Raw genomic sequence first — 48,422 nt, 5'->3', positions numbered from 1 at the left:
GTTCTACTGTTTTGTTAGGTTTTGTTCTGAATGTTCTCATTCATGGTCTAAACCAAAGACCATTTTTATAAGAATTTTCAGGGTTTTACATACTGTTCAGTTTTCAAGGAACTTTGTTTCGTTGTCGCTTTCGTTCTCAGCAGCAACTCGTTTATATTATCATACCGTTTCCGGTTTGTCAAGAACTTTTTAAAACTTTTTTTTGAGAGATTAAGAAGTTTTCTTAATGACTCTTAATAAGTTTTGCCCTGTCGCTCAAGGCGAGTATTATAATAACAAATACTCATGGAAAAGTCAACCATTTTTTACTATTTTTTTGATATCTTTTTACATTTTTTTATTATCATTACACCTCTGTTGCATTTTATCAACATATTGATTTTTTTTGCCATAAGCATACAACATTTGCTATTCTGTATCCATAATATGAACTACAGCCCACACCTGGGTCTGCAAAGATCATCCCGGTCTTCTATAAATGCGTTGGAAGGATTTGCTGTTACATAAGAAAAACAGGACATTGGGGGGAGTTCCATTGTCCTGCTTCCTTTTATTTATCTGCTTCTATCATTGTTTATAATGCATTAGCGCCAAGAGACAAGCTACATTTATTATAATGCGTTTGCCAGTCTGGTATTTTGGGGTTCCTCAAATATTCATTGCAGTAATATACAATCTCGTATCCATTTTCTCCTTTTGATTTCCCAATCAAAATCTTTCCCGCTTTCAGTTCGACCCTTTGTCCATCAAGGAATGTAATTTCTGTAAGATAATTATAACTTGTATTGTCTGATGCCGGCACCTCTGGATTATACTTCCCGGTCGCGATATAATCTGCCTGAATCTCTGAATAGTATGCTCACAGATTTGCCCAATCGGCAGCCACACGCGCCTTGTGAAGCTGCACGCTGAAAATTGGAATTGAGATTGCTACAAGGATCCCCACGATCGCAACCACGATCAAAAGCTCCGCCAGTGTAAAGCCACATTTTTTGTTTTTCTGTACGTTCAATAAATTCATCTCTTTCAAATCCCATCTTTTTTTCTGTTCCGATCGAAACGCATTTCAAATTATCGTAAGCCGACATATTTCTCTCAGAACCATCGAATAATTATATTAGATTTTTGCAGAAATGTCTATAAAATTCTTACGGTTTTCACAAAATCCACGTAGCCTTCCTGATCTGTTTCCCTCATAAAGCAATCCTTGTTGTTATAATCTCCTGCACCTCTGTCCTATTTTGGAGGACATCCTTTTCCTATACTTATGCCTCCAAATTCATGACTGTCTTCCACTCGTCAGATCGGCATCGGCGTCTGTGCTAAAATTGAGATAACCGCAACTGCCACCAAAATACCTGCGATGACTGCCACCGCAATGATGATTTTTCTTTTCATAGATGTTCTTTTCCTCCCTTTCCACCCCTTATACATGCTCTTTGCAATCGTAACGAAACGCATCTGTCATCATTTTATGCCCGCCAGTGCCAGAAACTTTTTATCTGACTGAATGCCCTGAGTCAAAAACTCTCCATCCCGGAACAGGGCATAGGTGGTGACCGGCGCAGGTACATTCTGCGCGGCTTCTTTGTCGGTAATATGAAATGCTTGAAACGATATGCCGTGTTCCTTTGCCGCTTCCTGTACCTTCGGCACCCAATAATAGGTGAAAGGGCACTGTTCGGTATAATAGAGGACAAAGCCCGTTTCGCTGACTTTCGGATGTCTGGCACAATCTTTGAATCTCGGCTGATCCGCATTCTCTGCAAGGGGCAGGTACATGAGGTTGATCCCACAGTCAGATATATCTGCGACTTTAAAGCCTTTATACTTCAGAAATTTCGGATCAGCTAAAAATTCCCGTTTCCGTCCCTCGGCGCACAGAATGCAAATACCTTTCTTTCCCTGTTCTTTCGCGTCCCGGATACACTCGGAAAGCAGTTCTGAGGAATAGCCGTGTCCCTTCATGGAGCCGGAAACCCAAAGGCAGTTGATATAAAGCCAGCCTCCTGCTTCAATGGGCACCCATGCGTTTTCCGCTGGAATATATTCGATAAAGCACTTTCCACGCTCCTCACTGCGATAAAAGACAAGTCCCTCATCAAAGCGCTTCTTCAGCCACTCCTTTTTTGCAAGAGCCTGCTTGCCGGACATGGCACAGCAGATGTGCTCCCTGTCGATGTTTTCTTTTGTTATATGGATATATTTCATCGATCATCACCTGACTTTCTCCATGTTTATTGCATAATTTTAGTGCTTCCGCAAAGCCGTCCGGTTCCGTTTCCGGCATTTCATATTCCGCGTCACGCTCATAGCCCATCCTGTTCATCTGTTCCACAATCTTATCAAGAATTCCCTGTTTACTGGAATAGTACTTATACAGGGCCGCTTTTGTAAATCCCATCTGCCCCGCAATATCATTCATAGATGTCCCTAAGTAACCGTTCTGTGCAAAAACCTCCAGAGCAATCCTCAAAATCCGTTCCTTCGGTCATAATGTTCTCCTCAGCAAAGTAACCAATCGGCAACTTCATTACAGTTACTGATTGGTACTTGTCAAGAGTCAATGTAAACATTGTACTTTTATCGATCACGGTTGGGCAAAGGAAAACTGGAAACAAATTGAACCCGAAACAGTGTTTTATTATTTTTACACTGATAAGATACAAAATAGTTCCCAAAAATCCTATTCCCTGTATCAATAAAAAGCGCATTTACATGATTACCCCTCACAATCTGATTCCCAATTCATTACATATTCCGTTTCGCCGGTGAATTCATTCATCCTTTCCGACTGGATCGTAAATCCTTCTCTCTGGTAAAAAGACATTGCCCTGACATTCTTCTGGTATACGTTTAACTGCAATCTGACTTTTTTATCCTTGATATAATCCAGCAAATTTTTGCCTATACCATGTGACTGCATTTTATCAGAAACAAAAATACCTTCAATGTATTCATCCCTTACGCCTAAAAATCCCTGAATCATTTTATCATCTTCATACACGTAAACTTCTGCCTGTGGCAGCATTTCTTTCACTCGTTCATAATTACTTGTCCAGTATTGTTCTGAAATAAAAGAATGTGCTTACAGATTGGTCTTTAACCATATGTCAGCGACTCTATTTATATCTGCCTTCCATAACTATCTAATCATAGCAATCTTTCACTTCCTACATATTCACAAATCTTGAGGTATCTTCGATTACACCCGTGATCTTTATACTGTCAGCTTCCACATGGCAACTGTAACAGACGATCTGAACACCTGCCTTTGCAGCCTCCACAAGTGCCTTTTTAAACTCCGTCTGTGCCGTTTCATTCGGCAGCACCCGATGAATTCCATTCATCTGAATCACGAAGGCGATTGCTGTATGGCAGCCTTCCTTTGCAGCCTTTGTCAGCTCGTGTAAATGTTTTACCCCCCGCTCCGTTGGTGCGTCCGGAAACAATCCGATGCCCGGATGCAGATCATCCGCCAGCGTACAGCCCTTCACTTCCGTCAGAAATTTTTCTCCATTTTTTTCCATGTAAAAATCAATTCTGGAGTCTCCGTAAGTGTATTCTGCCTTCACAAGATCATAATTCAGGCTCATGTACAGCTGCTTCATCAAAGCATTTGGTGCCAGACTGTCAATATTCACCCATTTTAGCTTTGGCTTGTATACAGAGATCAGATCGTATGCCGTTTTTCGATTCATATTCAACGTCTTCTGCAGCGTCACCTTCGCTTTCGGCACCAGAAGCTCCCGCAAACGCCCCGTATTTTTCACATGAACCAGCTCTGTCTCCCCATCGATCAAAACCTCCGCTGTGAAACGGTTGATCCTGCGGACGAAGCTGCCTGCAACGGTATTCTCATAAATAATTGTCGGTTTCTGTTTCATCATATCTCATCCTCTTGCCTGCAAAAGCATTCATCCTCATGCGACCAGATCACGCCGACGGCCTGCAGGTAGGCATAAACCACCGTGGTTCCCACAAATTTCATGCCATGCTTCTTTAAGTCTTTGGAAATTGCATCCGATAATTCCGAACTTGTTTTCCCGGTTTCCCGGATCACGCTGCCCTCCGTCCAATGCCAGAGATACTCTGAAAAGCTGCCATATTCCTTCTGGATTTCACGGAATGCCTGTGCATTGGTAACGGCAGCCTGTATTTTCAGGCGGTTACGTATGATGCCGGGATCATTCCGCAAGGCTTCCAGCTTTTCCTCCTTGTAGACGCAAACCTTTTCAACATCGAAGCCGTCAAAGGCTTCGCGAAACGCATCCCGCTTATTCAGGACACATTCCCAGGACAGTCCTGCCTGAAAGCACTCCAGGATCAGCATTTCAAAAAGCTTCCGGTCATCATGCACCGGAACGCCCCATTCCTCATCGTGATAACGGATGTACCGTTCGTTTTTTGGATTTGCCCAGCAGCACCGCATTTTTCCGTCTGCCCAATTCATTCGCATCTCACCTTCCTACTTTTCAAGTGGTACCATTCCAGTATGAAATTTCCGATCCATTTTTCAGAACCACTATACAATGATCAGTATCTCTGTCTTCTTTTTATCACTCTTCCGCGCGCTCAATAACAAGCCCTGTTTCTTCCAGAAGAAAGATGTATAAATACCATTATATTGCACAAAAGCAACGTATTATGTTGAAAAATATTATAGCAAAAGAAAGTACGTTTAACAAGAGCTCTCCGATTCCGTGTTGGCCCCGTAGGCGCACTTTGGTTGTCCTTGTGGGGCTGCCTACTGTTCGTTTTGACTTTTTCAGTGCTCTATGCAGCCTGATGGGGGTAAAAAACGCCCCGTTGTTTTTCCAACGAGGCATCGAAGATGTTTCTATTCTGTTTTCTGTAAACTGTTATTCATTTCTCTCCTGGTGACCATTTGAGTCACGGCCAATGTATCAAAAATCATTCCAAGCTCATCTCGGCAAATCAGACAAACCGTATAATCAATGATGTCACTGATCACCCGACTTTCTGTGCAGCCTTTGCCAACACGAAGCGGCATGATTCTTGTAATTACCATAATACTATCGAGCAGATATTATCCACTTTTTGAGGAAGTCGGAACTGAGTTTGTGATTCGGACTGGGAATATTTTATATATGCATGGAGACCGTTCATCCAATTTGTATCTCGTGAAATCCGGGCGGGTACGGATGTTCTACATTGGCGAAAACGGGAAAGTGGCTTCAAACTGTTCAAACCCCTCCGGATCTTTCTCACAGACAAAATACCCATCGGGGTCTTTGTAAGTGCCTGAGACACCGTCCAGAAATCCGGGTTTCAGTTCTTTGATGAGGAAATAGTCCGCCTCCGGGTCGTCGGCATAGCGCACGCCCTTAGTTTTGGCCGGAACAAAGCCAGACTTGCCGTAAAAGTCTATATTGCCGGTAATGGCAAGCGCCCCTGCTCCCATCTCCTTAGCTTTTTCCATGGAATAGTCGAGCAGCTGCTTTCCATAGCCCTGCCGCTTGTATGCGGGTGCGATGCTGATGGGACCGAAGGTCATGAGCGGCACCTTTCGCCCGTCGTCACAGTCGATTTCCGACCGCACATAGATGACCTGCCCGATCAGCTCACCGCCCAGTTCCATCACAAAATCCAGCTCCGAAACAAATGCCGGGTCATTCCGATAACAGTGCAGCACATAGTGCTCCATGCAGCCCGGGCGGTAGACATTCCAGAATGACTCACGGGTCAGGTTTTCGACAGCTCTGTAATCTTCTTTTGTTTCCAGACGAATAATAATATTCTTAATTGCATCCATAGTAGATCCTCCTTTGGTGGTGTAAACAATTGCCTCCATAGCAGCCTTCCTTTCAAAAAAGGACGCAGCGCATGATCGTTTTGCGATCAGCACTGCGTCTTTGCGTCTGGCTGTTTGGTTTCGATGATAAAATTTTTTGCATTGATAATACTCTCATGCCTGCATTTGGGACAAAACAAAGGAAAAGTTACTAATTCCGTTTCCCGCAATATCTGCAAGCGCGTCTTGGCACCGCACCACGGACATAAGACCCAGCGTTTTTCTTCTTCTCCATCTTTCATGTTGTTCATTCCTTCTTTCTGCAATCAGACTCAGCTTTGGCAATAAAGTGATCAATATGTGTCGCCAGCAAAGAAGAAACATCTTCTTTTTCCTTGGCACCGTCGTAGACACTGTATAAAAGATACATCGGCCCATAGAACTCCAGCGCCAGCTGCATAGCGTCCTCATCTGAATCTGCCAGCTTGCGGAAGATGGCCGCCATGTACTCCAAAGGGCCTCCCGCGAGATAATCGTGGTGAAGCTGTGCAAGCTTAGGATCACGGTATTGCTCCAGCGTCAGCATTTTACGGAAATTGGAGGAGAACGGTTCCTTTGTCCAATGATCAAACTGGGCAAGGCTGTATGTGCGAATTTTTTTAATTGGAATATGCAGATATGCTTCCGCAAAGCCGTCTGGTTCCGTTTCCGGCATTTCATACGCCTCAGCGCGCTCATAATCCATCTTATTCATTCGCTCCACGATCTTATCCAGGATTTCCTGTTTGCTGGCATAGTGCTTATATAAGGCTGCTTTCGTAAATCCCAACTGCCCTGCAATATCATTCATAGACGTCCCCAGATAACCGTTCTGCGCAAACAATTCCAGCGCGATTCTCAAAATCCGTTCCTTTGTACCCTCTGCCATAACTATCTCCTTTATCAAAGTAACCATTCGGTAACTTCATTATAGTTACCGAATGGTTACTTGTCAAGAGTTAATGAATAAAAGATTGAAGTCAAACTGTAATTTCAATTTGATTGCCTTCGATTGCAATAATACAACTTTCATAGTAACCATCTCCGGTTGTCCTGGGACCGCTGACCACTTCATATCCGTCAGTTTTCAGTTCAGCGGTCAACGCATCTACTTTTTCTTTGCTGCCTACGCTGAATGCAATGTGCGCATACCCAGTGCGGGCAAATTCCTTTGAAAAATCAAGCATTTCCGGATTGTTCATAATTTCAAGCCGTGCCCCATCGCCAAATGACAGAAAATAAGAGCGGAAACCTGTTTTCAGATTATGGTAGCCTTCGTTTGATTTTGCGCCCAGATACTTCACAAAGAAACTGCGAGCTGTTTCCAGATCTTTTACATATAAAGCAATGTGTTCTATTTTCATAACTCACCTCCACAACGTCCGAACATATACCTCATTTAATTGATAAACGCTTTCAACCGTACCGCGGATTCGATTTTCGCCTACAACCATGAGGATGGAACTATCCGCAAGAATCTTTATATGCCGATATAAGCTTGCGATTGGAATATCCGGCAGTGCTTTTCTGATTTCCTTATCTGTGCCAGTTTCATGAAGCAAAAAATACTGAAAAATCCTCTGCCGAGCAGGGTTCATTACAATCTCTGCCAATTCCATATGATACTCTCCTCTTCATCATTCTCTGAATATATTAGATTATCATTTATGATAATATCAAGAGGAACATTTATTTTTATGAAAGCAATGTGAAACAAGAAACTGGCAATGCTTTCTGTGCGGCCCCTGCCAACATAAGGCAGAATCGAATTGAGAATGATTTGCTCATCTTGACATTATCCCGAACAGGAACGCACAGCGTAAAAAGTCTGTATTTCGTTTCAGTACATCTGATGCAGAAACAGCAGAAACCTGATATACGCTTTCCTCAAGATGCTTACGCAAAAACACATAACTATGTTTCGGCAGGTTCAATTGAGCCTTTTATTTGACTCAGTTTTTCATAGATTATTTGACACTACCGTCACACACGCTCAAATGATAGATATCTCGTCCCCTGAAAAGTAAGTTTCCCGATGTCTCCTTCTGCCAGCATTCCATACTCCCTACCGGAAACCTGCAATTCCATCCGATCACCGCTCTCCACCTGAAATGTTACATAGTAACTGGTACTCGAGGTCGTATGATACCCATGCGCACCAGATGGATCACCTCCATTTGGATGGCTGTGATGCGATACGTTTTCTCGCTTTGCAACTACAGTTGCGCTCACCGACAAACGCGGTGACTGATTGTTTTTATGCCATGTTCCGATTCCTGTCACAAACTGAAAGATGATCATGCCGAAAACTATTACGAAGATAATTGGAAACATAAACTCAAACAGCATAAACATATGACTCACCCCTTCTTCATCTTTCGCTTTATGATTACTCTAAGCGCGAAACATACGATGATCACCGCAAAAGAAGCGACGCAATACAGTAACGCTTCCGTATACCACGGTGCAGAATTCGGTTCGTATAGTTTCGGAAAGCGCTTATACTCATAGAAATCCATACCCGTTTTAATCACAATCACGTAGAAACTCGCATAGATAATATATTTTAATAAATCGTAGAATTTATTCATGCCATCGCCTCCGCGATATACTGTTTTGTCCTTTTGGCATCGACAAATCGGAATTTACATTTACAACATGATCCAATATCTTTGTATTAGCTTACCCTCTTTTAAAACTTCGTTTTCTAATACTCCGCCATTATTGATAATTGATTTGACAGAACCAATGTTGTCTTTATCACAAACCAATAAAACTTTATCCATACCAAGTTTCTTGCATTCTTCTAAAGCCAAGCTGATCATTTTGGTTGCATAACCTTTTCTTCTTTCACTTGGTCTTATACCATCTCCAATATGACCACCATATTTCAATAAATATTCGTTTAAGTAATGTCTGATATTAACAGCACCAACCATGGTATCCCGGTCTTCATCTAAGCAAAAGAAAGTAGAATCAGGAACAAATCCATCATCCGTAGTTGATATTTCTAAATTATTTAGATAATATTCAAAATCATCATAATCATTTTTAAATATAGCCCATGGCGAAGTATTTGCGTCATGGGTATCGTTATACGATTTCCACTCTTTAATCATTTCTATAATTTGATTTTTGTATTGCAAACTGCCTTTCATTAATTTTAATGCCATGAATTTATTCCCTCCAAATTTCGATTGTTCTAATCTTTTTTACGCCCACCTTCTTGCCCTTCGGACAAGAAGTATCCCTCGCTCAAAGAGCTCGGTCAATTCCGAATTGTCGTTCCCAGTATACCATGCCTTCTCCCCGCAGGAAAGCATGGCGAAAACCAAAAATGTCCCCGGAGAGCTTGTGCGTATGTTTTTTCAGCGTTTCCGATCTAAATTTCTCAGAACAGAATATCCTCCGGCTTGAACTTATCTTTTTCGGTAATGGGGCGGATCACCTTGCAGGGCACCCCCGCAGCGATGACACCGGCGGGAATGTCATGGGTGACGACGCTTCCCGCCCCGATAACCGAGCCTGCCCCGATGGTAACGCCGCCGCAGACGGTGGAATTTGCACCGATCCAGACGTTTTCCTCCAGCGTAATAGGTGCTGAGGTGCCAATGCCGTGGCTGCGCTGCTCCGGGTCGATGGCATGACCGGAGCAGGCAAGGCATACGCCGGGGGCAATAAAGGCACCTGCTCCGATGTTTACCGGAGAGGTATCCAGAATGACACAGTTATAGTTGATGACCGCCAAGCCGTGAGTATGAATGTTGAAGCCATAGTCACAGTGGAAGTCCGGCTGAATGCCTGTCATGGGAGAGCAGGTGCCCAGCAGGGTCTGCAGGATGCTGCGCCGCTTTTCCTGTTCGTTGGGAGCAGTGCGGTTGTACTCCCAGCACAGTTGCTTTGCACGGTTCTGTTCCTCCGTGGGGGTGTTTTCATAGCCGCTGACGTAGGCGGCAGGGCGTTTCATAATATCAAGAGCGTTCATCGTGTTTGTCCTTTCCATACAGTGTTTTCTCAAGGATTATACCACATTCTCTGTCGGTGTGTAATAGGCTGCTTTTCCCGCCCTCATTTGTTTGTCCGCTTGCAGGACTACCTACGGTTCGTTTTGGTTTTTTCAGTGCTCTGTGCAGCCGGATTGGGGCAAAAAAATACCCCGTTGGTTTCCCAACGAGGCATCAAAGACGATCATCTCAGCAAATCAGACAAGCTGTATTCTCCTTTGGGGATATTTGCTGTTCTGCGATACTCTTTTATGGCTTTCACCAAGAGCTGATGGTTACTGAAATACTGCTTCACAAAATCATACGACTTCACATCATGCATCCGAAGATTTGTTTTACAAAATTCGCTTGGTTTTTTTCCAGAACGCTTAAACTGATCATATGCTCCTTCCGCATGAATAATCAGCATTTCAATTTCTGGAGCAGTAATGACATTTACCACGTCAATTTTCTGCTCATATGCTTTACTCAATCGAAATTCCTCTCTGCGAGAATCCAAAATCCGTATCACAGAAATCTGCTCATCGAATCCTTTCCGTAAGTATCGCTCCTCGAATCGTTTAGCACTTCTGCAACGGATAACACATTCTTCCAACATTTCTTCTCTGTTGAAAATCAGAAGATCATTATCAACCAGTATGTCGATAATAGCTTCTTCGGCAGAGCCTTCACATATACACGCCTTGTATTTTGCTAATTCCATTCTGCTGTCTCCTTAATTGATCGAGGCAGCCAAGCTTTTCTTCAAGCGCATATACGCTTCATATGCTGGCGTTGTTCCCTCAAGGAAGCCGCTCTGGTAAGCATCACTCTTTTTAATATCATTACGTTTCAATATATAGCTCAAATTTTCTGCTGTAATGCCATTACGGTTTCTAACGATACAAATTCCGTCATTTCGGTCATATTCGTCCAGCAGTTCCGGATAATGCGTAGTGAAAATAAGCGTTCCGCCATTTTTGTTCAGTCGGCTGTCCATAAAGAAGCGCACTAAGGTCGTTACAATTTCCTTGTTGAAATGATTCTCTATTTCATCTACCAGAAGATAACCACCTGAATGAAGAACTTCCTTTACCATCGAGAATGTAATAATGCCCTTAATCGTACCAGAGGACAGATACTGCTCAAGGTCTGCCGCATTATTCAGGATAATCTCTTCTTCATCCTTAAACTTCAAGTGGATAAATGTTTTTCCCTCTGTCTGTTCAAAGCACAATTTCTCAATGGTTGGATCGAGAAATGCAATTACCTCCAATGGAATATCTTCGGTAAATGGAAGCACATTCACATTCGTATAGGAAAGCAGGCTGAATATTTCCACTGTATCATTCGCTTTTTTATTATGTGCAATGACAAAGCTGACATCATCAGAAAGGTATGCTTCATCGCTATTGCGCTGCTCTACAGGCTTCATTCCTGTAAAATCTGTCAGATACTTTTTCGACTTAACGGTTGCAATTGGTTTTTCCCAAAGGCTTTCAGACAGAATCGAATACATATATTCCCCTGTTTTCGACTTCTTTGCTGCAATTACAGTTTCCAAGCAGCAGACGTAGCTGCGCTTATCATAAAAATATGTGCGGATTGTAGCATTCTTCGCTCCGCCAAGAATGCTTTTTGCCTCCACATGATTGATGGGCTCATTTTTCACAATATTTAAGGCCAAGCTAATGACCTTTAATACCGAGGTCTTGCCAGATGCGTTAATTCCAATGAAAGCACAGGCAGAGTGGAGATAGTAGTTATCCGTCAAACGGTAAAGACTATCTTTGTCCTCTTCGCAAACACGTTGCTGCGTATAAAAGCAAATATCCAAGTCTTTTTTGAATAATGGGAGTCCTTGTGCGGTGATGCGGAGTATTTTCATAGGTAGTCCTCCTCTAAAAACAGTTTTTTCGTTTTTATTTTCTTGTAATCTTATTATACGCCGCAAGTCAGAAAATATCAACGGATTTTCCGTTTTTATTTTCTAAATTGTTTTTGACACTAAAAAGTATCCGTTCCATGCGGCGAAAACCGTAATCAATGATACATTACCGTCCGTATCGAATAAACAAGAAGCAGGGCACGGAATTCCAATGTCCTGTTTCTTATCTTTTTTGAAAGGAATTTCTTCTCTTAGAAATCACCCTTACACCTTGTCCTGAATCAAAAGGCTATTTTCCAGAACATTGCTCATCACTTATCCTCCCAGGGTTGCTCCATCTTCTTCCCATTCTCACATATTTTTCTTGAGCAGGAAATCTGCCACGGCAAGATCCAAAAGTGCCATGCCAGTAGAATCAAACACCGTGATGTCGGTATCGCTTTTACGACCCGCAGCCTTTCCAAGAATGAGATCACCAAGCTCTCCACAGATTCGATCTTCAGACAATGTGCCCTGCTTCAAGGGAATCTCAATTTCTCCGGCGTTCCTGCAGTGTTCGAGGTCGTCCACAAAAACAATGGCATCCTCAAAAATTTGGGAATCAATTTCTTCTTTGCCCGCCATATCAGCACCAATACAGGAAAAATGTGTGCCGGGTTTGACCCATTCTTTTTGAATCAGCGGGGTGTGGGAAGGCGTGATTGTGATGATAATGTCGCTGTCGGATACGGCTTCTTTCAAATCAGAAACTCCTTCGAAGGTTACCGAGGCTGCCTCAATTGCAAAGTCGGTTTGCAGCATTGCGCGAATCTTCGACGCAAATGCAGCAGCATGTCCTGCGTTATGCGGATTGGCGATCCGGATCGTTTCCAGCATGGGAAACACCTTCAGCAACGCAGCAATCTGGAAAGGTGCCTGATTGCCGGTGCCGACGATCAAAGCGTTCTGGGAATTCTTTCTGGCCAGATATTTTGCACCAATGGCTCCTGCCGCACCAGTGCGCATTCCGGTCACAGAGGAGCCGTCCACAAGACCAAGCGGCATACCGGTTTCCGAGCTGAACACGGCAATCAGACCCACAAGATCCGGCAGGCCTTTTTGCACATTTGCTTCCATGAACGCAACCGTCTTGTGGCCGAAAATATGCTGTTCCGGCAGATAACCGGATTTAATATCCATATCTGCATGGCCGGGGTCGAATTCATAGAAAATGGTAGGCCATACAACGGTTTTGTCTTGACTTTTCAGCTTATAAACATTCTCTGTGCATTGGATCGCATCTTCCATCGAAAGATTTTTTCGAACTTCTTCTGCGGAAATATAGGGAATATTCATCGGGGTTCTCCTTTCTTTTACCGGGTTTTCATTGCGATATACTCGCTGATGGCCTTGAGGCCATCGATCAGATCCTGCTTTCCGTAGGCATAACCGATGCGCATACTGTGCGGCACTTCAAAGCAGTCACCGGGAGTCACAAACGCGCCGGTCTTCTTGTACATTTCTTCGCAGAATTCGTAGGAAGAAATGTCCAGATCATAATAAACCAATGCCGTAGTGCCGGCTTTCGGCTTTACATAGCTGACGTGCGGTTCGCTGCCGACCCAATCGTCCAGAATCTGCAAATTCTCCCGGACGATCTTTCGGCTGCGTTCCAGCAGCTTATCGCGGTGCTTCAGCGCAGCTGCTGCCAGCATTTCATCGAATACACCGCAGCTCACAAGATTATAATCCCGATGAGAAAGGCAGCTCTTTACAACGCTCATATCGTGCGTTGCAATCCAGCCAAGCCGAAGACCAGCCAGAGAAAAAACCTTTGACATACTGCTCACCGAAATGCCCTTTTCATACAGATCCACAATGGAAGGACACCAGCCATCTTCCTGTGAAAGGTGACGATAGACTTCATCGCACAAAATCCAGGCATCTGCGGAACGCGCAATCTCCACGATCTCCCGGAGCATCTGCTCAGACATCAGCGCACCCGTAGGATTGTTAGGGTTATTGATGCAGATCATTTTTGTTTTAGGTGTCACCAAACGGCGCAGTTTTTCTAAGTCCGGCAAATAATTGTTTTCCTTACTCAGATGAAGGATCTGAACATCTGCTCCATAGGATTCCGGGATGGAATAAAGCTGCTGATATGTCGGCATGATGCTCACTACACGATCACCGGGAGAGATCAGCGAATAGAATACATGATGGTTTGCTCCGGATGCCCCATGGGTCGGCACAATATTTTCAATGTTCAGCGTTTTGTAAAGGCCGCAGACACCTTTACGGAATTCTGGCAAACCCTCAATATCGCCATAGCTCAGACGGCGTGCGCACAAACGATTCAAAAATTCCGTCTTATCTTCCCCTGTCAGCTCGAATAGCTCGTTCATACTGATGGAGTCCACACATGTTTCAGCGATGTTATACTTTGCGCCGACCTCCCAGGCGTTCATCCATTCTTCTACGGCAAACGGCTTGATTTTCATTGCTTTTTCCTCCTTGTAATGGTACATGATAAAAAAGAAAAGGGCACACAGAGCTTTTCCTTATAACATGGTGAACCATGCCGTACCTACGGAAAAACTCTGTGTGCCCTTTGGCCTCCACCCGGTGGTGGAGAGGGTTTCAATATTCAATCACCTTTATAGTACTACACAAGCTGCACATCGTCAAGGCGATTTCCCGAAACTTCAAACGGCAACTTGCCGTCCGAGAACGCACTTACAATCATTTTTCTATCCGGCCACTTAACCGGAAATCTCCGGACTACTTCCTAAATGCTTTTCCTTATGGGTAACACATCATTGACAAACCTACACGTATCGTAGACAAATTCCGGTTCTTCAACGGCTTAAATATTTCGTTTCAGTACATCCGATGCAGAAACAACAGAAACTTGATATACGCCTTCCTCCAGATGCTTACGCAAAAACACATAATATGCCGCTTTATCTCAAATACTCCGTAAAGAATGCGTTGAGCTTTTCAAACGGAATGATGTCCATCTGATCGTAAAGGTCAGTGTGATTTGCACCGGGGATAATGAGCAATTCCTTGTTATCGCCGGTCAGCTTGCTGTACGCTGTTTCGCTGAAATAGCGGGAGTGCGCCTTTTCCCCGTGTACCAGCAGCACGGCAGAGCGGATTTCATTGCTGTATTGCAAGATCGGCATATTCAGGAACGACAGCGAGGAAGTCACATTCCAACCGCCGTTGGAGTTCAGGCTGCGGGAGTGATAGCCACGTGGCGTTTTGTAGTAGGCGTAATAGTCCTTTACAAACTGCGGTGCGTCCTCCGGCAGCGGATCGACCACACCACCCGCCAGCGCATAGCTTCCGCTTTTATAATCCTCGATGCGCTGTGCATTCATAGCTTTTTTCTTCTCAAAGCGTACCTGCTCAGAATCCTCAGCATCAAAATATCCGTTGGCAGTTACACGGGTCATGTCGTACATGGTCATGGCCGCGGTAGCTTTGATGCGGGTATCAATGGCAGCGGCATTGATCGCCATACCGCCCCAGCCACAGATACCGATGATACCGATGCGCTCCGGGTCAGTATTCTCCTGCACGGAGAGGAAGTCTACCGCTGCGCAGAAATCCTCGGTGTTGATGTCCGGCGAAGCGACATAGCGGGGTGTACCGCCGCTCTCTCCGGTGTAGGACGGGTCAAAGGCAATCGTCAAGAAGCCAAGCTCTGCCATTTTCTGCGCATACAGACCGGAGGGCTGCTCCTTTACCGCACCGAACGAACCGCTGACGGCAATGGCAGGCAGCCTGCCCACCACACTCTTTGGCGTATACATATCCGCCGCCAGTGTGACGCCGTAGCGGTTATGAAAGGTCACTTTTTTGTGGTTGACCTTGTCGCTTTTCGGGAACACCTTGTCCCATTCCTGTGTCAGATTCAGTTTTTCCATATTCAGACCTCCTTGCCTGTTGCCTTAAGATATACTGTGTTGTCCACGGCTTCCAACCATTTATTGGAGGTTTCGTCCCCCGGAACCTCTACCGCCAGATGAGAGAACCAGCTATCCGGCGCAGCACCGTGCCAGTGCTTGACACCCACAGGAATATTTACTGCATCGCCAGGGTGCAGCTCCTGTGCCGGTTTGCCCCATTCCTGATAGTAACCTCGTCCGGCCACGCAGACGAGAATCTGTCCGCCGCCGCTTTTGGCATGATGAATATGCCAGTTGTTACGGCAGCCGGGTTCAAAGGTCACATTGTAAATACCGACCTGCTGCGTAGAAAGAGGTGCGAGATAGCTTTGGCCAATAAAATATTTCGCAAAGCCATCATTGGGTGCGCCGATTGGAAAGACCATTTCATTCTGATGCTTGGCTTTTGCGTCGGCAGCATCGTCCTCCGCCCATACCTCCTTTGCCATGCGGAAAGCCGCCCATGCCTTGGGCCAGCCCGCATAAAATGCCGCGTGGGTCAGGATCTCCGCAATTTCCGTTTTGGTCACGCCGTTGTTCTTTGCAGTTGACAGATGGTACTGAAAAGACGAATCCGTCAGCCCCTGTGCCATCAGCGCCACCACTGTTACAATGCTGCGGTCCCGCAGGGAAAGCTTGTCTTCCCGGTTCCACACCTGCCCGAACAGCACATCATCATTCAATTCCGCAAATTTGGGAGCGAATTCCCCCAGAGCCTCTCTGCCTGCCGTTTGTTTAACTGCCATGGCTCACACCTCCTTGCCCATCTGATAGGCTTGCTCCAGTGCAGGATGTCCGGCGATCTCACCCGCGCCGTTCACACCGCCTGCAAACACTGTGCCCACCAGCGCACAGCGGGGGAAGCAATCCACCCAGCCCTGCACGGCTTTCTCTGTGCCCGCAAAGGTCTCCGGTGCGTTCTCTGCCGCTGTTGCAAGCAGATAAGCTTTCGTAAAGGCGTAGTCCATATCGAACAATGGGTTGGCACGATCCAGCATCGTCTTGAGCTGACCGCTGACGCAGTAATAGTAGACGGGCGTTGCGAACACCAGCACATTTGCATCGTGCATTCTGGCGGCAATTTCCACGGCATCGTCCTGGATGACGCAGTGCCCAAGATTCAGGCAGGCGATACAGCCCTTGCAGAAGCCAACCTGTCTTTCCCGCAGATATACGGTTTCTACCTGATTGCCTGCCTCCCGTGCGCCCTTGGCAAACGCTGCCGCCAGTGTTTCGGAGTTGCCGCCCTTACGGGGACTTGAGGAAATGATCAGTACCTTTTTATTCATCGTAGAACACTCCTTGCGTTTTGATATTCTCTGTGGTATTCTCATGGTATCACCTAAACCTAACTTTAGGTCAAGATATTTTTTGAAGATTTTTGGAGGGAGATTTATGTATTCAATTGGACAGGTGGCAGAGATGTTCGGATTGCCTATCTCCACGCTGCGCTATTATGATAAGCAGGGGCTGTTTCCGAACATGGAACGAGTATCCGGCATCCGCAAATTCGGTGACACGGAGATTGAAGCACTCCGGGTCATTGAATGTCTGAAAAAAGCCGGCATGGAGATCAAGGACATCCGGCAGTTCATGGATTGGTGTGTAGAAGGGCCGTCCACCTACCCGCAACGCAAGGCACTATTTGAGGAACAACGGTCGCACATGGAGACAGAGCTTGAGCAGATGAACCGCACTCTGGATATGCTGAAATTCAAATGCTGGTACTATGAGCAGGCAATCAAAGACGGCAGTGAGGACAGACTAAAGACACTGATTCCCGACCGCTTGCCGGAGGGAATCCGAAAAGCATATGAAAACGCACACAGCTAACCTTTCCTGTGCCATGTATCGTCTGATTCAGAGCAAAAAATACCCCGTTGGTTTCCCAACGAGGCATCGAAGACGATTCTATTCTGTTTTCTGTAAACTGGTAGTCAGAAAACCTTAGTCAGTGACCAAGTTAGTGAGCAAGATAAATCGCCGGACATCCCACACGTAGTTTTGAATCTTTGTATGGCTTTTGCAGTGTCTGCATCATAGCCCAGCACAGCGGTCAGCTGCTTTTGAAAGGAACCGGCAAACAGCGCCCACATTCCAAAGGGCATTCCAGCGTATTTCATTGCAGATACCTCCCGGCTTCCGCTTCCAGTGCCTGCCACACCGGGTAGGCTGCGCCGTTCGCATCGAAAAATTTCTTAAGATCCCGGTTCAGCGCACTCATTTCGTCGATGGCGTTCATGGCATGGTCGGAGGCGCAGAGCTTGCCCAGCGAGGTGGCACACATCAGCTTGAAAAAGCGCAGGCAGGTCTTGCGGTATTTCTCCCCTTCAAAGTCTGTATCCTCCTTGGGCAGAATGGTGTGCCCGGCATCTCGGATGGCGCGGTATCCCTCGATGTTGGCATCCAGCACACGGTTCAGGTACGCGGTATCGCCTGCACATTGTTCCCCACAAAAACGATGTTCTTCGTCCGGTTCGCCCGCAGCGTGTCCAGAACGGAATCCAGCTGTGTATAGCGCAGGACCACAAAGATCACATCGTACATTGCATCCGGTGCAAGTTCAGTCACCACCGGAATGCGGCTGACCGAAGTGCAAAGCGAAAACTTATCCTTGATCCGCAGGTCGTTCCGCCTGATCTCCGCAGCCCAGTTTCCCCGCGCAAGCAGAGTGACATTCTTTCCGGCGCGCAGCAGATTTCTTGCCAGATTGCACCCCAGAACGCCTGCACCATATACCAGAATTTTCATAGCTTGCCTCCAAATCCGATCTTCACGATCTGCATTTTCATCCCGTTGTCCCCGACCTTGGCGAGAAATCGGAAAAAGCCGCTGACGGAAGGGTCTTTCAGGTCGTTGTAGCCCATCATATAGCCCCTGCTGGATACTTGCAAACGGCTGTCCCATGGGGAAAGCTCGCTTTTCGCATCCGAAACCGCGAAATATGCTCCCACATCCTTGATTTTCGCCGTCCTGAGCCACGTTTTGGCGATCATCTTCACCGCCGTACGGTTGGCAGCATCAAAGACCAGCACTCCGCCGGGGAAAGCGTCCGCCATTCCCTGCACCAGTTCCCGAACCTGCTCCGTCAGGAAGTAATAGAACACCCCGGAGGCAAAGAACACCGCCCCGCCGGAGGCATCGATCTTGTCAAACCATGCGGGGTCTTTCAGGTCGCAGGGGATGTTTTGCTCCCGCTCCCCGGCGGGCAGAAGCTGCTGCCGCAAGGCGATCACATCCGGGAAGTCCAGATTGTAGATCTTGCATCTGCCATTGTCGCAGGCTTTGCCGGTGTTATCCAGCCCGCAGCCCAGGTTGACTACCGCCGCACAAGGGTGCGTTTTCAGGTACGCCTGCACCTCAAAGGTAAGGTCATTCTGCCGCATGGCGACCTCCAGCGCACCGAAACGCTGCATCAGGCTGCGGGAATTTTTCTCTGCCTCTGAAAAGTCGTAGTCGATCTGGTCGATCAGACGCACTGCCGTTTCGTCCCGGTAAAGGTTCGAATACAACTCCGTACACAGCTTCCGTGAATACAGCGGGAGGATCAACGTCTCCTGCACGGTGTTTTTCTCGATTTTGTATTTCATAGGTTCCTCCCTCAGTGAGTAAAAATAGTCATCATTGCCGCCAGCACCATTTTCTCGTATGTTATAAGTCCCAGCTTCACACACCGCTGCTGCACCGCCGGGCTGTAAAAATGCACCATCCCAACAGCCCCCTTACGAATGCCCGCAGCGCAGATCAGAACCAGCAGAACTCCCAACCCAAGGCCTTCCAGAATCGTTTGTAAGACCATCCCTGTTCTCCTTATTCTGCTTTCCGGCAGGCAAACCATGCCATGCTCTTCACTGTTCCAAGTGTTACGGTTACGTACCGTTTCTCCAGCCGTTTTTTCAAACTGAAGGCCATCTCGTAGGGCGGTGTGAAGAACCCCGTCTTTTCATAAATGTGCCGGACAAACCAGTCCGTCCGCTTCTGCTCGCCCTTCACATAAAAGCAGCCGCAGAAAGTCCCGCCGGGCCTCAAGACCCAGAACACCTCCCGATAAGCGGCCTCCTTGTCCGGGAACGCGTGAAAGCCGTTCAGCGACAAAACAATATCAAAGACGCCGTCCGCATACGGAAGTGCACCCACATCGCCCTGCCGGAAGGTCACATTTTTCAGGTGCAGGCGGTCTGCCTTTTCCTGCGCCTGTCCCATCATATCTGCCGAGTAATCCAGACAGGTGATGGCCGCTTTTGGCAGCGTCTTGTAAAGCGGCATGGTCAGAATGCCGGTGCCCACCGGCACCTCCAGCAGCTTGCCAGAAAAATGCTCCGGGATGCCGGACAGTGCCTTTTCCAGATAGGCATCGTTTTCCACCTTGTTCATGTCCCACACAAGACGGCACACCGCTTTCCCGCTCAGGGTGGAGCAGGTGATCGTACCATCATAAAAATTGTTGCCGCCTGTCAGCCGATAGGCACCGCGGATTGCTTCTTTTCGTTCCATGCTCCGTCCTCCTTACACTATTTCACCGCTTTTGCGCCGTAACGCAAAGCCAGCCCTTTTTATTTTTGTGGCTTTGGATCTGACAAAATCCTGCTTTTTCCAGATACTCTTTCAGTGCAGTATCCGTGTAGATGGTCATGCCATTGATAATTTGTGTCCATCTGTCGTCTTTTGCTGTTTCGCCGTTTGCTTCGTTACAGATGAAAAAAGTCCCGCCGGGCTTCAGCACCCGATAGACCTCTCTGAAATTTTGCGCAAGCTCCGGCCAGAAATAGACCGTTTCAAATGCGGTCACTACATCAAACTGCTCCGCTTCAAACGGCAGTTCTGCCACACTTGCCTGCTGCACAGTACACTGCCCTGCTGCAATGGCTCTGGCATTGACCTTTCGCGCTTTTTCTACACTGACTGCCGAATAGTCGATGCCCTGCACCTTGCCCTTGGGACACAGCTTCAGCAGCGTTTTGATGTTCGCTCCACCGCCGCAGCCGCAGTCCAGCACCATGGCATCCGGGACAGGCTGCAAAAAATGCAATCCCCACGCTGCCATTGCGCTGTGCCCAAAGTTCATCATAGCAACCATGATCTTCCCGCTAAAACCTACGGGCTTGCGGGTGTTTTCAAAGAAGGACATATCACACCTCCGATTTCACACATTCCGTATAGGTCAGCGGAAAAGAGGCCTTTAGAACAACACTTTTTCGCACTGTCCAATCATTCTGTTGCAGAAATTTTAGGTATTCTTCACTCGTCCACTTGCTGTGGAGAGGAAAGCCTGCCAGATTCATGAAAAAGGCTTTGACCTTGCCGGGAAATGAGTTTTCTGCGTGCGTAAAGGTAGGCGCGATCAGCACACCGTCATCCTTCAGCACCCGTTTGATCTCTCGCAGTGATTTTTCTGGCTGAGGCACAATGTGCAGTGCGTTTGATACGATTACAACATCGAATGATTTGCTCGCGTATGGCAGAGAAAACATATCCTGCACGGAAAAACGCAGCTTCGCAGAGTAATTCCCCCGTTTGGCCTCTGTAATCATTTCCGGAGAGGCATCCGTCGCCTCGATGTGTGCCGCTGCTTTTACGATGTGCTTGGCGATCAGTCCCGTTCCGGTAGCCACCTCCAGCACTGTTTTGTCTTTCACGACCGGACAGATCAGCTCATACATTTTCTCGTATACTGCCCTGTCTTTTCGCATAAAGCAGTCATACAGACCTGCATTTCTGTCCCAGAAATTCTTGTATTCTCGCATTGCTGTCTCTCCTTTTATGGTTAGATTTATCTAACGCACGCGCACATTGATAAGTTAGGTTCGGCTAACTCATGTATTTAGGAAAAGCCGCATTTCTGCGGCCTTTCGGCTTATACATATAGCTTGCTGCAAGCATCACACATCTGTGTTTTCAGCCACTGAGGATAGCGTCTCTCGATCTATTCCTTATGGAAACAGCCAAAATCTATTTTCACACCATTGCGGTGACTTTTGCCTTCTTATCCATATTATATCGTGCTCACTTCTTTTTTGCAATGGTATAGTATCTCTATTTTGTCATTTCCAAACGCAGAGCACGATTAGATTTTCTTCGCAATCGTAGACAGCTTCTCCTGCGTAATGCCACGGGAAGTGCGAACATCGTGAAGTCTCTTACCAAACTCTTTTGCGTCAAAATACATACGTTTCTCCTTCCGCACAGCCGGTACAGAACCGGACCAACGGAAGGTCAAAAAAGGAGCCGCATGACGATGAAGAAAAAATCCTATGCCGATAAAACAGAATATGGGTATCCCATAATTCTGTCTCATGCGACATTCGGAAGACTTCGCCTGTCAGCGGCTCCACAGCACAGCTATGACTTATAAATGTTATGCTTTGCGAAAATTTTGGTTCCTTGATGGGAATGTACCGGGTGATTAAGCGAAATCGCTTTATTTTCCTGAATAACAGCCTGGATGAAAATATGCTGCGCATCGTATGCGCACATGAATTAGGGCATGACCAGCTTCACCTGAATATGGCGAAAACCACCCCGATTCATGAGTTCATGCTCTACGACATGAAATCCAAACCGGAATATGAAGCCAACATCGTAGCAGCGGAGATCTTGATGGACAGCGATGAAGTCCTTCGCTACATCTATGAATATGGATACACAGCCGAGCAGATCGCCAGCGCGATGTCCACCGACATCAATCTGGTTGCGCTGAAGGTAGCGCACCTGGCCACACTTGGCTATAATCTACACGCACTGGAACATAAAAGCAACTTTTTGAAATAACGTATCTTCGAGGAGCCTTGACCGACTCCTCTTTTTTTGTTGCGAATTGTGCAGGCGGTGCTTGCACAATTATTTCCAGATTTTCTTGCATACATTGTATTCGATATCGTTTTTATTTCGGCTCCTTTTTTAGCTCCTTTTCGGCTCCTTTTCGGCTCCCTTTCTTACAATTACTATCCATTTCACATCTGCATGCGATAGAGCCTCACCTTTTCCTTGAATGGCAGCCCCGGATCAATGCCGACTTCTTCCCACATCACACCGAACGGTGCACCGCCATCTGTATATCCAGCGATAAAGGCAAAACGATCATCGCAATCCTCATACAGTTCTGACAGTCGTTCCCTCTCTTTCGTTTCCCGCTCCATTCTCCGCTGCCGGAGCCGCTGTTCTTCAGCCCGTTTAATCTGTTCGAGTTGTTCCTGTGTATAATTGACTCCAAGCTCCTGCAAATCTTTCGCAGCAGTCACAGCATCCACATGAAATCGTTCCCGATAATGCTTGTTCATCTTTTTCGGTGAGCCGGTATAGGTGAGCAGCCACTGCTTACCTTTTCGGAGGCGTGCTTCCTTTCGCTCAGCCTTCGTCAGTTTCTTTTTCTTTGCCATTTGCGGAATCTCCCGGATTTTTTGCTGATGACTTTGGGTTGCGCTTTTTCGGTGCCGTCAGCTCATGACTCAAAGAAAGCAGGTCTTTGATGGCATCATCCAGCTCCGGTTTGCCAAGCTGAATACTGAGCCATTTTTCCTTATTCATGTGATAGGCTGGAAAATAGCCTTCCTGCCCGCGAAGAGAGCCGATCAGCAGCGGATCGCTTTTCACATTAAGGACATCAATGATGCCTGCCTCCGGCAGTCCCAACTTATCAGCCGATACCTCCAGAACTACACCATACCATTTATTATTGTCGTTGTGCCGCAGCACAGCATTCCAGTCATGCCAGGGGTACTCCGGCTCTGTGCCGTACTGCTGACGTATCCATGTAAATAATTCTTGTCGTGTCATTCCATCGCTTCCCCGCTATTTTATGTGTGATTTTGTGCAACAACCTGTTGCACAAAGTTTTTCCTCAGATACCGCTACGCACTGCATTGATATCAGAAATCATCGAGCGCAGCATCTATCTCTTCCAGCTGATCAATCCAGCCCAGATCAGATTTCTTTTTGGTTGCTGGTCTTTTCTTATCACCGCCAACCACTTCAAACCGTTTCTCTTCCGTTCCGAACAAACCTTTCACCTGAATTCTGAAATCTGGCTTGTTATTAGTCAGTCCCTGAAGTAGCTTCACGTTTTTACAGCGAGGAAACAGAATCTGGCAGATTGCAGCAATGTCCCGTCCATGAACCGTCGATTGTGCCATAAAATGTTTTGTAATATACGGTTTTATATCGTCCATGACCTGCGACATGGATGCCTTTTTGCGCAAATCCGCCATATTCTTCCCCTATCACACGTTATTGCAGCACCTTATTCATCAACTCCTGATAGCTGTCTACATGGTCATATGTCACAAGACCATCCGACAGTTTTGTGAAAAGCTTCTTGGCGCAGTCGATCTTGGACTTCTCGATTGGGCGTAGGTTCAGGCTCTCCATCGTACCTTTTGTTTCTGCTACAAAATAGATGTGCTTTACCCTACCCTCATGGAACACGATTGCCCAGTCCGGGGAGTAGTGTCCTACCGGAGTCGGAATAAAGAAGCCTTTCGGCAGCTTTGCATAGATAAAGACCTCTTCCGCACCATCCAGATTCTCCGCAAAATTACGCTCCACGCTCTTTTCTGCCGTGCCATCGGTGAAAACATAATCCTGAATCGCTTTTTGTGCCTTATAAGCCTTGTCCATCGTCAGAGCATGCTTTTCTGCCGTGAAGATACTGCTATCGTAGCTGCCTTCAATGGTATCGTAGGTAATATGCTCCACGATCATCGTAGCTTTCTGTTCTTTGATCAGACGAATCGTCTTGGTAATAAACTCTTCCGGGTTGTTCTGATACATGGCAAAAGTAGTCGGCTTGATACCCTGCAAAATGCGAGCTGTTGTACGGCGGGTCAATGTTGTGCCCTCTGCGATTTTTCCGATCAGGTCATATGCCACCTGGCTGGTATGCGCATTTTTCAATACAGCTGTCTTGCTTTTTGCGCCATAAAAGCTGCTGCCCTCACGTATCATATCAGCATTCAAGGTGTCTTTCTGCTCGGCATAGGTAACGGTATATTGCAGGCGGCTGACATACAATTCGCTGTCGATGTGCGCAATCGACTTCCGAATCAGCTCTTCAGAATCAAAATCCACCGTATAGGCGTATTTGTGGTTGATGGTCTGCCAGAGCTTCTGGAATTCTGCTTTTTCAAATCGGTCGTTCAGAGGATTTTCCAGTACTTTCGGCTTGTTGCCATCCTCGAACATAGATTTGAGCACACTATCGTCATAAATCGCCTGAACCAGCGAATGCACGCCCTCTTCGATAGGTTTCAGCGTCTCCGGCACAGGTACAAGCGTTCCGGCCTGCACATCGTCCCGGTAGTCCTGCGTGACGTTATCCTGCTCATCTACATAGTTGTTGCGGACAAGATACTGATAGATAGCCCGTGCCTGACGGTCATCCACCTTAACCGTTTTGCCATCGAGCTTGATGGTCTTTCCAACAAAGTAGTCGATGTCTGCCTTGCGTGGGCGGTCATACAGCACAGCTTCGGTCTGCTTTTGCAGCCCGTCCACAAATCCGGCGTAGCTCTCGCTTGCAATAACGGTCAGGACGTTGATATCCTGAACCTTCTCCCCCAGAGCCTCGGCATCCATGCGGTTTCCGTCCTTATTTACGCACAGACGCAGACCACGGCCTACTTCCTGCCGCTTCTGCGTGGTGCTGTCGCTGTGTTTTAACGTGCAGATCTGGAACACATTCGGGTTATCCCAGCCCTCACGCAGAGCGGAATGGGAAAAGATAAACCGGGTTGGCTCTTCAAAGGACAGCAGTCGCTCCTTATTTTTCAGAATCAGATCGTAGGCCGAAATATCATCGGACATATCCGTGCCACGCTTAACCGAACTGTTGACGCTGTGCCCTTTCTTATCAATGCTGAAATAGCCCTTATGCACATCATGTACATCGGTGGCATCCAGATAGGCAGTATACTCCGGCTCAAGAATAGAACGATATTCGTTCATTACAGCCATGTATTCCTGCTCAAAAATCTTACCATACTCGCCCAGAAGCTCATTTCCGTCTTCATCGTACTGACGGTATTTAGCCACTTCGTCAATGAAGAACAGGGAAAGGGTCTTGATACCCATTTTGAACAGCTCCTGTTCTTTTTCAAAGTGGGAAATGATCGTCTCCCGAATCTGCACCCGGCGCATATCATCCTCAGAGACATCGCCGGTTACATCACCTTTGCGGATGGTATCGCCATTGGTAAAGGTCACAACGCCAGTGATCGGGTCAATTTCAGAAACGACAAAGCCCTTATACTGCTCCATCTCGCCGGAGATATAGTAGAGATTATCACTCACATCCAATGTACGGAATTCCCGCTTTGTGCCGCTCTGGTGTTTGACCTCCAACTCCACCTTTGCCCGTGGCGGATTCTTTGGGGAGATAATGATGCTTTCCAGATACAGATATTTGTCTGTACCATGCAGATTCTTGACCTCAAAGCCCTTGACCTCGATCTTCTTGACCAGCCGCTTATTGTAAGCATCCAACGCATCCAGCACGTAAATCAGGTTGTGCTGCTTGGCGTGGGTAGCGGAGTAGTTCAGCGTGAACAGAGGATTGAATTTCTTCAACGCTTTCTGGGTAGCAGAATCCTCTTTACCCATCTTCTGCGGTTCATCCAGAATCAGAATCGGACGGTTGGCTGCGATGACGTCAATCGGGCGGCGGGAACCGAACTCGTCCCGCTTGGTGTAAATAATTCTCGCAGCGGCATCACCCTTGCGGCCTTCCACGTTCTTGTCCTCATTCATGGAGGCAGCAAAGGCCTGTGTATTGATAATCATGACGTTGATGCCGGAATTGCTGGAGAACGAGTCCAACTGGTTCAGGTTGCTGCTATTGTAGATAAAGAACCGTGCTTTTTTGCCGTAGCACTCCATGAAATGATCGGCAGTGATCTCAAAGGACTTCTTTACACCCTCACGGATGGCAATGCTCGGCACAACAACGATGAATTTGCTCCAACCATACCGCTTGTTCAGCTCAAACATGGTCTTGATGTAAACATAGGTCTTGCCCGTACCGGTCTCCATCTCAATGTCCAGAGAGCATCTACCCAACGGGGCAACCAGCTTGTCTGACTGATGAATATTGCTTTCCGCCTGTAATGCACGGATATTCTGCACCAAATCCGCATCGGTTAATTGCAGAGCTTCATTCTTGAATCCGGAATCGTTGATCAAATCCTGCAATTCCAACTGTGCTGCATCGTCGGTCATCGGCATAAGGCTCAACTGCTGGGGCTTTGCAGACAGACTTCCCATATCACGCAGATAGGATACTCCTGAACTATAAGGTTGTCCCTGAAAGACACGAGCCACGGCATCCACGGCATCGGTCTGATACTGCTGAATCTTAAAACTAAACTTCATCTTTGTGGTTCACCTCCTGCTCCAGCATCAGGAAACGGTCAAAGTCGCTCTCATACAGACGATCCTGAATGATACGGTATTTTTCATATTCCGTTTCCGCGTGGAGTTTTGCCTGTTCTGCGCTGATTTTACCCGGCCCGGTCAACAGCTCGTTGCCGTTGAACTCCAGAAAACCATCCAGCCGCTTTGCCCAATCTTCCATGCTCATTGGGATTTTGCGCTCGGCCTGCAGCTCGGCATAATCCAGATAGAGCGACACAATGCGCTCCAGATAATTCATTTCTTTTTTGCTCAGGTAATTCTTCGCAATCGACACATCTGCTTTCAGAATTTTCCCATCCGGAGCATTCTCCCATGTAGTCAGTCCCATGTGTTCCTTGTTGGCATCCGCCCGCTCCACGATCAGCTCCGACGCCGTGTGACGGTGGACGGCATAGTGCATTTTGTTCTGGACGGTCTGGAAAAACAAGCGAGTTGTCTTTGCGTTTTTGTCGTAATCAAACGCAGTAGCATACAAATCCGTTACTTTCTGATAGAATTTACGCTCAGACAGACGAATCTCCCGAATCTGCTGCAACTGCCGCTCAAAGTATTCATCGGTGAACATATGGCCTTTTTTCAACCGGTCAACATCCATCGTCCAGCCTTGAATAGTATGGTCTTTGACGATCTGTCCCGCCCATTTGCGGAACTGCACCGCCCGTTGGTTATTCACCTTGAAGCCTACGGCAATAATTGCCTGCAAGTTATAATGATTTGTATTATAGTTTTTTCCGTCTGAGGCAGTTATTAAGTATTTCTTAACTACTGCTTTCTCCCGCAGCTCTCCATCCTCAAAAATCCGTTTCAGATGCTGATTGATCGCCGCAACCGAAACATCATACAATGCCGCCATCATCTTTTGCGTCAGCCAGATATTCTCATCCTCGTAACGCATTTCAAAGCTGGCATCACTTTCGCCAGTAGAGGCAACAAAGGTCAGATATTCTGCTGCGGAGCTGCGAATGGCAAGTTCTTTTGTCTTCTTATCGTCCATATCACAGTTCCTTCCTCTTAATGTTTTAATTAGCTCTCACTTACCGTTTCCACACGTAATATGCTTGTCACCAATCGCAAAACTGCAATACACCTATGAAACAAGTAATCATAATGTTTATTACAACATATGTCTTTCTTATCAGTTTCATGGTGACGAATTCTGAATTCATTTCCGAGCTTTGTAAGCGAAGCAAATTCTTCTTCCAACATTGCTTTATATGCAGCGTTATTTTTACTTACAGTATCAAGCAATTTTGCAACAGAAGCTTTTTTATCATACTGCTTATAAAATGACTTAATTCGTTCAAAGGCATCCCAAATTTTCTCCGTTGCCGTGTCTATTCTCGCTTCTTTGTAGTATTGAAAAGCCTGTTCAACAAGTTTGTTAAATTCAGAATCATCTATTTGAAAATCTTCCAACTCATACGATAGCGTAGCTTGTTCTGCCAAAGCAATTTCCAACAAATCAACAATTGTTTGCGCATTTCTCCTTATAGTACCGTTGAAATACTGCACCTCTTCTACACACTTACATATCGTAGGTACATCCTGACCAAACAATTTTCCCGCACGATCTACGTCGTCAAACAATTTGGACTCAGTGTGATCATTTTCTAAATCATATTGTAACGCTGCAATGATTTTCATTACATACTGCTTATTCATTCCTGCACTCTCTTCCAAAATAAGTCTGATTCAGTTGCATTCTAATCTATATTTCACTTAGGATGCGCCTCCTTCGTATGTATCCCACAAAAAGGTGACAAAGGTTATGCTACATCCAACTGCCAACTTTGCGTGACGTGTTTCTAACCCTGTAAACGAAGCACTTTTTCCGTGACCGCTACCATAAGGATTGCGAATTTCTGCAAGTTTTGTTGAAATCCCTCTTAAATTGCCGAGAACCGCCTTAATGTTTTCTGATACAGGATCGGTGTCAGCAATTGATTTAGGTGTTAGATTTAGAAGGCTCAGAGTCTCGCCAGTCAACTTGCTCATATCCCAGTTCTTATCCCAAGCTACACCTTTATTATCCAGAATTGTTTTACAACATCTCTCAATTAGTTCCTTAGCTTTACCAATGGCGTCTGTTGGATTCTCACTTTGCATTTTTAACATCAGCTCAATCTGCTTAGAAAGATACTGGCTTGAGAACTTCTCCTGCAATTCTGCTGCATTAACGGCAAGTGGAGTTGCGATGTTCAAAACACGATTCATATATGCACGACATTTCTTGTATAAACGAGCATATTCTGCATTATATCGACAATAACTAAACTCATCATCGGATGTATTCTCAGCATATTCCTGCTCATAGTTTTCTTCATAATAGCTCAGCAAATCATTTAATAACTTTTCAACATCATTCGCTGAAGCATTATTTACATATGCCGCCAAAGATTTCCCCTTTGACATATGATATTCGTTGCATAATGCAACACCAACGCTCTCCATTGTGAATATATCAAAGTCATTAGTGCTGAAATCAAGAACATATCCACCACGATTGAATAGTTTTAAGAATGTCCCTATCTCAATGCTTGTCAGTTTATCCATATCACAGCACCTTCCTTACGGTATCAGGGCTATATGTCTCGAAAACCTGCTCGAAGTTTGTGGCTACGCTGTCGTTTGCCATACTGCTGTCACGGAACACGGCATAGTAAGGCTTCATCTGTGCAATAGCCTTGACGGTTTCCTCGGTCACATCATGGTCGAAGCAGGCCAGCAGGAACCCGCCTGCCACATTGAACACCTTTTTGCCTGCGATCTCTTTCACCCCAATGGAGCTGGACAGCAGCACACCCAGATCCAGCATCACCTGGAACAGCAAGTCCTCCGGGGTACGTTCTTCCTTCACGTTGTCCACCAACGAGAACAGATCCTGCTGACCGACTTCATCCGGTGTGTAGTACACAGGTTTCATATTGCTTTCATCCAGACGCAGGCAGCGGAAGCCGATGTCCAAATCAGCCGGAGCCGTCAAACCGGCATCCTCTTTGATTTTCCGGCCCGCACGACGGATACGCTCCTTGCCGATTTCGCAGATGTTCTTGTAGCCTGCCTTGTAGGCTGTTCCTTTTTCATCAGTATTTTCAGGAACTTGAGCAAGAACAAACTTGCAATGCTTGCCTTTTTCGGTATTAAACTGCATAAGTGCATGAGCTGTTGTTGCAGAACCAGAAAAGAAATCCAACACAATAGAATCATCCGCAAGGTTTGCTAATGTCAACAATCTAAGAAGCAATCTTACCGGCTTCGGTCCATCAAATACTCCGGCATCCATTATTGCGGTTACTTCTTTTGCACCCTCTTGACTGTGACCAACATCCTTGTAAAACATTATTGATGTAGGAGCCATTCCGTCAAATTTTAGTTCTGTCAAAAATCGCTTAATACATGGGACGCTGTTTCCATCTGTTCCAAAATAAATTCTATTATCTTGGAGTCTCTCCAAAAATGCATTTTGGGAGAGACTCCAGCAGCGTCCTGCTGGAGGCTCTATTACTCGCCCCGAAGGGGCGGTAATAGGATAATCACAAGCCTCATTATAAGTTTTCACAGACATATCACTCGGCTTCCACACACCACGGGGATCGTTATCCGGGTTTTGATATCGTGCATTTGCTTCTTCTGTGCGAGGTAATCGTCCAATAACAAAATTGTTTATGTTCTTGGCAAACATAAGAACATAATCATGACTATTTGATATGAATTTTGCATCATTCTTCGGTGCATAAGCTCTCTCCCATACAAGCTGTGCAACAAAATTCTGCATACCAAATATCTCATCACATACTTTTCTGAGATTTTCCTGTTCTTTATCATCAATACTGATAAAGATAACACCATCATCCGTCAACAAATCCTTTGCGATTTTCAGACGCGGATAAATCATATTAAGCCAATCCGTATGGAAACGGCCATTGCTCTCGGTGTTGGTCACAAGGCGGTTGCCTTCTTCATCATACTGACCGCTATTATCCATATATTCCGCCGCACTCTGGGCAAAATCGTCCTCATAGACAAAATCATTGCCGGTGTTGTACGGCGGATCAATGTAGATCATCTTGACCTTGCCCAGATAGGTTTCCTGCAAGAGCTTCAGCACTTCCAGATTATCGCCCTCGATGTAGAGGTTCTCACTGTCAAAACCGCCGGGTGTGCCATCTTTGCCCACACTGTCAGCTGCCACCGGACGCAGCGTTGCCGTAATGGGCGCATTGGCCGCCAACATCGCCTTTTTCTTATCTGGCCAAGTAAACTGATAGCGTTCCTCCCGACCTTCTACGATAGAATCGGAAAGCTCCTGCCGCAGAACGTCAAAATCAATGGCGTGTTCTACCTTGCCATCACGCTTCACCTCGGTGATGGCATTGGGGAACAGCTTGCCGATCAGTTCTATATTTCTCTCCACGCCGTCAAGGCTGTGCATTTTCAGTTTGTCCATTTGAATGTTCCTCCGTTTCCTGTTTTGGTTCCAAGTGTATGATGAAATCCGCTATTAAGATCGCATTCAGTGAGGCTTTTTTGTTTGGATATTTTTTATACTTGCTGTGAGAAACTCCATTCCGGTTGGGGATTCCCTCAACAACCTCATCCACCGTATTACAATCACAGACAATTAGCTTCTCGTAAAACTCTCCAAACACAGGCTTCAAATCATTTTCTTTTATCAACTCGGTAAAATCTCTGCCGGTCTTCTTTTGGCTGTACCGCCCCGTAATATGCAGCTTATGATGGATTAACCCCTCCCACATGGTTGATAAACATGCTATTGATAGTGCATATTCCCCACGGAGATGTGCTTCAAGTGCTTGACCAAGGATTTTCTTAATGTGCGGTTCTAAATCCGAATCTTTCCATGTCCGCTTAATTTCCCTGATACGTTGTGGTGTGTAGTATCCGAGAATCAGTTTATCAATTCTCTTTTCTCGCCTTTTGCTGGCTCCTCGACTGGTTGATAAAACTTCATATATTTCTCTTGTCAGTCTCAGATCAGCAGACCAGCTCGCATAAGGAAACCATTTGCATTCATACAAAGCTGTCAGGCAGATGTCATTCAGCTCTCGGTAGCGTTTTAGAAAATTGTCCCCAATATGTAGATTTCTGAACGCATCTATCCACGGTGAAAAATCAATACTATGAATCCATTGCAATGCTGGCGAAGCTGCAATCTGTGCATTTACCATAGACATGGATGCACAAAGGCTTGTTGCCAAATTACCAGAAACAGCAGCTCTATATGAATCTAATACGGCAGCGGTATTTGTGTGAAATTGCTCCCATATCGAATTGTCAAGTCTGAACGGTTGGATAGATTTGTATAAGGATGCCGTTGCATTCTGCATCAGCATCGAATTCTCTCGAATCAGTTGTACTGCCGGACTCTCTGTCATATGATTAAGACCATTCAAGGCAGATACCGCAAGGTTGCTTGTAGGTAAACTATTTAACAAAGGGACAGTAAGTTGCTGTATACGAGCCTGCTGTTCTAAAATTGGTTTGAAACTTTCCTGCAACCTATTCTGAAGCTCAATGCTTTTGCGTAACGATTCTGGAAGATTGTATGTTTCATCCATATTCAACTCATCACCGCACCTTCTAATTTTCTTTGCATATCCCTTATCTCTTGCACTAATTCATATTTCTTCTTTGGTTGTTTTTCTTTCCTGATTTTGTCTTCCAGTGTCACAATCTGCTTCTCCAGTTGCTCTTGCTGCTTCTGCTACTCTACACTTTCTTTCAGAGTAGCGGATTCATCCGAATCGAGAGCCGTCCCCGCAATCTGCCGCACAAAATTCTCATACACGGCATCCAGCGAAAGCCCATCCAGATGCACCGGAAGTTCACTTTCTTCCAGCCAATCTGTGTAATAATAACGCTCAACCTTAAAAGCAGTTTTACCCGCCGCAGCTTCCTTGTAACCGATAGCAGCCCGATACCTGCCCTCGTATTCCAAAAGGAACAGAATGTGATACGGAATCTCCCGGTCAATCTGGCGCAACACACTTTCGTCCAAATCTGGGGCAGATAACCGCACCTCGAACACCTCAATCTCTGTCACCTGTTCGCTCGCAGCCAGATTCAGGGTGGTGGCAGCAATCTTATTGCGCCAGTAGATGATTCTGATCTGCTCCACGAACGCTTTTTTCATGGCAGGTGTCACAGCAATGTTCTCATAAAACTTCTGCTTAGGGATACGTTTGTTAAACTCCGTGGATTTTGGCAATCCCAGCACGGCATCTCACCTCCAGACAATCATTTCACAACGAGGAAGCAAATCAGCTCAAAATCATCCAGCCCGGATATGTCGCTCATCAAAGCGGAAGTGCCACCGGCAGAGAACAGGCTGTCAATATCGCTTTCCTCTTTCACATCAATGATGGAATTGATTGCTTCGCTCAGCAGCTCGGACATCTCCGCCATATTCCGCCCATCATCCGTTTCCCGGTTAAAGCGCTCGTATGCCTCTTTAATCGGTGCGGATTTCCCGCGGCAGAGTAAGCGGATATCATCCAGCATCTTTTTCGGATTCAGGTAATCGCAGATAATCTGACCGTCCACTCCGATATAAACCATGTAGAATGGATGGATACGGTTCCGGTTATCCACGTTGACGCTGTTGTTGATATTTTTCAGCACAAAGATCACGCCCTCCGGCAGTTCATCCGTGGCAGGCACCACTGCATGAAGCCCACGAGGCTTTTTGTCCATGTCTCCGTTCCGTTTTATGTAGTCCAATAAGTCGAGTCGGAATTCGTTCAGCCCCAGATCCATAATGGAGATTCCATCGGACATATCCTCAATATCAACCACTTCTTCCTGTAAGCGTTTGAGCTGCGCCTTCCGGTATTCCAAATCACCTTTTTCTTCCGGATTGATCAGGTCATCATCACCGGTAGATGTCATAACAGTGATTTTCATGCGGGTCTCCACACGGGATTTCAAATTGATGTACTCATCCAGCGTCAAGTCCGGCCAAAAATTTACAAGCTGAATGTACTGGTTGCGACTGCCGATACGATCAACACGGCCAAACCGCTGAATAATGCGAACCGGATTCCAGTGGATATCATAGTTGATCAGATAATCGCAGTCCTGCAAGTTCTGACCTTCTGAGATACAGTCCGTTGCAATCAGCACATCAATTTCGGTGGTGCTGCCCTGCATCAGAACATCCCTGCCTTTGGAAACAGGGGAAAAGCAGGTCAGAACATTGTTCAGTGTTGCCTGAAATCCTTTGATCGTTGTTTTTCCATCAATGGAGCCGGTGATGACCGCTGTATTCAATCCATAGTTCTTCTTGATATACTCGCTGACATGGTCGTACAGATACTCGGCCGTATCAGAAAACGCCGTGAAGATCAGGACTTTCTTATTCTGGTTATTGATGGGATGCTCGATTTTTTCAGACAACAGCTTTAACAGCTCCTGCAACTTGGTATCATGTTCCGGGGTAATGTCCGCAACCATAAAGGTCAGCAGTTCCAGAACCTCCGCATCCCGCTGAAGCTCCGTGCGCCAACTCTTCCAGTCCATATCAGCAAGGTCGATTTTTACCTTTTTGCCAACGGTGAAGAAATCCGAATTTTCATCATCTATATCAAAGTCATCGCCACCGGCATCGTACATGTCCAAATCTGCCCGACCGTATGCCTCAAACTGATTGATGGCCTGAATCGTACCATTGATCAGTTCTTTGATCCGGGTCAAAGTCAGTTGGAAAGAATGAACCGAGCTTTCCAGACGCTTCAAAAGGTTAATGCTCATCAAGCGGCGAATACCTTGCTCACGACCTGTCTGGGTCAGGTTTTCACCCTTGTTGTGGGTCAACTCTTTATATTTCTGTAGCTTGCTGGGGAAAATGTAATTGGACGGCGCATACACACACAAGGAAAGCTGCATGAGCTGCTCATAAATCTCGTTATAGTTGATGGCGTTATTCAAATCCGTCAGGCAGGGACGTTTGGAAATTGGCTTGAGTCGTTCGGGGAATTTTCCAATTTCGTTGGTGTCATAATATTTCTCAATATGTTTACGGGAACGGGCAATGGTCACGCTGTCCAACAGCTCAAAAAAGTCAAAATCCAATGTGAGCAGCAGCGCATCTGTGGTTCGTTCCTCCTGAGGCAGTTTGCTCCATGCATTGAACGCCTTTTGCGCCTGTTTGAAAATATCCTCCACGTTTTTGGATGTATTCAGCCTCTCGTCAAGGAATTCCGAATTACCCTCATAAGCAAGGGCAAGCTGGTTCTTCAAATCAACAAAACGGTTGTTGACCGGCGTTGCCGAAAGCATCAAAACTTTGGTTTTTACTCCGGAACGGATCACCTTATCCATCAGACGCTGATAACGGTTATCCTGCGTCTTGCTGTGCGTACCAATGCCGTTGCGGAAGTTGTGCGATTCATCTATTACCACAAGGTCATAGTTGCCCCAGTTCAGGCGATTCAGGTCAAGACCATTAGACTGCCCGCCATTGCGAGAAAGGTCAGTATGGAACAAAACATCGTAGTTCAGCCTGTCCGATGCAATCGGATTATTAACATAGTTGTCCTTGTATGTATTCCAGTTTTCAGCCAGCTTTTTCGGGCAAAGCACCAGGACCGACTTATTTCGATTTTCGTAATACTTTACAACAGCCAGAGCGGTAAATGTTTTACCAAGACCAACGCTATCGGCAAGAATGCAACCGTTGTACTTTTCCAATTTGTTGATGATGGCAAGCACGGCATCCCGCTGGAAATCGTAAAGCATACTCCAGATTTTGCTCTGTTTGAAGCCGGTTGCCTCGTTCGGCAGCTCATCTTCAGAGATATCATCCAGAAATTCACTGAACACATGATACAAGGTCATAAAATAGATAAACTCCGGAGAATTTTCCGCATAGGCCGTGCTGATGTTTTCCAAAACTACGTCCGTGACATCCTGCATCTTTTCACGATCGCTCCACAATCCATCAAAAAGCTGCATATATTGCTGGGCGAACGGAGCTTCCATGCAGTTGACCATATTATAGCTGTTGTTGCCACGCTCACAGCCAATATCCACCGTCGTAAACCCATTGATTGGCATATAGGCCGTTTGTGCTGTTCCAGAATTCACGGTCATAAAGCCTGCCATGTTTTCACCGGTGGTATTTGATTTGAATTTTGCTTTTTTCCTGATCCAATCGGCGCACTCCTTTGCGATAGCTCGCTGGGTCATCTCATTGCGCAGCTTGATTTCAAACTCTGTACCGTATAGACTGGTCTCACGGGAAAGACGGGGAATATAGAATTCTCGTTTCTGCTTTTCCGCTTTCTCTTTGACAAAAGTGGGCGATGTGAAGATAAAACGAAACTCGTCCACAGATTCCAACTGCCGCTTCAGTTCTTTATACGCATACATCGAAAAGCAAGCTGCCGCTATTGACACCTTGCTTCCTTTTTTGATTTCCACTCGCAGATCATCCCTGACCGTACTGGTAATATTGTCAAGAATCTTCAAATTGCTCACCCGCCTTTGTTCTCAGTCTTCAGTCTACATTTTTTGATGTCCCACTATCGGGACTGTCAGGCAGGATTTCAAGAACATCCTCGATGCGACAGTTTAATTTCTGACAAATTCGATCAATGACTTCCAGCGAAACAATCTCGTCCCGCCCCATCTTGCTCATAGTGCTTGTACTCACACCGGCAAGCTCACACAAATCTTTTTTACGCATTTTTTTGTCGATCATAAGTTTGAATAGTCTGTTGTACGATACTGCCATTTTTTCCTCGCCTTCTATCTTTCTAAGTGGTTTCCAATCCATCAAAAAACTCTATTGACATTATAGCACAGCACGCTTTAAGAGTAAATAAAAAATGCCGACTTCTCATAAGCCGCAAGTTTTCTGCAAGCAGGGCTTTCGTGTCACGAAAGCGATTTTCTGCTTGTTGGGAAAGTCTCCACTCCGTTCCGGTCCGCGCAAAACCGAGGTTCACCGAACCTCGTGCGCCCCCAATCCCCATAAAACGCTGCCTGCGGCATCGGGCTACGCATCTCCGTTCCACTCCGGTCCGCGCAAAGCAGACGTCCACCGGACGTCTTGCGCCCGTTCCGGATGCTTTAACGGCAGTTCCTGCCAAAGAAAACGCCGGAGTGAATCATCACCCCGGCTTCAAAAAACATTTACTTGTGCTTGCGACCTTCACGCTTTTTGTAGTCCTCGTCTATACGCTTTTTCCAGTCTGCGCTCAGCGGGGCACTGTACCGGACAGAGCTGATTGCTTCGCTGACCACCTCATAATTCAACGCAGTTCCTTCGCTGTCACACTGATAGTTGACTGCACGATCTGCGCCGATTCCGAACTGACTTGCGGTCTCTACTGCGTCAATATTGGCACCAAGGAACAAAAACTCCCAACCGTATTTTGCTTTCTGCCGCTCGATCATCTGCTTCACTTTTTCGCTGTTGTACCGACGGCTGGCATTTTCCATTCCGTCCGTAGTGATTACAAACATGGTGTGTTCCGGGACATCCTCCGGTCGTGCGTACTTATGAACATTTCCAATGTGATGAATCGCACCGCCGATGGCATCTAAGAGTGCTGTGCATCCGCGAACCATGTAATCACGGTCAGTCATCGGTCGGATGTCCCTTACATTTACACGGTCGTGCAGGACTTCGCTCACATTGTCAAACAATACCGTTGAGACCAGTGCTTCGCCCTTGCGGGCTCGCTGTCGCGGTATTCGCCAAGGTTTCGAGCAAGCTCGAACTTTGGCTCATTACACGCGCATATGGCTGCTCGGTTTCGTACCTTAACAGCCATAGTATAGCGATTTTCTTTTGTGGAGTGGTCGCATGGAAAGCGACATTTCTTTGTCCTTATGCTCCGATCAGACTCTGGTCAAAGGCAAACAGTGCCTCGTTGATTTCATACACATTGTAGTTTCCTCGTTCGACAAAATATTCTACAATGATGTCGAATTTGCTCGAATGGGAAAGGGTAAAGCCTGCCTTGCCGAGCATCTCCTGCATCTGGGCAAGCGGCAATTCCAAAGCCAGGGCAAATGCCAGCACCGTAGGTTTGGATGGCTTGTAGAATTTATCCGAACGGATCTTCGAGAAGAGCTTCCGGTCAATGTTTGCCTTCTTGTAGCACTGGGCATCCGTCATGCCTCTTTCGTCAATCTTCCACAGCAGCATTTCCGAAAAACTCTCATCAATCTGTCCCAGTGCCTCTTCCAAGGATTGACTGCTGCAAGATTTACAGATTGCTTCGGACGGCAGCGGGGCAGGTGCAGCTTCAAAGCAGGATTCCTCTGACAATGCTTCGAGCCGCCGCCTCTGTTCTGCCCGTCTGTCGGTATGTTCCTCCACATACCGGTCATCTATGTACGCCGCGATATCAGCAAAAAGTTTTCCGCTAATCTGATATGCCTTCCGATCAAAGATAACGATGTAAACCATCATCTCATTCTCCAGCAGGAATGTGCCGATAGTATCGACTGCAACCTTCAGAGCCTGGTCTTTAGGATAGCCGTAAATGCCGGAGGAAATCAGCGGAAAGGCCACCGACTGACAGCCATTTTCTTTTGCCAGGTTCAAAGATGTCCGATAACAAGATTCCAGAAGCTCCTGTTCCCGATGTTTACCATCCCTCCAACGCGGACCGACTGCATGGATCACATATTTGCAGGGCAGGTGGTATCCCCTTGTAATTTTTGCGCTGCCGGTCTCGCAGCCATGCAGCGTACTGCACTCTACAAGCAGCTCTGGTCCGGCAGCACGATGAATGCAGCCGTCCACACCACCACCGCCCAAAAGAGACGTGTTGGCAGCATTGACGATTGCGTCAACGCTCATTTTTGTAATATCGTTTCTGATAATCTGTAAGGGCATTGCTTATTTCTCCCCTTTCTGTTGCCTCGTTAAACATGCTTCTTTTTCAGTTCACGAATCAACATCTCAACCTGTGCTCCTGTAAGGAACGGTGTTTTGATTGTCGATGCCCAGTAAAAATTCCGCTTCAAAATTGTTTTAATCTCATTCGGAGAAAGAGCAGGCAATGCTTTAACATCTCCATTGAAATTTTCCGGCACAATCATTCTGACACTATGATATTTTTCATCACCCACTTCCGTTGGTGTGTCTGTAACTATCTGTCCAACTGCAATAATTCCTCTTCCTTTGGAATAAAAAAGAGCATAGTCATCTTTGCGAAAGCTGTCGATATACCGTTTGGCATCTCCATATGCCGCTATTTTGTTTCCGAGAATCATCTCGGATTCATTTGTATCTGAATACGAGATATTCGTATCAAACATGATTCCTTTACACGCAGAAAACTTCAAACGATTATTTTCTATTTCTGTCAGAAACTTCACCCAGTATAAAACATTCTCCGGAATGATATGAGACTTATCCGGATTGATCGCAAATTCATAGATAACCGTTGGATCCGCTGCTTTCACATTTGAATATTTCTGTGCATTCTGAACGTTTCCTTCTGTTGTAAGCAGATACACTTCACCATTCAGGCTGGAATAGTCATCTGTATTGAGATCAACATCACCCTTCTTTACCTGAATGTAAATATGCTTTCGGTTCAGGTCATTTGGATCAACCAATACGCACTCATACTTTGGCGTAGCAATTTTATTTGTCGATGGAATGCAAACGTAGCCTTTCGTATCATACAGCCACAGCGCAAGTAAATCCTCAACATCTTCCGGCTGAAGCAGGCTGTAAAAATGCTTCTCACATAACGAGAGGGCTGGATCGGGATAATTGAATAGATCCAGTGCTGAATCGTGGACACGGTTATACAACATCTGACTGTATTCTTCCACTCCATTTTTCTTAATTCTCTGGATGGTTGAACCCATAATAAATGATGTTGCCACAGCACCAGGAACGGATTCTTCATCTGCCTTATCTGTAGCAGGATACCAATCTATATTGGTCAACTGATTTGCTGCATCAATCTGTGCTGCATCCTCGCGAAACTCCCAAGTACTGTTCGCCTTAACTCTCGCAATATAGTATTTCCCTTCATTTCTTGAGCGCATCCATAGGAGGTCTCCTTCTTTCACATCCTCTACCATGCGGCATACACTGTCGAATGATTTGTACTGAGTTCTTGCCAGATTACAGTAATCCAAAAATGTATGTATCCCAGAACGTTCTGCCTGGGTTAATTCACGCAGACTCCATCCCATTGCTGCGACATGATTTTTCAAGCAATAGTCAGCAACATTTGTGCCTCCTGTATTCACCTGTAATCTCCATACTGCCATCTTGTCTTCCTCTTTCTTTTTGCATTTAGAACTTTCTCATCATTCGCTTTAATATTATTATATATCGTCCACACATAGAGTTACAGATGCAATGTACATTATTTTGCACATTTCCGATTTGGTCTTGCGGTACTCTGCATAGGAGCTTTTCTTTCGTTCCAGGAACATCGCATACTCTGCGTTCAGCTCGCTGATGCGCGGGAGCTTTTTGTCAGAGCCGTTCTCTTTCTTATAAGCATCGAACGCCTTTTTCGCTGCGCTGTTGAAAAATGCCATAAATGTGTACCTCCTTGTACGATACGCCCTTGCAGACGGATGAATAGTGAATGTCCCCTTGCATGTGCACCTGCAAATGGGCAAAAAATAGTCAGGTTTCCAATTTTAATCAGAAACCTGGCTATGTAAAAAGGGCGGTTCACCGCCGTCCTCGTTGTTAATATTCTGTGCTCAATAGAAAATCTGCAATGTGCATACTCTTAATGCCTTGGTAATTGCCTCCGGCAAATTCATCGGTTCTCAAAACATACTTCGGATAGTTATCCCGGATTTCCAGCAGCCGTTCATATTCGCGCTTTTCTGTTTTTTCGGATTTAATCTCCTGTGTGACCTGCACATACAACCGGTCATTCTGCTTCTGCGCCACAAAATCGACTTCACCATCCGGCGTTTTCCCAATCGTCACGGTATATCCTCGTCTGCAAAGTTCCAGATACACCACATTTTCCAGACTGGACGCGACGCTGTCTGGTGTGTAGCCCAGCACACTGTAACGCAAAGCGGTATCGGCAAGATAAAACTTCTCCTGCGTTTTCAGAATCTCCTTTCCGCGCAGATCGTATCGAGAACAGCGATGAAGAAGATATGCTTTCTCCAGCTTTTCCAGATAACTGTATACCGTTTCATTGTCGATAGAACGATGCTCTGATTTCAGATAATCAGAAATTGATTTTGCTGAGAATGAATTTCCCACATTCGCAAATGTGTACCGAACCACCCGTTCCAGCTGGTCGATCTTGCGAATCTGGTTTCTCTTTACGATATCCGAGAAAATCGTGGAATTATAGATATCCCGGACAATCGTATAAACCTCATCCTGTGAATACTCTCGCAGGTGCGTTGCAGGGAAGCCACCCAAGCGGATATAATCTGCCAGTTCAGCATGAATATCCTTTACCTGTGTATACTGCTTTTTGAATTCCAGATATTCCCGAAAAGAAAGCGTATAGATCCGGAAGGAAACATATCGTCCCGTCAGGTAAGTCGCTATTTCCGAAGACATCATTCTGGAATTGGAGCCTGTCACATAAAGGTCAACATCATAATCTGTTGCCAGGGAGTTTACTACTTTCTCCCAGCCTTCAATTTCCTGAACCTCATCCAGAAAGAGATACGTTCTCCCAGTTGGATTGAGCTTTTCTTTGACAGCCTTGAACACATCCTTCGCTGTCATATCCTCATAATTCATGGAATCGAAACGCATACTGACAATCCGCTCAGACGGAATGCCATGCTCCTGTTGCAGCTTCTCCATAATCATTTTAAGAACTGTGGATTTTCCGCAGCGGCGAACCCCCGTCAACACTTTTACAAAAGGTGTGTCGGTGTAGGCCATAATCTTATCGACATAGAGCGGTCTGTTTATCATAGGAACCACCTCCATGGTTCCATGATACCGCAAGCGCATAAAGAAATCAATAGATTTTGCGATTATAAACCGCAATTATGTTGATTCTCACTGACTTTTTCGAATTATGTCGAATTCTGTTTCCTTTTAGTTTCAGAATAGCGTAGTTTAACCAAAAAGTCCAGAAAGCAACGGCACCAGATAGCGATAGGTAATCTTTTGATGTAATCTCCAGATTTTCCCCCGCTCCACACCGTGCATGCAGCTTTCACCGCACACGGCGTTCCATCGAATTCAACAGCCAGGGTTTTTCATATACGATTTACACACTTCGTAACAGCATAATTATCAAAGCATGATTACAGGCATTTCTGCCATAGTTCGAAGTTTGTTAAGCTTTGCAAGTTTAGAATCATCTAATTGCAGTGGGTTCAGATATTCTCTGATAGTGATTTCAGACGATGCATGGATAATCACATGGATGGCTTTTGAGACTAAAATCAGATTTTCGTATGCATCTGTACCACCTTTGAATTCGACTTGGGGCTATCCCTCCACGATGTTTAGCATCGCTTCATTGCAAAGGCGGTGGGTGCGCTTGGTGCGCTCACCTTTCTCCAGATACTTCTTTCTGTTCTCCAGATGCTCCAGCTTGTGCTGTTCCTGTGCAAGCTGTGTCTCGGCTCGTTCCTTTTCGGCTCGAAGCTGGTCGAGAGTTTTCAGTTTTGTCATTGTCATTGCCCTCCTTTTTTGATTTTGGAGATAAAAAAGACCGTCAACTTTTCGCATAGTGCGACCAGCCAACGGTCTAATTTTCCGTATTGAGTTAAGATGTTAGTGGTTTTCCGCCGTTTCTTTATTTAATATATCAAGAATTTCTCGAAACGATTTTTGCAATCGAGGATCATCATACATTTTCTTTGCCGTATCCAGCAATTCTTCTGCCTGATTATATTGCTCATTTATAATTGCTGCTATTATATCAAGTATGGCTATGTTTCCGCCGTAGATTTTGTGATGTCTATATTGTTGAAAAAGTCCTTGGTTTTCGTTGTATACTGTAATTGCTTTTTCATACTGGGTAGTTTCAAAATAGCTCAAGCAAAGGTTGATTTTATGAACTACATTAACAGAAGAACCGCTCAGCCGCTCATGGGACAATTTTTCCAGCATAGGAATTGCTATATCAAATTGTTTTGCCTCGATGTATCCAGCAGCCAAATTTAATTCTAAGATATTTCTTAATGTTTTCCCTTTTGCGGTTTTTAGCAAATTTTCTATACCGTCAATGTATTCCTGTGGCTTTTCTTCACTCAGCAACTTTGCAATTTTCTTGACTTTGGTAAAATAAATTAGATTGTAATATGCATTGATTAACACAGCGCCTAATACAATGGCAACCGCTGCAATCCAATAACCATGCATAAAAGCTGCATCATCAATCCCAAAACTAATTTTAAGCAATAACAAAATCAAGCCGAAGCAGACTCCTATCAAAACTATTTTTGCAGCTCTTTTCAAATTGAGTACCTCCATCATACTTTTTTTGCAACTTGCTGGCGGCGAACAGCATTTCATGCTGTTTGAAGACGGCAAGTCCACAGGGGATAGCCGCATAAGCGGCGCAAGGGGGTGTAGCAACCTTGCCGGAACGAAGTGACGCAACATTCTCGGTCATGCGGCTTTCTTCTGCTGACAGAGAATGAAGCTCCGCAGGACGCACATACTCCCGATAGGAGAGTATCGAAGTGCGCCCTTTAGTTCCTAAAGGGATTTTATCAGTTCGACAGTCGAGTAGACTAAGACCTCTCAATCCTAGCCCCTCACAGATCTGTACGTGCGGCTTTCCCGCATACGGCTCCTCATAGTAACATTCGCTTCAATATAAACAATAGTACGTTTTAGGTTTTGCTAACGGGTAATACTTGAGCATTTCCCTTTGCACCACCAGCTTAAACCACAGCGTCAGCACATGATGCATGTATATATTTGCAAGCATCGGACTCATTACTGAGCCTTGTGCCGAACCCTCCTCTGTTGGCTCGAATTTTCCTTGCTCCATTATTCCTGCTTTAAGGTATTTACGTATTAGCCACATTAAGTTCCTATCCTGTATATTCCATTCAAGGAACTTCATCATCCAATCATGGTCGATATGGTCAAAGAAACCTTTGATATCGGCATCTACGATATAGCTGATTTTTCCATAGCTTATCCGTTGGTATACTTCTTTTATTGCTTCGTGACACCCCCTATCCGGTCTGAATCCATACATGCAGTTTAGGAATCTCGGTTCATAAATAGCTCCCAGTATTTTCTTCACTGCCATTTGTACAATCTTATCTTCATAGGAAGCAATCCCTAATGGTCGTTTCTTTCCATTTCCTTTAGGTATATATAGGATGTTTCGATGTTGCCGATATCTCAGCTATTCTTACTAATTTCGTTTCCATTATTTCCTCCGTCCCTGAGTACGGATCATGTGCCCTCAGTAAGACCTTTACTATGCAATCCCCTTCCCTCCATCGGCATTGCCCGATTTCTACAGTACTATGGGATTGTCCGACCACCTACCATTCATTTGAAATCCTCCGTTTTCAGTTGCAATTTCATACTCTTCTTCGAGAAATGGCAGGTTCTCCCCAGTTGATGTGTATTCACAATGTAAAACATGATTGGTTCTCTGACTCCGCAGTGCCACATAACACTCGCCATATCGCATTACATGTTATTGTCTTCCGCACCAGTTAAGACGTCGACCGACTGAAGTTAACGTTTCGAAGCTCAATCACTATTCAACCCTGCTTTCTTGCTGTCTACGCTTGTCAGATGCCGTTACCGGCATCATCCCAAGACTCGCTATTATCTGGTTGGCTAAACCTTGGATAAACCGGAATCCCACCGGCTTGACTACACACCCTTAGCTGGGCGCACAACTGGAACTGGTTAATTTATATTATTTATGAGCGGAAATGTAGTCAAGCACAATTTTCCACCCATTATTTTCACTGGCATATCCCCATAAAGGCTCTGTTAACTGTTCTAATTCTTCAATACAATGACGAGTCTTTTTTACCATTTCTTTTCTTTTTTCGAGAGTGATTGAATTTAATTTTTTATTTGATACCTTAAACCTGTTATTTTGCAGAAAATTAACGGTGTCAATATAGTTATTATCATCAGTAAAAATTGTATCTTGGGGAAAACAGGATATAACCTTTTCAAATGCTGTTTTCAGGGTGAATAATCCTAAAGCATTTAATGCTTCTGGGATAAACGGAACTAATTTTACCTGTTCACAAATAATATACCACCAACCATCACACTGCCAATTCCCCACCATATTCATACAAATATGCAAGGTAAAAAGTTCAGGGGTCACTTTTTCTTTTATATCATCTAATGTCCCCAATTCCCACAATTTATCCGACAATTCAGCCAGTGTATTTTCATCTAAACATTTCACTCCGTTAAGGAGTTCCTGTAATGTAAGCACTGTTATTTCCTCCTCGCAATATAAAATTTCTCACAATCAACTTCCGCTTTGCCGTTAACTTCATTATACTTTACCCGACCGTCAAAGTATAGAGAGATTTTGTAAAACTTGTCGGCTGGAAACAGCTTGCAACGCAAGGTGTCCCCAGATGGCAAGTCCACAAAAGGGTAGCTGGCGGCAGCCAGCGCAGGGGTGCAAAACGTCCAGTGGACGTTTGCCCTGCACCGACCGAAGCGGAGCGGAGACGGCGTAGCGTCCCCTGTTTGATTTGGAGCAGACCATGACTGCGGAAGCCAACATTCTGTCGGCTGCTGCGGCATTCGCCGAGTGAATATTCAAGCATATTCGTTCGGCTCATTGCTCGCACAAATCACAGTCCTCCGGCAAGGAGCCTTCGGAGAACGCAATGCACCAACCTCTGGGTGGTGTATAATTGCGCCCTTAGTAAACTAAGGGGTTTCCGGCTTCTCCCGTTCCAGCAGTTTTTTCAATAGTTCCTGCGTGTCCTGCCTGTGAAAAATGAGTTTCAACAAAAGCATGACATCATCATCTGTCAGGCGTTCCGGCTCTTGCAGAAAACTTTCCAGCATACCGCCACGAGTGCAGAGCCGGTGCGTCCGTTCCTTTCGGGTAAGCTGCTTTAACTGGTGCTGCAACGCCTTTTCATCATTGATGGCTTTCCACAGCTTCTTTTCGCTTTTTTCCAGCTCCCGGTTGAGCTTTTCCAGCTTTGAGGCATCAGACAAGGGCAGCGTCCCCCTTTCCCGGTATCAGTACATAAATCCGGTTTGGTTCTCCAACGCCCTGACGCACCCGCATGATAAGTCCGACAGTTTCCAATTCATTCAGAGAACGCTTGACCGTCATGGGACTGCAGGACAGGACTGCGGCGTATCGCTCCCTTTGGTATGCTCGTTTCGATCAGGGTTCCTCCACATCCCTGCCAAAAGTCATGGCACTACATCGCCGGGGAAGCATATCCCACACAGGCTGGTCATTCGATTGGAATAATCCATCGATGAACTACCTGTATCATAGAACATTTTTGTGCCCTGTGCCGTATGTCCACAAAGTAGGAATTCGGGGTAAAAATCAGAAATTTCCACGATTGCGGAATTGATATGGTATAATCAATTCAACGGTTATAAATGTCGTCAGAAGGGGGAACTGCTTCAATGAACGGAGCTACTACAATACAGGAACGGCTAAAAGATTTACGATGAAACAAAGGATTAAAACTGGAAGAACTGGCTGAGCAAACGGGTATTTCAAAATCGGCTCTTGGCAGTTATGAAAAAGATGACTATAAGGAAATCAATCATGGCAACCTTATCCTGCTGGCAGATTTTTATGGGGTGTCCCTCGATTATCTCTTTTGCCGGACAGAGAACCGGGCGGAGATCAACACGCCATTAAGGGAGCTGCATTTGAGTGATGAGATGGTAGCACTTCTGAAAAGCGGTCGGATTAACAACCGTCTGCTCTGCGAACTTGCCACCCATAAGGACTTTATCAAGTTTCTTGCGGACATTGAGATTTATGTGGACGGGATTGCTACCATGCAAATCCACAACCTCAACGCCCTTGTCGATACCGTCCGGCATGAAATCATTGAACGGTATCGCCCTGGCGAAGACGACCCCCATTTGAAAGTGTTGCAAGCCGCCCATATCAGTGATGATGAATATTTCAATCAGATGGTACGGGATGACCTCAACCTCATTATCCGGGATATTCGGGAAGCCCATAAAAAGGACAGTGAGAGTGCGCCCCAGACCACCGTTGCCGATGAACTGAAAGAAAATCTGGAAGCGGTCGAAAATTTCAAGGGCAGCCGGGATGAAAAGCTCGTTGTACTTTACTGCAAGCAGCTCGGCATCAACTATAAAAATCTGTCAGACGAAGAATTTCGCTGGCTGATTCGGATTCTCAAAAAGTCAAAGAAAATGGGAACGCCTATCAGCCAGAGGAAAAAACGATAAAGAAAAACCGCTGTTGCATGGTTTGTTGGCTTCCATGTAGCAGCGGTTTTTGCTGGGATTATTCAGTTGAATTTTTAGAACGACAAACTGAAAGTTGGGCGTTTATTCCCCCGCAAAACTTCGGTTAAAATCCCAAATAGAAATCCCTTGTCGATTCCACTCATTATATGGCTCTCCCATTAATGAAAATGCCTCATCGGTTATTTTCTTTCTATAATTGGATACATTTTCAGTAAAATGCAGGTATCCCTTTTCATCAACATGTGAATCACATATAATTGTATCGGAAATTATCCCAATAATATCACGAAGAACAGCATATATTACAATCTCTTTCCTCTCCGTTCTGTACTCATAAATTGTCACTCCTCTTTCCAATACATAAATCTTTGCCTGTTTCTGCATTACATCTACGTTTAACATCATATCATACCTATTGGAACCATTAAATATTTTCTCAATATACCTTCTGTTTTCTATAGAATAACAACTCCATTTTTGCAACAATTTATCAGCTTCAATCATACACTCTTTAGCATTCATTCCTTTTATACCTCAAATCTAAAAATTCAAATTTGTCTCTCAGATAAACGCACCAGCTTACTGAAAGTTTCACCTCTATGACTTAGTTTATTTCTCATAGTAAAATGCTCTGCTATACAAAAAATGTATATTAGCTTCATTTAGATAATCTTCATATTTTCTTTTTCTTCCATCATCTACATATCTATTATATAGTAGTTCAGTTGTCAAGACAAAAATTCAGGCATTTTGTAATGAACCGATATCTGTAGCTGAATTAGGGAGGTGCCCCCATTAAGCAGCATGATCAATCAGCAGTGCCGGATAATAATATGATGCGGGTGTCTGATCGTTGATCGCTGAATGACAGCGCTCAAAGTTGTAGGTATGTACATAGCTTTTGATAGCCGCTCGCGCTTCCCGGATGTTGGCATACTGTGTAAGATAGGCTTCCTCATATTTGAAGCTACGAAACCAGCGTTCAATCATGATGTTGTCTGCCCAGCGGCTTTTTCCATCCATGCTC

Annotated in this window: 55 protein-coding genes and 4 pseudogenes; 3 read left to right on the top strand and 56 right to left on the bottom strand. The window is 45.5% G+C overall.

Annotation, left to right across the window (positions count from 1 at the left end):
* Positions 1-859 precede the first annotated feature (859 nt).
* The 22 genes and pseudogenes from ABCW45_RS15205 to ABCW45_RS15100 all read right to left on the bottom strand — a co-directional run bounded on the left by ABCW45_RS15205 (position 860) and on the right by ABCW45_RS15100 (position 16,889).
* The gene (locus ABCW45_RS15205) at positions 860-1,021 is read right to left on the bottom strand and encodes a type IV pilin protein (protein WP_343221115.1); all 162 of its coding nucleotides are present in this window, start codon (positions 1,019-1,021) and stop codon (positions 860-862) included.
* A 446-nt stretch (positions 1,022-1,467) separates the two neighbouring features.
* A complete protein-coding gene (locus ABCW45_RS15200; RefSeq protein WP_343221114.1) occupies positions 1,468-2,211 on the bottom strand; it encodes a GNAT family N-acetyltransferase in 744 nt (247 codons plus the stop codon).
* Positions 2,102-2,476: a TetR/AcrR family transcriptional regulator gene (locus ABCW45_RS15195; protein WP_343221113.1), complete on the bottom strand. Its 375-nt coding sequence runs from the start codon at positions 2,474-2,476 to the stop codon at positions 2,102-2,104. Before ABCW45_RS15195 ends, ABCW45_RS15200 begins: the two co-directional genes overlap by 110 nt.
* Positions 2,477-2,722: 246 nt before the next feature.
* On the bottom strand, positions 2,723-3,040 hold the full coding sequence (locus ABCW45_RS15190) for a GNAT family N-acetyltransferase (RefSeq protein ID WP_425518615.1): 318 nt from the start codon (positions 3,038-3,040) through the stop codon (positions 2,723-2,725).
* A 133-nt stretch (positions 3,041-3,173) separates the two neighbouring features.
* A complete protein-coding gene (sfsA, locus tag ABCW45_RS15185; protein ID WP_343221112.1) occupies positions 3,174-3,890 on the bottom strand; it encodes a DNA/RNA nuclease SfsA in 717 nt (238 codons plus the stop codon).
* A complete protein-coding gene (locus ABCW45_RS15180) occupies positions 3,887-4,459 on the bottom strand; it encodes a DNA-3-methyladenine glycosylase I (protein WP_343221111.1) in 573 nt (190 codons plus the stop codon). Before ABCW45_RS15180 ends, sfsA begins: the two co-directional genes overlap by 4 nt.
* A 492-nt stretch (positions 4,460-4,951) precedes the next feature.
* Positions 4,952-5,032, bottom strand: a pseudogene (locus tag ABCW45_RS15175) (relaxase); the annotation flags it as partial.
* 138 nt (positions 5,033-5,170) lie between these two features.
* A complete protein-coding gene (locus tag ABCW45_RS15170) occupies positions 5,171-5,776 on the bottom strand; it encodes a GNAT family N-acetyltransferase (RefSeq protein WP_120041778.1) in 606 nt (201 codons plus the stop codon).
* Positions 5,777-5,862: 86 nt separating this feature from the next.
* Positions 5,863-6,057 carry a cysteine-rich KTR domain-containing protein gene (locus ABCW45_RS15165; protein ID WP_120041782.1) on the bottom strand — a complete coding sequence of 65 codons (195 nt, stop codon included), beginning with the start codon at positions 6,055-6,057 and terminating at the stop codon, positions 5,863-5,865.
* A gap of 5 nt (positions 6,058-6,062) precedes the next feature.
* A complete protein-coding gene (locus ABCW45_RS15160; RefSeq protein WP_343221110.1) occupies positions 6,063-6,683 on the bottom strand; it encodes a TetR/AcrR family transcriptional regulator in 621 nt (206 codons plus the stop codon).
* A 91-nt stretch (positions 6,684-6,774) separates the two neighbouring features.
* Positions 6,775-7,158 (bottom strand): VOC family protein, encoded by a 384-nt coding sequence (locus ABCW45_RS15155; protein WP_117485647.1) that lies wholly within the window; start codon positions 7,156-7,158, stop codon positions 6,775-6,777.
* Positions 7,159-7,161: 3 nt separating this feature from the next.
* Positions 7,162-7,413, bottom strand: coding sequence for a helix-turn-helix domain-containing protein (locus tag ABCW45_RS15150; protein WP_117485645.1), 252 nt, complete (start codon positions 7,411-7,413; stop codon positions 7,162-7,164).
* Between the two features lie 364 nt (positions 7,414-7,777).
* Complete coding sequence (locus ABCW45_RS15145; RefSeq protein ID WP_015553465.1) at positions 7,778-8,149, bottom strand: DUF2500 domain-containing protein; 372 nt, start codon at positions 8,147-8,149, stop codon at positions 7,778-7,780.
* 296 nt (positions 8,150-8,445) lie between these two features.
* Entirely contained in the window at positions 8,446-8,967 is a 522-nt protein-coding gene (locus ABCW45_RS15140) for a GNAT family N-acetyltransferase (protein WP_270512437.1), read from the bottom strand.
* 218 nt (positions 8,968-9,185) lie between these two features.
* Entirely contained in the window at positions 9,186-9,779 is a 594-nt protein-coding gene (locus ABCW45_RS15135; protein ID WP_117472610.1) for a sugar O-acetyltransferase, read from the bottom strand.
* A 203-nt stretch (positions 9,780-9,982) separates the two neighbouring features.
* Entirely contained in the window at positions 9,983-10,501 is a 519-nt protein-coding gene (locus tag ABCW45_RS15130; RefSeq protein ID WP_343221109.1) for a hypothetical protein, read from the bottom strand.
* Between the two features lie 12 nt (positions 10,502-10,513).
* Positions 10,514-11,665, bottom strand: coding sequence for an AAA family ATPase (locus ABCW45_RS15125; RefSeq protein WP_117505044.1), 1,152 nt, complete (start codon positions 11,663-11,665; stop codon positions 10,514-10,516).
* 351 nt (positions 11,666-12,016) lie between these two features.
* Complete coding sequence (locus tag ABCW45_RS15120; RefSeq protein WP_343221108.1) at positions 12,017-13,000, bottom strand: ornithine cyclodeaminase family protein; 984 nt, start codon at positions 12,998-13,000, stop codon at positions 12,017-12,019.
* Positions 13,001-13,017: 17 nt separating this feature from the next.
* Positions 13,018-14,145, bottom strand: a complete 1,128-nt coding sequence (locus tag ABCW45_RS15115; RefSeq protein ID WP_117505048.1) for an aminotransferase — start codon at positions 14,143-14,145, stop codon at positions 13,018-13,020.
* A gap of 462 nt (positions 14,146-14,607) precedes the next feature.
* Entirely contained in the window at positions 14,608-15,585 is a 978-nt protein-coding gene (locus ABCW45_RS15110) for an alpha/beta hydrolase (protein ID WP_343221117.1), read from the bottom strand.
* Complete coding sequence (locus ABCW45_RS15105; protein WP_343221107.1) at positions 15,582-16,346, bottom strand: carboxymuconolactone decarboxylase family protein; 765 nt, start codon at positions 16,344-16,346, stop codon at positions 15,582-15,584. The genes ABCW45_RS15110 and ABCW45_RS15105 overlap by 4 nt, the downstream gene beginning before the upstream one ends.
* A gap of 3 nt (positions 16,347-16,349) precedes the next feature.
* Positions 16,350-16,889 carry a flavodoxin family protein gene (locus ABCW45_RS15100; RefSeq protein ID WP_343221106.1) on the bottom strand — a complete coding sequence of 180 codons (540 nt, stop codon included), beginning with the start codon at positions 16,887-16,889 and terminating at the stop codon, positions 16,350-16,352.
* Positions 16,890-16,995: 106 nt separating this feature from the next.
* Between ABCW45_RS15100 and ABCW45_RS15095 the strand changes: the two genes are divergently transcribed.
* Positions 16,996-17,433 carry a MerR family transcriptional regulator gene (locus ABCW45_RS15095; protein ID WP_343221105.1) on the top strand — a complete coding sequence of 146 codons (438 nt, stop codon included), beginning with the start codon at positions 16,996-16,998 and terminating at the stop codon, positions 17,431-17,433.
* Between the two features lie 104 nt (positions 17,434-17,537).
* On the opposite strand, the gene ABCW45_RS15090 is transcribed toward ABCW45_RS15095, so the two are convergent.
* Genes ABCW45_RS15090 through ABCW45_RS15055 form a run of 8 tightly spaced genes read right to left on the bottom strand, consistent with a single transcriptional unit; the run spans position 17,538 to position 21,260 of the window.
* Complete coding sequence (locus ABCW45_RS15090; RefSeq protein ID WP_343221104.1) at positions 17,538-17,723, bottom strand: hypothetical protein; 186 nt, start codon at positions 17,721-17,723, stop codon at positions 17,538-17,540.
* A complete protein-coding gene (locus tag ABCW45_RS15085) occupies positions 17,720-18,013 on the bottom strand; it encodes a hypothetical protein (RefSeq protein WP_343221103.1) in 294 nt (97 codons plus the stop codon). Before ABCW45_RS15085 ends, ABCW45_RS15090 begins: the two co-directional genes overlap by 4 nt.
* 5 nt (positions 18,014-18,018) lie before the next feature.
* Positions 18,019-18,351 (bottom strand): ketopantoate reductase family protein, encoded by a 333-nt coding sequence (locus tag ABCW45_RS15080; protein WP_343221102.1) that lies wholly within the window; start codon positions 18,349-18,351, stop codon positions 18,019-18,021.
* Positions 18,348-19,190, bottom strand: a complete 843-nt coding sequence (locus ABCW45_RS15075) for a class I SAM-dependent methyltransferase (protein WP_343221101.1) — start codon at positions 19,188-19,190, stop codon at positions 18,348-18,350. Before ABCW45_RS15075 ends, ABCW45_RS15080 begins: the two co-directional genes overlap by 4 nt.
* Positions 19,191-19,201: 11 nt before the next feature.
* Positions 19,202-19,399 carry a hypothetical protein gene (locus tag ABCW45_RS15070; protein ID WP_117567923.1) on the bottom strand — a complete coding sequence of 66 codons (198 nt, stop codon included), beginning with the start codon at positions 19,397-19,399 and terminating at the stop codon, positions 19,202-19,204.
* Positions 19,400-19,410: 11 nt separating this feature from the next.
* Complete coding sequence (locus ABCW45_RS15065; RefSeq protein WP_343221100.1) at positions 19,411-20,094, bottom strand: class I SAM-dependent methyltransferase; 684 nt, start codon at positions 20,092-20,094, stop codon at positions 19,411-19,413.
* A gap of 22 nt (positions 20,095-20,116) precedes the next feature.
* The gene (locus ABCW45_RS15060) at positions 20,117-20,728 is read right to left on the bottom strand and encodes a class I SAM-dependent methyltransferase (protein WP_343221099.1); all 612 of its coding nucleotides are present in this window, start codon (positions 20,726-20,728) and stop codon (positions 20,117-20,119) included.
* A 1-nt stretch (position 20,729) separates the two neighbouring features.
* Entirely contained in the window at positions 20,730-21,260 is a 531-nt protein-coding gene (locus ABCW45_RS15055; RefSeq protein ID WP_343221098.1) for a class I SAM-dependent methyltransferase, read from the bottom strand.
* Between the two features lie 739 nt (positions 21,261-21,999).
* Between ABCW45_RS15055 and ABCW45_RS15050 the strand changes: the two genes are divergently transcribed.
* The gene (locus ABCW45_RS15050) at positions 22,000-22,368 is read left to right on the top strand and encodes an ImmA/IrrE family metallo-endopeptidase (protein WP_343221097.1); all 369 of its coding nucleotides are present in this window, start codon (positions 22,000-22,002) and stop codon (positions 22,366-22,368) included.
* A gap of 182 nt (positions 22,369-22,550) precedes the next feature.
* Here the strand turns inward: ABCW45_RS15050 and ABCW45_RS15045 are convergent, their stop codons facing one another.
* The 24 genes and pseudogenes from ABCW45_RS15045 to ABCW45_RS14930 all read right to left on the bottom strand — a co-directional run.
* Positions 22,551-22,976, bottom strand: coding sequence for a hypothetical protein (locus ABCW45_RS15045; protein ID WP_343221096.1), 426 nt, complete (start codon positions 22,974-22,976; stop codon positions 22,551-22,553).
* Entirely contained in the window at positions 22,945-23,373 is a 429-nt protein-coding gene (locus ABCW45_RS15040) for an MmcQ/YjbR family DNA-binding protein (protein WP_343221095.1), read from the bottom strand. Before ABCW45_RS15040 ends, ABCW45_RS15045 begins: the two co-directional genes overlap by 32 nt.
* 92 nt (positions 23,374-23,465) lie before the next feature.
* Entirely contained in the window at positions 23,466-23,804 is a 339-nt protein-coding gene (locus tag ABCW45_RS15035) for a hypothetical protein (RefSeq protein WP_343221094.1), read from the bottom strand.
* Positions 23,805-23,823: 19 nt separating this feature from the next.
* Positions 23,824-26,961 (bottom strand): type III restriction-modification system endonuclease, encoded by a 3,138-nt coding sequence (locus ABCW45_RS15030; protein WP_343221093.1) that lies wholly within the window; start codon positions 26,959-26,961, stop codon positions 23,824-23,826.
* Positions 26,951-27,997, bottom strand: a complete 1,047-nt coding sequence (locus ABCW45_RS15025; protein ID WP_343221092.1) for a virulence RhuM family protein — start codon at positions 27,995-27,997, stop codon at positions 26,951-26,953. The genes ABCW45_RS15030 and ABCW45_RS15025 overlap by 11 nt, the downstream gene beginning before the upstream one ends.
* 29 nt (positions 27,998-28,026) lie before the next feature.
* The gene (locus ABCW45_RS15020) at positions 28,027-28,665 is read right to left on the bottom strand and encodes a hypothetical protein (RefSeq protein WP_343221091.1); all 639 of its coding nucleotides are present in this window, start codon (positions 28,663-28,665) and stop codon (positions 28,027-28,029) included.
* 57 nt (positions 28,666-28,722) lie between these two features.
* Entirely contained in the window at positions 28,723-29,556 is an 834-nt protein-coding gene (locus ABCW45_RS15015) for an abortive infection family protein (RefSeq protein WP_343221090.1), read from the bottom strand.
* A 1-nt stretch (position 29,557) separates the two neighbouring features.
* Positions 29,558-31,450, bottom strand: a complete 1,893-nt coding sequence (locus tag ABCW45_RS15010) for a site-specific DNA-methyltransferase (protein WP_343221089.1) — start codon at positions 31,448-31,450, stop codon at positions 29,558-29,560.
* Positions 31,422-32,582: a hypothetical protein gene (locus ABCW45_RS15005; protein ID WP_343221088.1), complete on the bottom strand. Its 1,161-nt coding sequence runs from the start codon at positions 32,580-32,582 to the stop codon at positions 31,422-31,424. The genes ABCW45_RS15010 and ABCW45_RS15005 overlap by 29 nt, the downstream gene beginning before the upstream one ends.
* Positions 32,583-32,728: 146 nt before the next feature.
* The gene (locus ABCW45_RS15000) at positions 32,729-33,241 is read right to left on the bottom strand and encodes a DUF4391 domain-containing protein (protein WP_343221087.1); all 513 of its coding nucleotides are present in this window, start codon (positions 33,239-33,241) and stop codon (positions 32,729-32,731) included.
* A 20-nt stretch (positions 33,242-33,261) separates the two neighbouring features.
* On the bottom strand, positions 33,262-36,444 hold the full coding sequence (locus ABCW45_RS14995; protein ID WP_343221086.1) for a helicase-related protein: 3,183 nt from the start codon (positions 36,442-36,444) through the stop codon (positions 33,262-33,264).
* 76 nt (positions 36,445-36,520) lie between these two features.
* Positions 36,521-36,757 (bottom strand): helix-turn-helix domain-containing protein, encoded by a 237-nt coding sequence (locus ABCW45_RS14990; protein WP_425518616.1) that lies wholly within the window; start codon positions 36,755-36,757, stop codon positions 36,521-36,523.
* Between the two features lie 401 nt (positions 36,758-37,158).
* Positions 37,159-37,722: pseudogene (locus ABCW45_RS14985) on the bottom strand (hypothetical protein); the annotation flags it as partial.
* Positions 37,723-37,858: 136 nt separating this feature from the next.
* Positions 37,859-38,875, bottom strand: a complete 1,017-nt coding sequence (locus ABCW45_RS14980) for an O-acetyl-ADP-ribose deacetylase (protein WP_343221084.1) — start codon at positions 38,873-38,875, stop codon at positions 37,859-37,861.
* Positions 38,876-38,904: 29 nt separating this feature from the next.
* The gene (locus ABCW45_RS14975; protein WP_181968567.1) at positions 38,905-40,272 is read right to left on the bottom strand and encodes a hypothetical protein; all 1,368 of its coding nucleotides are present in this window, start codon (positions 40,270-40,272) and stop codon (positions 38,905-38,907) included.
* A 57-nt stretch (positions 40,273-40,329) separates the two neighbouring features.
* Positions 40,330-40,548, bottom strand: a complete 219-nt coding sequence (locus tag ABCW45_RS14970) for a hypothetical protein (protein ID WP_242990704.1) — start codon at positions 40,546-40,548, stop codon at positions 40,330-40,332.
* A gap of 157 nt (positions 40,549-40,705) precedes the next feature.
* Positions 40,706-41,917, bottom strand: a complete 1,212-nt coding sequence (locus tag ABCW45_RS14965) for an ATP-binding protein (RefSeq protein ID WP_117505067.1) — start codon at positions 41,915-41,917, stop codon at positions 40,706-40,708.
* A gap of 555 nt (positions 41,918-42,472) precedes the next feature.
* Positions 42,473-42,628: pseudogene (locus tag ABCW45_RS14960) on the bottom strand (DUF3847 domain-containing protein); the annotation flags it as partial.
* 102 nt (positions 42,629-42,730) lie between these two features.
* Entirely contained in the window at positions 42,731-43,417 is a 687-nt protein-coding gene (locus ABCW45_RS14955; protein WP_158553084.1) for a hypothetical protein, read from the bottom strand.
* The gene (locus tag ABCW45_RS14950; RefSeq protein ID WP_343221083.1) at positions 43,353-43,574 is read right to left on the bottom strand and encodes a hypothetical protein; all 222 of its coding nucleotides are present in this window, start codon (positions 43,572-43,574) and stop codon (positions 43,353-43,355) included. Before ABCW45_RS14950 ends, ABCW45_RS14955 begins: the two co-directional genes overlap by 65 nt.
* Positions 43,575-43,775: 201 nt before the next feature.
* A complete protein-coding gene (locus ABCW45_RS14945; RefSeq protein WP_485020649.1) occupies positions 43,776-44,291 on the bottom strand; it encodes a reverse transcriptase domain-containing protein in 516 nt (171 codons plus the stop codon).
* A gap of 561 nt (positions 44,292-44,852) precedes the next feature.
* Positions 44,853-45,392, bottom strand: a complete 540-nt coding sequence (locus tag ABCW45_RS14940) for a hypothetical protein (RefSeq protein WP_117471343.1) — start codon at positions 45,390-45,392, stop codon at positions 44,853-44,855.
* A gap of 449 nt (positions 45,393-45,841) precedes the next feature.
* Positions 45,842-46,138 (bottom strand): DUF3847 domain-containing protein, encoded by a 297-nt coding sequence (locus tag ABCW45_RS14935; protein WP_343221082.1) that lies wholly within the window; start codon positions 46,136-46,138, stop codon positions 45,842-45,844.
* Positions 46,131-46,277: pseudogene (locus ABCW45_RS14930) on the bottom strand (DeoR family transcriptional regulator); the annotation flags it as partial. The gene ABCW45_RS14935 and the pseudogene ABCW45_RS14930, both read right to left, overlap by 8 nt.
* Before the next feature lie 353 nt (positions 46,278-46,630).
* Here ABCW45_RS14930 and ABCW45_RS14925 point away from each other — a divergent pair.
* Positions 46,631-47,374: a helix-turn-helix domain-containing protein gene (locus ABCW45_RS14925; protein ID WP_343221116.1), complete on the top strand. Its 744-nt coding sequence runs from the start codon at positions 46,631-46,633 to the stop codon at positions 47,372-47,374.
* 102 nt (positions 47,375-47,476) lie between these two features.
* On the opposite strand, the gene ABCW45_RS14920 is transcribed toward ABCW45_RS14925, so the two are convergent.
* Together ABCW45_RS14920 and ABCW45_RS14915 are read right to left on the bottom strand one after the other, a co-directional pair.
* Entirely contained in the window at positions 47,477-47,917 is a 441-nt protein-coding gene (locus ABCW45_RS14920; protein ID WP_015555153.1) for an Imm63 family immunity protein, read from the bottom strand.
* Positions 47,918-48,190: 273 nt separating this feature from the next.
* Positions 48,191-48,422, bottom strand: a 232-nt coding sequence (locus tag ABCW45_RS14915; RefSeq protein ID WP_343221081.1) for an integrase core domain-containing protein, incomplete at its 5' end; no start/stop codon positions are given.

The sequence above is a fragment of the Pilosibacter fragilis genome, from assembly GCF_032490495.1.
Lineage (GTDB): Bacteria > Bacillota > Clostridia > Lachnospirales > Lachnospiraceae > Pilosibacter > Pilosibacter fragilis.
The sequence above is the reverse complement of the archived record's forward strand: the minus strand, read 5'-3'. Positions and strand labels throughout refer to the sequence as shown.

Bases quoted from the DNA above. Each gene is read 5' to 3' on its own strand.
- ABCW45_RS15015 (WP_343221090.1), bottom strand. From the start codon at position 29,556: ATGGATAAACTGACAAGCATTGAGATAGGGACATTCTTAAAACTATTC.
- sfsA (WP_343221112.1), bottom strand. From the start codon at position 3,890: ATGATGAAACAGAAACCGACAATTATTTATGAGAATACCGTTGCAGGC.
- ABCW45_RS15020 (WP_343221091.1), bottom strand. From the start codon at position 28,665: ATGAATAAGCAGTATGTAATGAAAATCATTGCAGCGTTACAATATGAT.
- ABCW45_RS15150 (WP_117485645.1), bottom strand. From the start codon at position 7,413: ATGGAATTGGCAGAGATTGTAATGAACCCTGCTCGGCAGAGGATTTTT.
- ABCW45_RS14990 (WP_425518616.1), bottom strand. From the start codon at position 36,757: ATGGCAGTATCGTACAACAGACTATTCAAACTTATGATCGACAAAAAA.
- ABCW45_RS14970 (WP_242990704.1), bottom strand. From the start codon at position 40,548: ATGGCATTTTTCAACAGCGCAGCGAAAAAGGCGTTCGATGCTTATAAG.
- ABCW45_RS15025 (WP_343221092.1), bottom strand. From the start codon at position 27,997: ATGGACGATAAGAAGACAAAAGAACTTGCCATTCGCAGCTCCGCAGCA.
- ABCW45_RS15200 (WP_343221114.1), bottom strand. From the start codon at position 2,211: ATGAAATATATCCATATAACAAAAGAAAACATCGACAGGGAGCACATC.
- ABCW45_RS15135 (WP_117472610.1), bottom strand. From the start codon at position 9,779: ATGAACGCTCTTGATATTATGAAACGCCCTGCCGCCTACGTCAGCGGC.
- ABCW45_RS15140 (WP_270512437.1), bottom strand. From the start codon at position 8,967: ATGGCATTAAAATTAATGAAAGGCAGTTTGCAATACAAAAATCAAATT.
- ABCW45_RS15125 (WP_117505044.1), bottom strand. From the start codon at position 11,665: ATGAAAATACTCCGCATCACCGCACAAGGACTCCCATTATTCAAAAAA.
- ABCW45_RS15155 (WP_117485647.1), bottom strand. From the start codon at position 7,158: ATGAAAATAGAACACATTGCTTTATATGTAAAAGATCTGGAAACAGCT.
- ABCW45_RS14920 (WP_015555153.1), bottom strand. From the start codon at position 47,917: ATGAATGCTAAAGAGTGTATGATTGAAGCTGATAAATTGTTGCAAAAA.
- ABCW45_RS14980 (WP_343221084.1), bottom strand. From the start codon at position 38,875: ATGCCCTTACAGATTATCAGAAACGATATTACAAAAATGAGCGTTGAC.
- ABCW45_RS15165 (WP_120041782.1), bottom strand. From the start codon at position 6,057: ATGAAAGATGGAGAAGAAGAAAAACGCTGGGTCTTATGTCCGTGGTGC.
- ABCW45_RS15090 (WP_343221104.1), bottom strand. From the start codon at position 17,723: ATGAAATACGCTGGAATGCCCTTTGGAATGTGGGCGCTGTTTGCCGGT.
- ABCW45_RS15030 (WP_343221093.1), bottom strand. From the start codon at position 26,961: ATGAAGTTTAGTTTTAAGATTCAGCAGTATCAGACCGATGCCGTGGAT.
- ABCW45_RS15035 (WP_343221094.1), bottom strand. From the start codon at position 23,804: ATGGCGGATTTGCGCAAAAAGGCATCCATGTCGCAGGTCATGGACGAT.
- ABCW45_RS15205 (WP_343221115.1), bottom strand. From the start codon at position 1,021: ATGAATTTATTGAACGTACAGAAAAACAAAAAATGTGGCTTTACACTG.
- ABCW45_RS15005 (WP_343221088.1), bottom strand. From the start codon at position 32,582: ATGGATGAAACATACAATCTTCCAGAATCGTTACGCAAAAGCATTGAG.
- ABCW45_RS15010 (WP_343221089.1), bottom strand. From the start codon at position 31,450: ATGGACAAACTGAAAATGCACAGCCTTGACGGCGTGGAGAGAAATATA.
- ABCW45_RS15115 (WP_117505048.1), bottom strand. From the start codon at position 14,145: ATGAAAATCAAGCCGTTTGCCGTAGAAGAATGGATGAACGCCTGGGAG.
- ABCW45_RS14965 (WP_117505067.1), bottom strand. From the start codon at position 41,917: ATGATAAACAGACCGCTCTATGTCGATAAGATTATGGCCTACACCGAC.
- ABCW45_RS15145 (WP_015553465.1), bottom strand. From the start codon at position 8,149: ATGTTTATGCTGTTTGAGTTTATGTTTCCAATTATCTTCGTAATAGTT.
- ABCW45_RS14975 (WP_181968567.1), bottom strand. From the start codon at position 40,272: ATGGCAGTATGGAGATTACAGGTGAATACAGGAGGCACAAATGTTGCT.
- ABCW45_RS15080 (WP_343221102.1), bottom strand. From the start codon at position 18,351: ATGAAAATTCTGGTATATGGTGCAGGCGTTCTGGGGTGCAATCTGGCA.
- ABCW45_RS15065 (WP_343221100.1), bottom strand. From the start codon at position 20,094: ATGGAACGAAAAGAAGCAATCCGCGGTGCCTATCGGCTGACAGGCGGC.
- ABCW45_RS15100 (WP_343221106.1), bottom strand. From the start codon at position 16,889: ATGAATAAAAAGGTACTGATCATTTCCTCAAGTCCCCGTAAGGGCGGC.
- ABCW45_RS15045 (WP_343221096.1), bottom strand. From the start codon at position 22,976: ATGGCAAAGAAAAAGAAACTGACGAAGGCTGAGCGAAAGGAAGCACGC.
- ABCW45_RS15180 (WP_343221111.1), bottom strand. From the start codon at position 4,459: ATGCGAATGAATTGGGCAGACGGAAAAATGCGGTGCTGCTGGGCAAAT.
- ABCW45_RS15170 (WP_120041778.1), bottom strand. From the start codon at position 5,776: ATGGATGCAATTAAGAATATTATTATTCGTCTGGAAACAAAAGAAGAT.
- ABCW45_RS15105 (WP_343221107.1), bottom strand. From the start codon at position 16,346: ATGGCAGTTAAACAAACGGCAGGCAGAGAGGCTCTGGGGGAATTCGCT.
- ABCW45_RS15130 (WP_343221109.1), bottom strand. From the start codon at position 10,501: ATGGAATTAGCAAAATACAAGGCGTGTATATGTGAAGGCTCTGCCGAA.
- ABCW45_RS15070 (WP_117567923.1), bottom strand. From the start codon at position 19,399: ATGGTCTTACAAACGATTCTGGAAGGCCTTGGGTTGGGAGTTCTGCTG.
- ABCW45_RS15040 (WP_343221095.1), bottom strand. From the start codon at position 23,373: ATGACACGACAAGAATTATTTACATGGATACGTCAGCAGTACGGCACA.
- ABCW45_RS15120 (WP_343221108.1), bottom strand. From the start codon at position 13,000: ATGAATATTCCCTATATTTCCGCAGAAGAAGTTCGAAAAAATCTTTCG.
- ABCW45_RS14950 (WP_343221083.1), bottom strand. From the start codon at position 43,574: ATGACCGAGAATGTTGCGTCACTTCGTTCCGGCAAGGTTGCTACACCC.
- ABCW45_RS15095 (WP_343221105.1), top strand. From the start codon at position 16,996: ATGTATTCAATTGGACAGGTGGCAGAGATGTTCGGATTGCCTATCTCC.
- ABCW45_RS15075 (WP_343221101.1), bottom strand. From the start codon at position 19,190: ATGAAATACAAAATCGAGAAAAACACCGTGCAGGAGACGTTGATCCTC.
- ABCW45_RS15060 (WP_343221099.1), bottom strand. From the start codon at position 20,728: ATGTCCTTCTTTGAAAACACCCGCAAGCCCGTAGGTTTTAGCGGGAAG.
- ABCW45_RS15160 (WP_343221110.1), bottom strand. From the start codon at position 6,683: ATGGCAGAGGGTACAAAGGAACGGATTTTGAGAATCGCGCTGGAATTG.
- ABCW45_RS15055 (WP_343221098.1), bottom strand. From the start codon at position 21,260: ATGTATGAGCTGATCTGTCCGGTCGTGAAAGACAAAACAGTGCTGGAG.